At 34.9% G+C, this 57,671-nt stretch carries 51 protein-coding genes (1 of these 51 only partly in view); 28 read left to right on the forward strand and 23 right to left on the reverse strand.

Annotated elements, in window-relative coordinates; all coding sequences use genetic code 11:
• The first annotated feature begins 86 nt into the window (after positions 1-86).
• The 3 genes from ABJF08_RS01750 (at position 87) to ABJF08_RS01760 (ending at position 4,720) form a co-directional block, all read left to right on the forward strand.
• Positions 87-1,934 carry a SulP family inorganic anion transporter gene (locus tag ABJF08_RS01750; protein WP_348114323.1) on the forward strand — a complete coding sequence of 616 codons (1,848 nt, stop codon included), beginning with the start codon at positions 87-89 and terminating at the stop codon, positions 1,932-1,934.
• A 219-nt stretch (positions 1,935-2,153) separates the two neighbouring features.
• On the forward strand, positions 2,154-3,149 hold the full coding sequence (locus ABJF08_RS01755; RefSeq protein WP_348114324.1) for an NAD(P)H-dependent glycerol-3-phosphate dehydrogenase: 996 nt from the start codon (positions 2,154-2,156) through the stop codon (positions 3,147-3,149).
• Between the two features lie 14 nt (positions 3,150-3,163).
• Positions 3,164-4,720, forward strand: coding sequence for an aldehyde dehydrogenase family protein (locus tag ABJF08_RS01760; RefSeq protein WP_348114325.1), 1,557 nt, complete (start codon positions 3,164-3,166; stop codon positions 4,718-4,720).
• Between the two features lie 384 nt (positions 4,721-5,104).
• Here ABJF08_RS01760 and folK read toward each other — a convergent pair whose 3' ends face one another.
• Positions 5,105-6,235, reverse strand: a complete 1,131-nt coding sequence (gene folK / locus ABJF08_RS01765; protein ID WP_348114573.1) for a 2-amino-4-hydroxy-6-hydroxymethyldihydropteridine diphosphokinase — start codon at positions 6,233-6,235, stop codon at positions 5,105-5,107.
• A gap of 64 nt (positions 6,236-6,299) precedes the next feature.
• Here folK and ABJF08_RS01770 point away from each other — a divergent pair, with 64 nt between their 5' ends.
• Entirely contained in the window at positions 6,300-6,998 is a 699-nt protein-coding gene (locus tag ABJF08_RS01770; protein ID WP_348114326.1) for a queuosine precursor transporter, read from the forward strand.
• Between the two features lie 9 nt (positions 6,999-7,007).
• Positions 7,008-9,743 carry an AsmA-like C-terminal region-containing protein gene (locus tag ABJF08_RS01775; RefSeq protein ID WP_348114327.1) on the forward strand — a complete coding sequence of 912 codons (2,736 nt, stop codon included), beginning with the start codon at positions 7,008-7,010 and terminating at the stop codon, positions 9,741-9,743.
• Between the two features lie 656 nt (positions 9,744-10,399).
• Here ABJF08_RS01775 and ABJF08_RS01780 read toward each other — a convergent pair.
• The 6 genes from ABJF08_RS01780 to ABJF08_RS01805 form a co-directional block, all read right to left on the reverse strand.
• Entirely contained in the window at positions 10,400-11,203 is an 804-nt protein-coding gene (locus ABJF08_RS01780; protein ID WP_348114328.1) for a TIGR03915 family putative DNA repair protein, read from the reverse strand.
• The gene (locus tag ABJF08_RS01785; protein WP_348114329.1) at positions 11,200-12,462 is read right to left on the reverse strand and encodes a putative DNA modification/repair radical SAM protein; all 1,263 of its coding nucleotides are present in this window, start codon (positions 12,460-12,462) and stop codon (positions 11,200-11,202) included. The genes ABJF08_RS01780 and ABJF08_RS01785 overlap by 4 nt, the downstream gene beginning before the upstream one ends.
• Positions 12,463-12,585: 123 nt before the next feature.
• On the reverse strand, positions 12,586-15,723 hold the full coding sequence (gene dnaE, locus ABJF08_RS01790; RefSeq protein ID WP_348114330.1) for a DNA polymerase III subunit alpha: 3,138 nt from the start codon (positions 15,721-15,723) through the stop codon (positions 12,586-12,588).
• Between the two features lie 12 nt (positions 15,724-15,735).
• Entirely contained in the window at positions 15,736-16,953 is a 1,218-nt protein-coding gene (gene dinB, locus ABJF08_RS01795) for a DNA polymerase IV (RefSeq protein ID WP_104513998.1), read from the reverse strand.
• Positions 16,954-17,095: 142 nt separating this feature from the next.
• The gene (locus tag ABJF08_RS01800) at positions 17,096-17,380 is read right to left on the reverse strand and encodes a hypothetical protein (RefSeq protein ID WP_348114331.1); all 285 of its coding nucleotides are present in this window, start codon (positions 17,378-17,380) and stop codon (positions 17,096-17,098) included.
• 13 nt (positions 17,381-17,393) lie between these two features.
• Positions 17,394-18,221 (reverse strand): SOS response-associated peptidase, encoded by an 828-nt coding sequence (locus ABJF08_RS01805; RefSeq protein ID WP_348114332.1) that lies wholly within the window; start codon positions 18,219-18,221, stop codon positions 17,394-17,396.
• Between the two features lie 131 nt (positions 18,222-18,352).
• On the opposite strand from ABJF08_RS01805, the gene ABJF08_RS01810 reads away from it, so the two are divergent.
• Both ABJF08_RS01810 and ABJF08_RS01815 read left to right on the forward strand, forming a co-directional pair.
• The gene (locus ABJF08_RS01810; RefSeq protein ID WP_348114333.1) at positions 18,353-19,123 is read left to right on the forward strand and encodes a S24 family peptidase; all 771 of its coding nucleotides are present in this window, start codon (positions 18,353-18,355) and stop codon (positions 19,121-19,123) included.
• Between the two features lie 58 nt (positions 19,124-19,181).
• Positions 19,182-19,844, forward strand: a complete 663-nt coding sequence (locus ABJF08_RS01815; RefSeq protein WP_348114334.1) for a DUF2461 domain-containing protein — start codon at positions 19,182-19,184, stop codon at positions 19,842-19,844.
• A gap of 4 nt (positions 19,845-19,848) precedes the next feature.
• Here the strand turns inward: ABJF08_RS01815 and ABJF08_RS01820 are convergent, their stop codons facing one another.
• From ABJF08_RS01820 to ABJF08_RS01830, 3 genes are read right to left on the reverse strand one after another with little or no spacing between them, the layout of a single operon-like run.
• Positions 19,849-20,496, reverse strand: a complete 648-nt coding sequence (locus tag ABJF08_RS01820) for a hypothetical protein (RefSeq protein ID WP_348114335.1) — start codon at positions 20,494-20,496, stop codon at positions 19,849-19,851.
• Between the two features lie 3 nt (positions 20,497-20,499).
• Positions 20,500-21,477, reverse strand: a complete 978-nt coding sequence (locus tag ABJF08_RS01825; RefSeq protein ID WP_348114336.1) for a carboxypeptidase-like regulatory domain-containing protein — start codon at positions 21,475-21,477, stop codon at positions 20,500-20,502.
• Complete coding sequence (locus tag ABJF08_RS01830) at positions 21,455-22,720, reverse strand: glycosyltransferase N-terminal domain-containing protein (protein ID WP_348114337.1); 1,266 nt, start codon at positions 22,718-22,720, stop codon at positions 21,455-21,457. The genes ABJF08_RS01825 and ABJF08_RS01830 overlap by 23 nt, the downstream gene beginning before the upstream one ends.
• 242 nt (positions 22,721-22,962) lie before the next feature.
• On the opposite strand from ABJF08_RS01830, the gene ABJF08_RS01835 reads away from it, so the two are divergent.
• Both ABJF08_RS01835 and ABJF08_RS01840 read left to right on the forward strand, forming a co-directional pair.
• Complete coding sequence (locus ABJF08_RS01835) at positions 22,963-24,096, forward strand: DegT/DnrJ/EryC1/StrS family aminotransferase (protein ID WP_348114338.1); 1,134 nt, start codon at positions 22,963-22,965, stop codon at positions 24,094-24,096.
• 269 nt (positions 24,097-24,365) lie between these two features.
• Positions 24,366-25,199: a M23 family metallopeptidase gene (locus ABJF08_RS01840; protein WP_348114339.1), complete on the forward strand. Its 834-nt coding sequence runs from the start codon at positions 24,366-24,368 to the stop codon at positions 25,197-25,199.
• 4 nt (positions 25,200-25,203) lie between these two features.
• Here the strand turns inward: ABJF08_RS01840 and ABJF08_RS01845 are convergent, their stop codons facing one another.
• The 4 genes from ABJF08_RS01845 to ABJF08_RS01860 all read right to left on the reverse strand — a co-directional run bounded on the left by ABJF08_RS01845 (position 25,204) and on the right by ABJF08_RS01860 (position 28,540).
• Positions 25,204-26,544, reverse strand: a complete 1,341-nt coding sequence (locus ABJF08_RS01845; protein WP_348114340.1) for an AarF/ABC1/UbiB kinase family protein — start codon at positions 26,542-26,544, stop codon at positions 25,204-25,206.
• A 93-nt stretch (positions 26,545-26,637) separates the two neighbouring features.
• Entirely contained in the window at positions 26,638-27,321 is a 684-nt protein-coding gene (locus ABJF08_RS01850) for a TetR family transcriptional regulator C-terminal domain-containing protein (RefSeq protein ID WP_348114341.1), read from the reverse strand.
• Between the two features lie 172 nt (positions 27,322-27,493).
• Positions 27,494-28,054, reverse strand: a complete 561-nt coding sequence (locus ABJF08_RS01855; protein WP_348114342.1) for a hypothetical protein — start codon at positions 28,052-28,054, stop codon at positions 27,494-27,496.
• Between the two features lie 129 nt (positions 28,055-28,183).
• Positions 28,184-28,540: a nicotinic acid mononucleotide adenyltransferase gene (locus ABJF08_RS01860; protein ID WP_348114343.1), complete on the reverse strand. Its 357-nt coding sequence runs from the start codon at positions 28,538-28,540 to the stop codon at positions 28,184-28,186.
• A 234-nt stretch (positions 28,541-28,774) separates the two neighbouring features.
• Here ABJF08_RS01860 and aspS point away from each other — a divergent pair, with 234 nt between their 5' ends.
• Both aspS and ABJF08_RS01870 read left to right on the forward strand, forming a co-directional pair.
• A complete protein-coding gene (gene aspS, locus ABJF08_RS01865) occupies positions 28,775-30,523 on the forward strand; it encodes an aspartate--tRNA ligase (RefSeq protein WP_348114344.1) in 1,749 nt (582 codons plus the stop codon).
• Between the two features lie 59 nt (positions 30,524-30,582).
• The gene (locus tag ABJF08_RS01870) at positions 30,583-30,846 is read left to right on the forward strand and encodes a hypothetical protein (protein ID WP_104513982.1); all 264 of its coding nucleotides are present in this window, start codon (positions 30,583-30,585) and stop codon (positions 30,844-30,846) included.
• Here ABJF08_RS01870 and ABJF08_RS01875 read toward each other — a convergent pair.
• The gene (locus ABJF08_RS01875) at positions 30,843-31,562 is read right to left on the reverse strand and encodes a hypothetical protein (RefSeq protein ID WP_348114345.1); all 720 of its coding nucleotides are present in this window, start codon (positions 31,560-31,562) and stop codon (positions 30,843-30,845) included. The two genes, ABJF08_RS01870 and ABJF08_RS01875, sit on opposite strands and share 4 nt — an antisense overlap.
• A gap of 112 nt (positions 31,563-31,674) precedes the next feature.
• Between ABJF08_RS01875 and hemH the strand changes: the two genes are divergently transcribed.
• The gene (gene hemH, locus ABJF08_RS01880; protein ID WP_348114346.1) at positions 31,675-32,706 is read left to right on the forward strand and encodes a ferrochelatase; all 1,032 of its coding nucleotides are present in this window, start codon (positions 31,675-31,677) and stop codon (positions 32,704-32,706) included.
• Between the two features lie 73 nt (positions 32,707-32,779).
• Here the strand turns inward: hemH and ABJF08_RS01885 are convergent, their stop codons facing one another.
• Positions 32,780-33,763, reverse strand: coding sequence for an AraC family transcriptional regulator (locus tag ABJF08_RS01885; RefSeq protein ID WP_348114347.1), 984 nt, complete (start codon positions 33,761-33,763; stop codon positions 32,780-32,782).
• A 101-nt stretch (positions 33,764-33,864) separates the two neighbouring features.
• Here ABJF08_RS01885 and ABJF08_RS01890 point away from each other — a divergent pair, with 101 nt between their 5' ends.
• The 6 genes from ABJF08_RS01890 to ABJF08_RS01915 all read left to right on the forward strand — a co-directional run bounded on the left by ABJF08_RS01890 (position 33,865) and on the right by ABJF08_RS01915 (position 41,683).
• Positions 33,865-36,291 (forward strand): TonB-dependent receptor, encoded by a 2,427-nt coding sequence (locus ABJF08_RS01890; RefSeq protein WP_348114348.1) that lies wholly within the window; start codon positions 33,865-33,867, stop codon positions 36,289-36,291.
• A gap of 11 nt (positions 36,292-36,302) precedes the next feature.
• The gene (locus ABJF08_RS01895) at positions 36,303-37,643 is read left to right on the forward strand and encodes a hypothetical protein (protein WP_348114349.1); all 1,341 of its coding nucleotides are present in this window, start codon (positions 36,303-36,305) and stop codon (positions 37,641-37,643) included.
• A gap of 106 nt (positions 37,644-37,749) precedes the next feature.
• Entirely contained in the window at positions 37,750-39,111 is a 1,362-nt protein-coding gene (locus ABJF08_RS01900) for an MATE family efflux transporter (protein ID WP_348114350.1), read from the forward strand.
• 101 nt (positions 39,112-39,212) lie between these two features.
• Positions 39,213-40,529 (forward strand): hypothetical protein, encoded by a 1,317-nt coding sequence (locus tag ABJF08_RS01905; RefSeq protein WP_348114351.1) that lies wholly within the window; start codon positions 39,213-39,215, stop codon positions 40,527-40,529.
• A 113-nt stretch (positions 40,530-40,642) separates the two neighbouring features.
• Entirely contained in the window at positions 40,643-41,119 is a 477-nt protein-coding gene (locus ABJF08_RS01910) for an acyl-CoA thioesterase (protein WP_348114352.1), read from the forward strand.
• A gap of 129 nt (positions 41,120-41,248) precedes the next feature.
• Complete coding sequence (locus ABJF08_RS01915) at positions 41,249-41,683, forward strand: hypothetical protein (RefSeq protein WP_348114353.1); 435 nt, start codon at positions 41,249-41,251, stop codon at positions 41,681-41,683.
• Here the strand turns inward: ABJF08_RS01915 and ABJF08_RS01920 are convergent, their stop codons facing one another.
• The gene (locus ABJF08_RS01920; RefSeq protein WP_348114354.1) at positions 41,684-42,571 is read right to left on the reverse strand and encodes a DMT family transporter; all 888 of its coding nucleotides are present in this window, start codon (positions 42,569-42,571) and stop codon (positions 41,684-41,686) included.
• The gene (locus tag ABJF08_RS01925; protein ID WP_348114355.1) at positions 42,572-42,925 is read right to left on the reverse strand and encodes an ArsC/Spx/MgsR family protein; all 354 of its coding nucleotides are present in this window, start codon (positions 42,923-42,925) and stop codon (positions 42,572-42,574) included.
• Between the two features lie 160 nt (positions 42,926-43,085).
• Here ABJF08_RS01925 and ABJF08_RS01930 point away from each other — a divergent pair, with 160 nt between their 5' ends.
• The 8 genes from ABJF08_RS01930 to ABJF08_RS01965 all read left to right on the forward strand — a co-directional run bounded on the left by ABJF08_RS01930 (position 43,086) and on the right by ABJF08_RS01965 (position 49,371).
• Positions 43,086-43,511, forward strand: a complete 426-nt coding sequence (locus ABJF08_RS01930; RefSeq protein ID WP_348114356.1) for a DinB family protein — start codon at positions 43,086-43,088, stop codon at positions 43,509-43,511.
• A gap of 67 nt (positions 43,512-43,578) precedes the next feature.
• Positions 43,579-44,724 (forward strand): PLP-dependent aspartate aminotransferase family protein, encoded by a 1,146-nt coding sequence (locus ABJF08_RS01935; RefSeq protein ID WP_348114357.1) that lies wholly within the window; start codon positions 43,579-43,581, stop codon positions 44,722-44,724.
• 188 nt (positions 44,725-44,912) lie between these two features.
• A complete protein-coding gene (locus ABJF08_RS01940; RefSeq protein ID WP_348114358.1) occupies positions 44,913-45,350 on the forward strand; it encodes a RimK/LysX family protein in 438 nt (145 codons plus the stop codon).
• Positions 45,340-46,218: a 30S ribosomal protein S6--L-glutamate ligase gene (gene rimK, locus ABJF08_RS01945; RefSeq protein WP_348114359.1), complete on the forward strand. Its 879-nt coding sequence runs from the start codon at positions 45,340-45,342 to the stop codon at positions 46,216-46,218. The genes ABJF08_RS01940 and rimK overlap by 11 nt, the downstream gene beginning before the upstream one ends.
• Complete coding sequence (locus ABJF08_RS01950; protein WP_348114360.1) at positions 46,211-47,170, forward strand: succinylglutamate desuccinylase/aspartoacylase family protein; 960 nt, start codon at positions 46,211-46,213, stop codon at positions 47,168-47,170. The genes rimK and ABJF08_RS01950 overlap by 8 nt, the downstream gene beginning before the upstream one ends.
• Positions 47,160-47,744 (forward strand): 5-formyltetrahydrofolate cyclo-ligase, encoded by a 585-nt coding sequence (locus tag ABJF08_RS01955; protein WP_348114361.1) that lies wholly within the window; start codon positions 47,160-47,162, stop codon positions 47,742-47,744. Before ABJF08_RS01950 ends, ABJF08_RS01955 begins: the two co-directional genes overlap by 11 nt.
• A gap of 118 nt (positions 47,745-47,862) precedes the next feature.
• The gene (locus ABJF08_RS01960) at positions 47,863-48,963 is read left to right on the forward strand and encodes a HAMP domain-containing sensor histidine kinase (RefSeq protein WP_348114362.1); all 1,101 of its coding nucleotides are present in this window, start codon (positions 47,863-47,865) and stop codon (positions 48,961-48,963) included.
• Positions 48,964-48,975: 12 nt separating this feature from the next.
• Complete coding sequence (locus ABJF08_RS01965) at positions 48,976-49,371, forward strand: response regulator (RefSeq protein ID WP_348114363.1); 396 nt, start codon at positions 48,976-48,978, stop codon at positions 49,369-49,371.
• Here the strand turns inward: ABJF08_RS01965 and ABJF08_RS01970 are convergent, their stop codons facing one another.
• The 5 genes from ABJF08_RS01970 to ABJF08_RS01990 all read right to left on the reverse strand — a co-directional run bounded on the left by ABJF08_RS01970 (position 49,372) and on the right by ABJF08_RS01990 (position 55,484).
• Positions 49,372-50,004 carry a lipoprotein signal peptidase gene (locus ABJF08_RS01970; protein WP_348114364.1) on the reverse strand — a complete coding sequence of 211 codons (633 nt, stop codon included), beginning with the start codon at positions 50,002-50,004 and terminating at the stop codon, positions 49,372-49,374. It abuts the gene before it with no gap.
• 27 nt (positions 50,005-50,031) lie between these two features.
• Entirely contained in the window at positions 50,032-50,709 is a 678-nt protein-coding gene (locus ABJF08_RS01975) for a hypothetical protein (protein ID WP_348114365.1), read from the reverse strand.
• Between the two features lie 47 nt (positions 50,710-50,756).
• Positions 50,757-51,143: a TraR/DksA C4-type zinc finger protein gene (locus tag ABJF08_RS01980; RefSeq protein ID WP_348114366.1), complete on the reverse strand. Its 387-nt coding sequence runs from the start codon at positions 51,141-51,143 to the stop codon at positions 50,757-50,759.
• Between the two features lie 3 nt (positions 51,144-51,146).
• Positions 51,147-54,554, reverse strand: coding sequence for an isoleucine--tRNA ligase (ileS, locus tag ABJF08_RS01985; protein WP_348114367.1), 3,408 nt, complete (start codon positions 54,552-54,554; stop codon positions 51,147-51,149).
• A 135-nt stretch (positions 54,555-54,689) separates the two neighbouring features.
• Positions 54,690-55,484, reverse strand: a complete 795-nt coding sequence (locus tag ABJF08_RS01990) for a DUF2797 domain-containing protein (RefSeq protein WP_348114368.1) — start codon at positions 55,482-55,484, stop codon at positions 54,690-54,692.
• Between the two features lie 67 nt (positions 55,485-55,551).
• Here ABJF08_RS01990 and ABJF08_RS01995 point away from each other — a divergent pair, with 67 nt between their 5' ends.
• Together ABJF08_RS01995 and ABJF08_RS02000 are read left to right on the forward strand one after the other, a co-directional pair.
• The gene (locus ABJF08_RS01995) at positions 55,552-57,081 is read left to right on the forward strand and encodes a GH3 auxin-responsive promoter family protein (protein ID WP_348114369.1); all 1,530 of its coding nucleotides are present in this window, start codon (positions 55,552-55,554) and stop codon (positions 57,079-57,081) included.
• Between the two features lie 86 nt (positions 57,082-57,167).
• Positions 57,168-57,671, forward strand: partial view of a PfkB family carbohydrate kinase gene (locus ABJF08_RS02000; protein ID WP_104513962.1) — the 5' portion only. It continues 417 nt past the right edge of the window; 504 of the gene's 921 nt are visible here — the first part of the coding sequence; it begins with the start codon at positions 57,168-57,170; its stop codon lies off the right edge, out of view.

A 57,671-nucleotide genomic window follows, 5' to 3' on the forward strand; every position in this document is an offset into this window, starting at 1 on the left:
CACCTTTTCCTATCTTACATTTATTGCAGTAACTTTAATCTATTGCTTGTAGCAATTTGATATGTATATTTTAATAAAGTAGAGATATGTTTAAACATCTTAAAGGAGATTTATTTGGTGGTTTAACCGCAGGAGTAGTAGCACTACCACTAGCACTTGCATTTGGTGTTCAGTCTGGGATGGGAGCGATCGCTGGGCTATACGGTGCTATTTTCATTGGTTTTTTTGCGTCACTATTCGGTGGTACGAGTACACAAATTTCTGGTCCTACTGCACCTATGACTGCTGTAAGTATGGTAGTTATTGCAGGTATAGTACAGGTTTATGAAGGTAATCTTGCAAATGCGTTGCCCGCTATTCTAGCCGTATTTATCATGGCCGGTATCATGCAAGTCTCTTTAGGGATTTTAAAACTAGGTAAATACATCAAGTATATACCTTATCCAGTTGTTTCTGGATTCATGACAGGAATAGGTGTAATTATTCTTATCACACAAATTTTACCAGCTATAGGTTATTATCCTGCCGAAGATGATCAGTTTATAGAAAAGTACAACCCAATCGCAAGAGAAGTAGTATTACAAAATATAATTAAAGATCAAGTAGACGGTAAACTACTGGTAATAGAAAACCTAGAAGACACAGTTGAGAAAGCAAAAGAAATCACGCCAGATCAAATTCTAGCAGAATCTAAAATACAGGCCAAAAAAGATAGTAGTGGAGTTTTAGGAACATTGAAAACATTACCTACTGCCATTAAAAATATCAACTGGTTAGAATTAGGACTTACCTTAATTACCATATTTATAATCTTTGGCTTTAAACGTATAACAACTACTATACCTTCTACTCTTGTTGCATTACTAGGTGTTTCTGTAGCAGTGTATTTTATAGGTTTAGATGTTCGTACAATAGGAGAAATCCCTACAGATTTACCTATGCCTAATTTTGCCATAGTAACAGAATTTAATCTAGGTGCTGTCGCGCCTTATATTTTCACAGCGCTCACACTAGCTTTTCTAGGCGCTATAGATTCCTTACTTACTAGCGTTGTGGCAGATAATATGACCAAAACCAGACACAATCCTAATAAAGAACTTATAGGTCAGGGAATAGGTAATAGCATTGCAGCATTCTTTGGTGGTATTCCTGGCGCAGGAGCAACCATTCGTACCGTTGTGAATATAAATTCTGGTGGTAAAACAAGACTATCAGGTATGATAGCTGCAGTGATGTTGCTTATTATAGTAGTTGCTTTAGGTGGTTTTGCCGAAAATATTCCTAGCGCAGTACTTGCAGGAATATTAATAACCGTAGGTATAGATGTAATGGATTATAAGGGTCTTAAAGTATTAAAGTCTATTCCTAAAAGTGATATAGTCGTCATGTTTGTTGTTTTGATTCTCACTGTTTTTTGGGATTTAGTTTATGCAGTAGGAATAGGATTAGTTATCGCTAGTTTAATATTTATGAAAAAGATGGGTGATTCTAATAATCATAAATCCGGTATTAGAAAACTGTCCGATATAAAGAACCTAGATCATGCAGACTATTCTCGCATACCAGTTAGATTAAGAGAAGAGATTTTCATTAAAGAATTATTTGGCCCTATGTTTTTTGGGTACACTAGCGACTTCCAGTCTATGTCTAGAGATGTCCCAGAATATGCTACTCATGCTATTATACGTATGAAAAAAGTACCCTTCATAGATCAGTCAGGACTTTTTGCTTTTGAAGATGTATTGCAAAATCTTATTAAAAAAGGAATCCAACCCTTGTTAGTCTCAGTACAAGAGCAGCCTTTATATAGATTAGAAACTATAGATATAATTCCTGATTTAATAGGTAAGGAACATGTTTTTGAAGATTATGAGGCCTGTCTTAAATGGATAGTTGAGCATGTAGAAGACACGGTGCCGTCTATAGAAAAGTAGATAGAAATTGTTCTCGCTTTCGCGAAAGCGGAAACATCATAAATATTAATTATAAATAATAAGATTAAAGAAATCAAAAGTCACTGTGCAAGTCTTTATTTAATAGAAAGCACAAAGCCTTAGAGTTTAATAAATTCTTTGTTATCGCACTGTTTGCATGTGATATTGATAATTTTATTGCTTTAAAAAAATGGTATCTTTGATCTCCAAATAAATTATATGGATAAGACCAAAAAAATTGCTGTAATAGGTGGTGGTAGCTGGGCGACAGCCATAGTAAAAATGCTTTGCGAAAACCTGGATACCGTCTACTGGTACATGCGTAGCGATTATGCTATTGAGCACATAAAACGCAATGATCACAACCCTAATTATTTAAGCTCTGTAGAGTTTAAGGTAGATCAATTGCATCTTTCTAGCGATATTAATGAAATCATAAGCCTAGCAGACCTTTGCATCTTTGCAGTGCCTAGTGCCTTTGTATATAAAGAATTAGAAAATCTAACGGTGTCTCTTAAAGATAAAATCATCTTTAGTGCCATTAAAGGAATTGTTCCAGAAACCGGACTTATAGTAGGAGAGCATTTTCATGAGCATTATGATATAGAATTTGAGAACATAGGTGTTCTTACAGGTCCATGTCATGCAGAAGAGGTTGCTCTAGAAAGACTTTCTTATTTAACTATCGCTTGTGCAGACGAAGCAAAGGCTAAATTTCTAGCAGAGCGACTAGAAAGCGACTACATTAATTGTAAAATTAGTGACGATATAATAGGTACAGAATATGCAGCAATGCTTAAAAATATCTATGCTATCGCAGCAGGAATCGCCCACGGATTAGGCTACGGAGATAATTTCCAAAGTGTATTGATGAGTAATGCCATACGTGAGATGAAACGTTTTATCAAGAAAGTACATAAGATGAAACGGAATATCAACGATAGTGCTTACCTAGGTGATTTACTTGTGACTGGTTATTCTGGTTTCTCGCGCAATCGCTTATTCGGTAATATGCTAGGTAAAGGATATACCGTTAGAAGTGCACAAATGGAAATGAGCATGGTGGCCGAAGGTTATTATGCTACTAAAAGTGCCTTTAAAATTAATGAAGAAAAAGGGGCTAAAACTCCTATACTAGATGCCGTTTACAGCATCTTATACGATAATAAAAACCCTAAAAAGGTATTTAAAAAACTGGCTGAGAAGCTGGACTAAACCAAAACTATACAATGTCAACACTTGCAAAAGATTTTGGGATGGATGTCGCTCTAGAGCAATTGGGTCTCAAAGAAACAAATCACGGTACGTCTACTGGTAACCAGCACTTCGGTAATGGAGCTACTATCACTTCTTCATCTCCTGTAGATGGTGCGGTAATAGGTAAAGTAACTACTACAACTCAAGAAGATTATGAGAAAGTAGTGGTTAGCGCCCAAGCCGCTTTTAAAGACTGGAGAATGAAGCCGGCACCATTACGTGGTGAGATCGTACGTCAGTTCGGTGAAGAATTAAGAAGATTAAAAGAACCTCTAGGAAAACTTGTTTCTTATGAAATGGGTAAATCTTATCAAGAAGGTCTTGGAGAAGTACAAGAAATGATCGATATCTGTGATTTTGCAGTAGGTCTTTCTCGTCAGTTACACGGTTTAACGATGCATTCTGAGCGTCCAGGACATAGGATGTACGAGCAGTACCATCCACTAGGGATAGTAGGTATTATAAGTGCATTTAACTTTCCAGTGGCAGTTTGGGCATGGAATACAGCTCTTGCATGGATAAGTGGAGATGTTTGTATCTGGAAACCAAGTGAAAAAACACCTCTTTGTGGTGTTGCCTGTCAGAATATTATCGCGACAGTTCTTAAAAATAACAACCTACCAGAAGGAATTTCTTGTCTTGTAAACGGAGATTACAAAGTAGGAGAAATGATGACTACAGATAAGCGTGTACCACTTATAAGCGCAACAGGTTCTACTCGCATGGGTAGAATAGTAGCTAGTAAAGTAGGAGAACGTCTAGGTAAATCTTTATTAGAATTAGGAGGTAACAATGCAATAATAGTTACTCCAGATGCAGATGTTAAGATGACTGTTATAGGGGCTGTTTTTGGTGCTGTAGGTACTGCAGGACAGCGTTGTACTTCTACACGTCGTTTGATCATACATGAATCTATGTATGATAAAGTAAAAGACGCAGTAGTTGCTGCTTATGGACAGCTTAAAATAGGTAACCCACTAGATGAGAATAATCACGTAGGTCCTATTATTGATAAAGATGCAGTTGCTGGTTATAACAACGCTCTAGAGCAAGTTGTAAAACAAGGTGGTAAAATACTAGTAGAAGGTGGCGTACTTTCTGGTGCTGGGTATGAAAGCGGTTGTTATGTAAAACCTGCTATTGCAGAGGCTACTAACGATATGCAAATCGTACAACACGAGACATTTGCTCCAGTGTTATACTTATTGAAATATTCTGGTGATGTAGAAAACGCACTGGATTTACAAAATGGTGTTGCACAAGGATTATCAAGTGCGATCATGACCAACGACTTAAGAGAAGCAGAGCGTTTCTTATCTCAAGCAGGTTCTGATTGTGGTATAGCAAACGTAAACATAGGTACTAGTGGTGCAGAGATAGGTGGAGCCTTCGGTGGAGAAAAAGATACCGGTGGTGGACGCGAGTCAGGATCTGACGCATGGAAAGTCTACATGAGAAGACAAACCAACACAATTAACTATACGACGGAATTACCTCTTGCTCAAGGGATTAAATTTGATCTGGATTAAGTAGCAAGGAGATGGATTAGTAATTGTCTTTCCAGGAAAATTGGCGGGATAATAATTAATTTAAAGAGAAAGGTTATTCCAAATTAATCAGGAATCTCTTAATATTATCGCAATCTATAAATTTTGAAAGCATCATGCTTTTGTAAAAACCACCTTAGAAATAAGGCGGTTTTTTTGTGCGTCAAACTAAGTTTTTACTTAGGGTAAAGTAAATTCTATCCTTTGGAAAAATAGAATAACAACATAGATTTTAAGTAAATTGAGAAAACTTTAAAGCGATTCCGCATCTGCAGTGTAATGACGATTAAAAAATGATTTTTATTCTACAGCGGAATGACTAGCTAGAAAGTAAATGTCTTTAAAGAAATAATCATTTAGTAAACGCTAACTCTCCAAAATCAACTCCAGCACCTTTAAATAATCCTCCTGATTATTTACAAAATCCAGGTCGCTTACATCGATCACTTTTACTTTTAACTCTTGTTGCGATCTTATAAAATCGGCATAGCCTTGCTGTATTTGAGAGAGGTAGCTGGCTTCTATATTCTTCTCATAGTCACGACCTCGTTTTTTAATATTCTCTAGCAATCTATCTTCTGTCTGATAGAGGTAGATGTATAAATCTGGTTTAACCAGTTCTTTATACATCATATTAAAAAGGCGTTTGTATAATGAGTATTCTTCTTTTTCTAGTGTTATTTTGCTGAAAATAAGTGATTTAATCACATAATAATCAGCGACTGTAAATTCTTTGAAAAGATCTTGTTGCGCAACATCGTCGCTTAATTGCTGGTACCTATCGGCTAGAAAAGACATTTCTAGAGGGAAAGAATAACGCTCCTTATCTTCATAGAAAAGAGGTAAAAAAGGATTGTCTGCAAAACGTTCTAGAACTTGTTTTGCATTAAAATCTTCCGATATTTTATGCGTGAGACTTGTTTTTCCACTACCTATATTTCCCTCGATGGCTATAAAGTTAAGGTCTTGGATAGGATACCGCTTTCGCGAAAGCGGAATTTCAACCACCACCTTATTTTTTAATTGCTCTAGACCATTAGAAATTTCTTTCATTGTTTTGCCCAAGACAGGATGCTCAGTTTTTGCAGCAATATCTACTAGTGGTTGCATTACAAAATTGCGATCCTGCATTTTACAATGCGGTATCTGTAGATGTGGAGTGTCAATAACCTGATCGTCATAAAGTGCTATATCTAGATCAATTACTCGATCTTCATAAACATCTCCAGTGCGAGGTACACGGCCCATGTCACGCTCTATTTGTTGTAAAATTTCTATGGTCTGTATGGCCGTTTTATTACTGTGGACCAGTATACAAGTATTTAAAAAATCACCACCAGAAAATCCAGCTGCAGGCACTTCATACACGCTAGCAACTTTAATGATAAGGCCTAATTGCATTTCTATACGGCGTACAGCGTCTATCAGGTGATGTGCTCTGTCGCCTAGATTACTGCCTAATGCAATGAATATCTTATGGTTATGATTTGTTGAGATACCGTTAAATTTTGCAGCAAATTAAGGAATAATAGCACACTGTTGAAGTACTTTTACCATAATTATGAAGACACTTACTGATAAAAAACTACGACTCGCTCATCGCATTTATTTAGTGCTAGGTGCATTATTTATTTGCTCGCTAGTAGTTTCTAATCTTATTTTTCAAAAATTCTTCCATTGGAATCCCTTGGGGCTCTATAATTTTGAAATTTCAGTAGGATTACTGCCTTATCCTATAACATTTCTGGTAACTGATTTAGTTAGTGAGATTTATGGACGTCGTAAAGCAAATGATCTAGTTCTAGCAGGTATATTTGCATCGGTATTTAGTTTAGGAATAGTTGCTGTTGCAGACGTTGCACCAGCTATAGAAGGTAGCCCTATACAAGACGCTGTTTTTAATAAAGTATTTGGTGCCACAACTATTGCTGTAATGGCGAGTATGACCGCTTATTTATTTGCTCAATTTGTAGATATACAGATTTATCATTTTTGGAAAAAACTTACTGGTGGTAAGATGCTCTGGTTGCGTAATAACTTCAGTACCATATTTTCACAGTTTGTTGACACTTTAAGCGTGTTATTATTGTTATGTTATTACGAGGTGTTGTTATGGGAACAATTCTGGCCATTATTAACGGCTGGTTTCCTGTTTAAAATGCTGGTTGCATTAATAGATACACCATTGTTGTATGGTGGAGTTTATATTTTCCGACGTTTATTTAAACTGGAAATAGGAGAAGAAATTAAAATTGATTAAAAAGAAATCATGAAGAAGTTATTTAAAATATTAGGAGTTACGTTGCTAGCAGTTATCGTTTTGATCATTGCAGCGCCATTTTTCTTTAAGGATCAAATAGCCCAAATTATTAAAGATAAACTCAATGCATCTATGGATGCTCAAATTGATTTTGCTGAGGTAGATTTGAGCCTTTTCAGTGCTTTTCCAGACGCACGATTAAACATAGAAGGAGTTTCTATTATCAATAAAGCACCATTTGCTGGAGATACCTTGTTCTATGGTAGAGAGGTGAAACTAGACTTGCCTGTGGGTGATTTATTTAATGACGCTAGCGAGCCTATACATGTTAATGAATTGATAGTTAATGGTGCAGTGAGTCGTCTTACGGTAGATGAAGAAGGTAATTCCAGTTGGGATATTGCAAAGGAAGACACAGCTGCAGTCACTACGGAATCTGAAACAACAGAAGAAGGTACTGGATTCTCTTTTGACCTGAAACATTACGAGCTTACAGATACAGAGCTTACCTATGAAGATAAGAGCACGCAAATGAAGTTTGCAATGTCTCAAATGAATCATTCTGGTAATGGAGATTTTTCTTTGGGACAGAGTACATTAGACACCTATACAGAAGCGCTGGTTTTCTATACCATGGATGGTATTGATTATTTATCGGGACAGCAAGTAAAACTCGATGCGGAGATTCTTATGGATCTAGAAAACCAAAAGTATACGTTCCAAGAAAATAAAGCTTTTATCAACGATCTAGAATTAAAACTAGATGGTTTTGTAGAGCTGGAAGAAGCTTACACTATGGTGGATTTAAGTTTTGACACGCCATCTTCTGACTTTAAAAACTTCTTTGCAGTAATTCCTGAAACATATCGTAAAAATCTAGATGGGATAACCACTACTGGAGATTTTACAGTAAACGGTATTATAAAAGGTGAGGTGGATGATGCTCGTATTCCTAAAATGGATATTAAGATCAGTTCTAATAATGCTTCTTTTAAATATCCAGATTTACCTAAAACGGTAACTAATATAAATATAGATGCACAGCTTAAAAATGATACTGGTAATGTAGATGACACTTATTTTAATGTAGCGCAAACTTCATTTAATATAGGTAGTGATAGAATAAGTGGTAGCGCGATGATCAAAAATCTAACGACTAATATGGACGTAGATGTTAATGCAAAAGGAAATCTAGATTTTCAAAATCTTGCACAAGCATTTCCTCTTCCAGACGGTATGAAACTAGATGGTAAACTAGCGCTGGATATGGCAGCAAAGTTTGACATGGAAAGTATAGAGAAAGAGCGTTATGAACGTATTAATACAAAGGGTACAGCTGGTCTAACAGAATTTAAATATGAAGGTGACGCTATGACTAAGCCTCTTATTATTAATAAGGCAAATATAGATATGACTACTTCTAGAATTAAATTAGAAGACTTTGACGCGCAAACTGGTAATACAGATTTAAAAGCTAGTGGTACAATTAATAATCTAGTAGGGTTTTTGTTGCAGGATCAAGACCTTAAAGGAACATTTAATGTACGATCTAACACACTTGATGCGTCAGACTTCATGACTGCTACAGAAGTAACGCCGGCACAAAAAGCAACGGATCAAACTCAAACTTCTACATCGTCCACTACCACAGAGGCTATAGAAATTCCAGCTTTTCTAGATGCAAATTTAGATTTCCAAGCTAATCGTGTTTTGTACGATGGATTAGAATTGAAAAATGTAAGCGGTATAGCATTGGTGCGTGACGAGACTCTGACTCTTAACGATGTAAAGACCGATATTTTTGATGGTAATATAGATGTAAATGGTTCTGTAAGTACAAAGGGAGATACACCTGTGTTTAATATGGCGCTAGATATGAAAGATCTAGATATTGCAAAATCTTTCGAGGGCTTTGATATGTTTAAGTCTTTTGTGCCTATTCTAAAATCATTACAAGGTAAAATCAATACGGATATAACACTATCTGGATCGTTAGATAATGAGTTGTCACCTATTTTAAGCACACTTGCTGGAGATGCATTTGCACAATTATTAACAAAGGATATCAACGCAGCTAATAATCCTTTGTTGGGTAAGCTAGACGATAAAATAAGTTTTATTGATTTAGATAAATTTGATATATCTGATATTACTACAAAATTAAATTTTAAAGATGGTGCTGTACAAGTATCTCCATTTGACTTTAATATTAAAGGTATTAACGCAACTGCCAGTGGTAAACACAGTCTTACTAATGAGATGGATTACACACTAGCGCTAGATGTACCGGCAAAGTATTTAGGTAAAGAAGGAGCAAGTCTACTTTCTAAATTACAAGCTGAAGATGTAGAAAAGATAAATGTGCCTATTCCGGTTAAATTTTCTGGATCATTTTTAAGTCCTAAAATAGATTTGAATTTAGACCTTGCAGTTAAAAACTTAACTAATCAGATTATAGAAATTCAAAAGGCAAAACTAAAAGATAAAGGAGAAGATGCGGTAAATAATGCTGTGAACGATATTATAAGTGGTAACAATCCTTTAACCGGTATTAAAGATTTAATAAATGGTAACGATACTAAGGCTACCGATTCTACTAAGGTAACTACTCCTAAAGATTCTACAGGAACAACTAAACCTGTTTCTACAAGTACTGAAGACAAAGTAAAAGAGGCCGCTGGTGGTTTAATTAAGAACTTGTTCGGTAAAAAGAAAACAGAAACAGACACTACTAAGACGAAGTAGGTTCTGTCCAAATACCTAGATTCCCCAAGAGTAGAATTAATTCTATCCTTGGGGAAATAAGATTTAGGTACTCTTTGTTTCAAGATACCTTGATAAATTGTAAATCAACTCTTGTTTACTTTGTTTATTACGTAATTTAAAATAGTAGTTAAGGTTAGTAATATTAGAAAAGCTATTGAAGATTTGTAATATAAATGCATTATGAAAATCCCATAATAATATTCTATTAATAGGGTTAATGCTATCCAGTTAATAAATAATGTCAAACTAATGGAATAAAAAAGGGTTTTTGATAGTTTTGATTTCAGTAAAATGATTATGAATAAAATCAATGGAATATTCAGTATTAATAAGATTACTGTTTCTAAATAACCTACAGTAAACAACTCTTTAAAATAATAAAACTCAAATAAGAACGAGCCACCTCCTGCGGAGAATTCATTGTATACTATCGTTATGAAATAATAAGTGATTATAGTTAAACACAATAATGATTTTGTTAAGATGTTTTTCTTTAATGGACTCATGAAAAGTTTCTAGTTCTCTAATTTAACTCTAAATAAAATGATATTCAATTTATGAGTAATTAGGATATGTCTATGATTCCCCAAGAGTAGAATTAATTCTATCCTTGGGGAATCTTCTTTTTAATATAATTATACTTTCTCACTTAAATACTTCCAGTATCTTTTTGGTACGTGCTGCAGATGTAGTTTTAAGTTTTTTCTAGACTCTATATTAGTACTTTTAAAATATTGATTCCAGAGATCTTTGTAGTTGTTCTCGCTTTCGCGAAAGCTACCTTTTACAGTCATCTCATCATCTTTTCCAGAGACCGTCGTGTTTAAAATACCACGTTGCCCTCGCGCTTTATTAAAATCAATTTGCACTTCTTGAACGGTTTTAAGATCATAACTAATGCCGTAATTACGTTTTAGGTCATATATGATCCATTTCTGGTCGGCATAGCGATTTTTAAAATGCTTCATTATAAGGGGTAAAACATTAAAATCTGGTTCTATATTAGCGTAATAAGTTTCTTCATCGATAAGGTGAAAACGTACAAAAGCCTCCATACGGTGCTTTTCACGACCTACCATTTTTGCAGCCTGTGATAGTTTAAGAACAGTCGTGTTTGCATAATCACCACTAGGCGCTTTTTGATCGATAAAAGTCATTTTTAAGTACTCATAAATAGTATTTTCTATACCTATAATTTCGCTTAAAAAAGCACAGTACACTTGATGAGAATCACGAGTATTACATAAAGATTTAAAACGATTCCATACACGTTGTGCTTTATCAGGATCTGTAATTACCAGCTCTGTTCCTTCAAAAAGGTCGTTCTGTGTTCGAGAATCTAGAGCTATAATAGGCAGTTTTATCTTACGATCATAAATCGTAAAAATAGCAGTCATTAAACCATTTAAACTACCATCATATAATAACGTCGTGGTCATGAGAATAAGTTTAATTGGTTGCTGAAATTCTTATGGTATTTACTGCTAGAATCTAGCATGATTAAATTCTTAATTTTTGCACTAGTTAGATCTCTAGATTCAAACTCACGAGAGTCGCAGGTCATAAAATACTTAGATCTATTCATAGAGATACCTATTGCTTTTAAATGTTCCCAGTTTAATTTCCTGAAACGTCTCGCACTTAAAATCTTACCTACAGATCGCATTCCTATACCTGGTACACGCGCCAGCATTCTTTTATCTGCCTTATTAATATCTACAGGAAACTGATCTAGATTGCGCAATGCCCACGATAATTTAGGGTCTATATCCATATCTAGATTTTGATGCGTGTCGTTTAAAATTTCTTTTACATTAAAACCATAAAAGCGCAGTAACCAGTCCGTTTGATAAAGTCTGTTCTCTCGCATCATAGGGACTTCGGTACCTATGGCAGGTAGTCTAGAATCATTTGCCACAGGTATATAACCAGAGTAATAGACACGTTTCATCTGGAATTTATCATAGAAAAAATTTGCACTGTACATGATATCGCGATCACTCTCTCCGGTAGCACCTACTATCATTTGGGTGCTTTGGCCGGCAGGCGCATAAATAGGTGTACTTTTAATAAGTTTCTTTTCAGACTTATAGATTTGAATAGAATTTTGAACCGCCTTCATCGGTTTGATAAAATCCTTATGATCTTTATCTGGTGCGAGAAGTTTTAGTCCAGCCTTAGTTGGGATCTCAATGTTTACAGATAATCTGTCTGCATACAATCCTGCTTCTTGCATTAACTCATCACTTGCGCCAGGAATAGATTTTAAATGTATGTAGCCATTAAAATTTTCTTCTTCTCTTAGTTTCTTAGCTACACGTATGAGTCTTTCCATAGTGGCATCTGGACTTTTAAAAATACCAGAACTCAAGAACAATCCTTCTATATAGTTACGGCGGTAAAAATTAATGGTCAGATCAACAACTTCTTGTACCGTAAAAGCAGCACGTTTTATATCATTAGACTTTCTAGTCACACAATAAGCGCAATCAAAAATGCACACATTAGTCAGTAAAATTTTAAGTAACGATACACAGCGGCCATCTTCTGTATAAGTATGACATATTCCCATACCACTAGAATCACCTAATCCTTTATTCTTATTTTGTCGTTTACTACCACTACTGCTACAACTTACGTCATATTTTGCAGCGTCGGCCAGTATTTCTAGTTTCTCTTTTATTCTCTCGTAGTTCATATTAATTGTCCACGCAGGTGGATGTTTTTTTTGTTATTCCGCACTTGATGCGGAATCTGCTTATACCTTTCTCGATCTTATTTTAACACCATCTTCGACAAGCTCAGATTGACATCTTGTTTGTTATCCAGATTTTCTCGATTTCCTCGACCCACTAGGTTGATGAATTTCAATTTTCTCGTGCGGCAATTCTTGTTTGCGATAACCATTGCTATTTCCCATTCTTCGGTCACGTAGACTAGATTGTTTATCTAGACGTTGTATGGTCTGTGGGTTTTCTTCTGCATATCGTGGGTCTTGAATGTAGTCTGCTTTTTGCATATCATGCACCTCGATAGAATAGAAATCAAATTCTTCTACGACCTTACCATATATTTTATAAATACCGCTTCCGCGAAAGGTGATTTTTGCAGCCACTGGCGGAAACATAACGGTATCAAAAAATCTACCGTTACAGTCTAAAAATGTACCAAACTGCATGCGTTTGCCCTTTGCTGTATGAGTCGTTTTAATGTTAACTACATAACCATAAATGAGTATCATTTTATTATGATGGGTTTTCATGTCTTCTAAACCATAATTATTTGTAGGTTCTTCTACCAATAATTCAAAATGAGAACACAAGGGAAAACCTAATAATTCAATCTGTTCATAAGCTAGTTCTAATCTAGTGGTGTGTAATTGCGGTATAGTAGCTGCTCTATGTTCAGGAACAAATAATTTATTCTGAATATATTTTTGAGGTGATTTATCTAGTTTATAATGTGCCTGCCATAACAACTCATAACGATCCATACCGGTAAATCTAAAAGCATCGATGCGTATTAAAATAGATAGCTGATCTATACTTATGAGAACACGATTTATAAAATCTTCTAGAGAAATAAATAAGCCATCTAGATGACGCGCCTCTATAAGACGTATCATCGTTTTCCTTTCTAGTTCTTTAAGATAACTGTAGCCTAGATAGATACTTTTACCTTTAATAATATTTGCTATGTTACTATGGTTAACACATGGTGGTTCTATAACCGCACCGCACATTCTAGCTTCATGTACATACAGTTCTGGACTGTAAAAGCCACCACCATTATTTAATGTTGCTACCATGTATTCTAGCGGGAAATAGCGTTTTAAATAAAGGCTTTGATAACTTTCTACAGCGTAGGATGCAGAGTGACCTTTCGCGAAAGCGTATCCAGCAAAACTCTTAATTTGATTCCATATCTCTTTAGTCTGTACAGGATCATGCCCTAGATCCAGACAGTTTTTAAAATACTTATTTTCTACCTTTTGAAACTCTTCTCGCGATCTGTATTTACCGCTCATCCCACGACGCAGTACATCAGCTTCGGCAAGATCTAGTTTTGCGTAATAATGCGCGACTTTAATCACATCTTCTTGATATACCATTATCCCATAAGTCTCAGGCATGATTCCCTGCATGATAGGGTGCGCTTCTTTACGTTTTTCTGGATACCTCGTGCGTAAAATAAACTCGCGCATCATACCACTTTGAGCAACACCAGGTCGTATCACAGAGCTAGCTGCAACTAGTCCTATATAATCATTAGTTGCTAGTTTGCTCAATAGCATTCTCATAGCTGGGGACTCTATATAAAAACAGCCTATACATTTTGCCTGCGAGATCATGTTGTTGATCTCAGGATCTTTCATGAATTTTTTTACGTCAGTATGTACGTTTGCAATTTGCGCATCTGGCTGATTGTACTTTATGATCTCTATCGCATCACGTATTTTACCTAGACCACGTTGCGCGAGGATGTCAAATTTGTGTATTCCAGCATCCTCTGCAATGTGCATGTCAAATTGTACCGTGCGATAACCCTTAGGCGGTAAGCTGGTCGCACTGTAATAATGAACAGGCTTTTCAGTAATGAGAATACCACCGGCATGTATGCTGGTATAGTTAGGCATGCCTTTTATTAAATGACTGTATTTAAGAACCAGCTCATGCATTTGATCCAGGCGCTCTGGTTTAAAATTACCTGTAGTAAGCATATCAATATCTGCCCGCGGTAGACCAAAAACCTTACCTAGTTCTCTAATAACCGCACGGTATTGAAAGGTGTTGTATGTCGCTAGTAAAGAGACATTTTTAAACTCGTTAAAAATAAATCTGGTTATATCTTCTCGATCATCCCAAGAAAAATCAATATCAAAATCTGGCGGACTCGTTCTATAATCATTGATAAAACGTTCAAAATACAGGTCTAATTCTATAGGATCTACCTCGGTTATTTGCAATAAATAAGCTAGAATACTATTGGCACCACTTCCACGTCCTACATAGAAATAACCTTTAGTGCGTGCATACTCACAAATGCGCCAGTTGATTAAGAAATAAGCGACAAAGCCTTTCTTTTTTACGATTCCTATTTCCTTTTCTATGCGTTCAATTACATCGCGTTTATCTTCTTTATCACCATACCTGTTTTCAATTCCGTTATAGGCCAGTTGTTTTAATTTTTTATAGTCGGCTTGTTTGCTAGTAGAATATATATGCTGATTTGCATTGAGTTGGGCATTTTCAAAATCAAAGCTAATACGACATTGATCTAATAACAGTGTCGTATTTTCAATAATAAATGGATATTCTTCAAATGTCTTTTTAATCTCCTGCACAGGTATTATCTGATTTTCAAAATCTCCTTGTTGCGATGCTGGTAGCTGACTTAATAATATATTTAAATCTATACAACGCAGTAATCTATGTGCGTTAAAATCTCTTTTGTTTCTAAAACTAACCGTTTGCATTACGACCAGTTTATCCTTCATTTTTACATATTTGGTAAATGGCAGTTTGCGTAATGCGGCGATGGAGATTCCTATGTATTCGCTTTCGCGAAAGCGAGATCCATTCATTTCTACCACCTTGTTAAAAGGGTAAATAATAAAAGCATTATTAAATGCTGGTGCCTGTTCAGGAAAAGGTTTTTTATTTTCTAGATGGTGAGATAGGAATTCATTTAATTCTTGAAACCCTTCATTATTTCGGGCTATACCTACGTATAACTGTTGGTGATCGTTTCTAAAATCTATTCCTACTACTCCTTCTAGTTTATGTTTTGCACATAACCTTATGAAATTAAGGCAAGCACTGGTGTTATTAATATCGGTAAGCACGATTTTTTTCACGCCATTTTCTAAGGCAAGTTCAATGAGGTCTTCTTCATTAAATGTGCCGTACCGTAGAGAATAATATGTGTGATTGTTTAGGTACAAATGATGTTTTTTCAATTATAATTAATACTACTGTTTGCGATGGGCAAGAACAACTGGCGGTAACCCATTAAATGGATTCAACATTCTGCCTATAGTTTTTGCTTCCATACCGGCGGCTCTCATAACTGTTCTATCTCCATATTTTTCTCTTATTTTATCTAGAGCGGTATATAGATTTATTGCTGTTTCATTATCATCAAAAAGGTTGATCTGATAATGTCCGTTTACAATGTGTGAAAACCTAATTCCTATTAAACGTATTAAGAGTCTACGGTTATAGAGCTTTTCAAAGAGTTCTAAAATGTGTGGTATGAGTATATGGTCTGCACTGCAATAAGGAATGCGCATTTGTTTTGTATAAGTGTTAAAGTCAGAATATTTGATTTTTACATTAATACAACCAGTTAATTTATCACCACGTCTAAGTTGAAAAGCGAGGTTTTCTGTCATGGCAATGAGTATAGAATTAAGTTTTTTTACATCTATGGTGTCTCTATCAAATGTGCGCTCTGTACTTATAGATTTACGCTCGTTAAAAGCAACAACAGGTCGGTTATCTAGACCTTGAGCACGACGCCATATCATGCTGCCGTTTTTACCCAGTACATTAGTTAACATCTCTTCAGGCATTTCTTGAATAGTGTGTATGCGTTTTACACCTAGATGTCTCAATGTTTGATAAGTTTTATCACCTACTTGTGGTATCTTCTTTACAGATAGTGGTGCCATGAAGCCCTTTTCTTCTCCATGATTAATCATTAATTGATTATTAGGTTTAGCCTCGCCAGTTGCTATTTTAGAAACCACTTTATTAGTAGATAGGCCAAAGGAGATAGGTAATCCAGTTTCTTTAATTACCTTCTTACGTAACTCTGTAGCTAGTTTATAACATCCATAAAAACGATCCATTCCAGAGAGATCTGCATAGAACTCGTCGATGCTCGATTTTTCAAATAATGGAGTTTCTTGTTTGATAATTTCTGTCACTTCATCAGAGTGTTTTGAGTAAGTGCCTGCATTACCTCTTATAACTACTGCTTCAGGACATAGTTGTCTAGCAAGTTTCATAGACATACCACTATGCACACCATAACCTCTAGTTTCATAACTGCATGCGGCTACCACACCACGATCACTCGTGCCACCTACTAATAATGGTCGGTTTTCTAATCGCGAATCCATTTTCCTTTCTACCGAAACGTAAAAAGTATCCAGATCTAAATGCATGATTTGTTTATCGCTCATAAGGTGTTATCCCTTTGTGTTTAGGAATGGGTTTTTATAACGTTGCTTAATTTTTTTTTAAAACAAGGGGTCAAAAAACCTCACAAGATTTTTCTTGTGAGGTGTATGTTAATCAGTTTATTATTTATGCGTTACTACTTAATTAATCTGCCATATTTTTAATAACAAGATCATTTACGGTAGGTTCCATAAAATTCACAAAAGTCTCTTTTTCAATTTCGTTTTTAAATTGAATACCATTTTGTTGCAGTACTTCATGTAATGTATGATATACCTTATGGATAAGATCTTCGGTTTCAGCAACTTTATCAGACCAAGTTTTTACTTGGTGTACGACTTTCATAGTAGCTTTTTTCCCAGCTTTTCTAGTAAGAACTAGTTGCTCCACTCTTTGGGCTAACTCTGTTTTAATAAGTTCAATATTCATGTCGGTAATCATTTTAAAATAAAACAAATTGGTCTCCTTCTACTAGACGTTCTTCTCTTATAACATAATCATCTTCTTCGGCATATTTAAGACGTTCATATAAACAGCGATCGTAATCTTTGAAAAGTTTATCTCCTGTAGGTTTCAATAATTCAAGTCCATTTGCATCAGGACTTTTTATTTTTGAAGATATAGGGTAAGCATTGAACCCTTTAGAATCAAAAGGCTCCATCATTCTAGAAAGCTCTGCAACCGGCATATCAGGATTAAGCCATTTCTCTTCATCTTCTCTACTTAATATAACTGGTGCTCTATGGTGTTCTATTCTTTGTGTAATTCTATTTGCAGCACTTGTTAATATGGCTACTGTATGGTGCAATTCTCCTGTTAATGGATGTTGCCATGTATCATATATACCTGCTAGAGCAAATGGTCCTCTATCGCGATTAGGGTAAACTAGATAAGGTTTATTAAGTTTCTCCTGTTTAGGTCCTTCTATAAAAGCATCTACTAGAACTAGACAGCGTTGTGATTTTACAGCATGTTTAAACATAGGTTTATTAAAAATACCCATCGCTCCTTTATACTGAGGATTATTCTCTGGATTCAAATCGCCTTCACTACGCGCATTAATCATATACGTCTGTTTGTGTGCCCATTTAGGAGTATATCCTAAGGTAAACATCTGTATGTGGTTGGGTTGCTCGCTTGTGATTACAGGTATTTTATTACCTGCGCTTATGTTCACATTTTCATTAAGTACAGCACCTTCTATAAAAGCGGCATTAAAACGCTTTTCTAAATCTGCTGCTGGTGTAATTATCGTTGCTCTTCCACACATAATTGTAGTATTTTGGAAATATTCCTAGAATAATTCCTATTAACGATTCAAATATATGGAATAATTCCAATATTATGGAATAATTCCACTGTTAAAATTGGAAATATTCCTAAATACCCTATATTTGTTCTATGGCACAAGAGATTTCAACAGAAGCAAAAAGGTTCAAACAAGTTCGTGAAGACCTAGGAAAGACACAAAGTGAGTTTGCAGACTTGCTAGATGCAGGTAGTACAACTGCAGATATTGAACGTGGTAAAAAGAAAATCACAGGTAAGATAGTGACAGAGCTTTTACGACAGTTTAATGTAAATCCTTTGTGGTTATACGGTAACAGTTATAATAAGTATCTAGAAACTAGTACGAGTACAGCGCCCAAAATTATTACTATGGACATTAACGATCGTGAAAACATGATCATGGTACCTATAAAAGCAAGTGCTGGATATGCAAGTAATGTACAAGATACAGACTGGTATAACGATTTGCCGGCCTTTAATATACCCTTGCCACAGTATAGAGAAGGAAGTTATCGTGCCTTTCAGGTAAAAGGCGATAGTATGTTGCCGGTATTACAACCTACAGAATGGGTAATGGGTAAAGCGGTAGAAAGTGTGCGCACTGCAAACGATAATCGCATTCATGTAATTATTACTGCAGATAGTGTTCTTGTGAAGAAACTGCGCAAATCAGAATCTCCAGAAGCGGTAAATTTAATTTCTTTAAATAGAGAATACCCAGTTATCGAGCAACCAGTAGTGGAGATTAAAGAGCTTTGGGAAGTAAATTCTAAACTCAGCTTTGACCTCGATGTTCACGAAGGAGAGGAGGCTATGATTTCCTTAAAACAAGGTCTCGATAGTTTACGTGAAGAAATACAGAGTATTAAAAAAGGGAAGTAGTAGGTTGTTTGTTCCGCTTTCGCGAAAGCGGAAGTTCTAATTATTTAAGTGACATGATATGGGTTTTGAGCATCTTTATGACTTTCTAGAACGATTGCAAGTCAATAATAATAAAGAGTGGATGGAAGTGAACCGCAAAGAATACCAAGCGGTGCGTTTATGGTTTATAAACTGGCTTACAGAAATGCAAGAGCGTCTGGTAGAAATCGATCCAGATTATACAGATACTGATGTGAAAAGATCTATCAACAGGATCAATAATAATTTAATGTTTCAACCTAATAAGCCTATTTACAAAGATCATTTTGGAGCAGGATTGGACCTTTCTTATCATGAAAAACAAAACGATTTTTATCTACAAGTAGGCGTAGAGCAATCTTTTATAGCAGGTGGTTTTTATAAACCAGAAGCCAAAGTGCTTAAATCTATCAGAGAAGCAATAGATTATAATGGAGATGAATTGATAGCAATTATCGAAAAGCCTTCTTTTAAAAAGATTTACGGTGGTTTATATGACGATGGCAATTCTTTAAAAACAGCACCAAAGGGTTTTCCTAAAGATCATGAATACATTGATTTACTTCGCAAAAAGACCTTTGCTGTAGAATATCCATTAACAAGAGAACAAATTCTATCTCCGGATTTTAATGATCTCTATATCAAATTATATAAAGAGATGAAACCCTTTAGGACTTATTTGAGTGAAGCGGTAACGGTATGATAAGCTATTCCAATAGTCCATAAAGTAATGTTTTTCTTTTCCAACGATTATTAGTTTTTTCTAAAATAATAGCTGATTGAGAACTACCTTTTTGTAACCTCATATACGCAAGATTCTTTTCTTTATTAAAAATAGGGATTGTGAATTTTAAAAAACTGTAGTTACCGGTTTTTTGATTTATACTATCTGCTGACTGTAAGATGTTTTCATAAGAAAAGTTATTTCTAGACATTCCCTTAATATCAAAAATTTTGAAACCATAAGCTGATAGCTCGTTGAGATCAATGGTTGAGACGCTTTTTCTTTGTTTTTGAATGAAAACCGTATCAGATTCTAATAAGCTATTTGATATTAATTCAAGTTCATTTAAGTCTGTGTTTTCTGGAGAGTAAGCAGTGCGGTAACTAAAGTCAGATCCTGTAATGATCTTTATCATATCATGATCCATAGACAAAGGAGGTAACATATATCCTCTACCAAAATTTGAAATTAACTCACTTTTTGAATGAAGTATTTGAATATCTACTGTATCAGAAAACACCTCGTTTAAAAATTCTAATTTAAACTCATTAGTGATTACAGTTGCTGTTGAATCAGATTCTTTGCAACCTATAAGAATTGATAATAGAAATAAAAAGATAATATTTTTCATCCTTTACTTATCCCTATAAAACACCTTAAACTCTGCGCCCATTCCGTAATCGTCATTTCCAGAACGTACTAATTTACTGTTTGGGTTGTAAGTAAGGTCAAATAATTGCCAGGTTTTATCATTGAAAAAGATGCGTCGTACCCATGTGTTTTTACCTTCTATTTCTTTAGTAAAAGGCAAAAGCGGTCGGTAAGTAGTAGAAATTTTTTCAAAACCACCTCTTGTTTTAATTTCTCTGTACTTTTTTGCTTTGATTAATTTACCATCAGGTTTTGTGTAACCTAATACTTGTATAGATGCAAAAATCCCATTATTAGGAATGTTTATTTTAAGTTCTGTGATGTCCAGTTCGTAAGTCTCCTCAGTCGTTTGATCAATTATGAAAGTTTTTGAAGGGTATAAAGATTTTCTCGATGGACTGCCATCTTCTTGCACATCATAAAAGCTAACTCTAAACATGGTAGAAAATTTACGGAGTTTCCCTTTCTTACTACGCTGACTTTCTTCTAGAACAACAGGCAATTTAAGTTGCGTGATTTGAGTAGGTTCGCCGTCATATCTGTCAAATTTCACTGCAATTTCACTTTCTACGGTAGGTAACCAGCAGTCAAAATAATTATCATGTCCTATTTCCTTTTTCTTGCGGTCTTTATGTTTACCAGTAAGTGCGGCGCTTATAATTACGGTTTCTAGCTCGTCTGCTTCTAGGGTTAAAAAAACTTCAGATTTTAAATTGGCAACAGCTATACCTAAGTCTGCATAACCGATGCTGGAAAAGAATAAAGAATCTACATCTTTATATAGCTCTTTTGTAAACCTAAAGCTACCTTCATCGTCGGCAAATGTTCCTTTACCATTACCAAAACTGATGGTAGCAAAAGCAATCGACTCTTGAGTAGATCCATCTTTTATAACGATGTCCTGACTTTGTACTAGGTTTAAGTTGAATAGTACGAGACTAATCCAGAATAAGTTTTTCATTGATATTTTTTAAATAAGCGACTATTTCGCGAGTTGCGCCAGTGTTGCTATTGATCCAGTGTCCACAAATCATTCCAGTTTTATCTCTAAAATGATCGTCTTCAAATAATTTGTTTGCGATAGATTCAAAATCTGTAGCAGTAGCAACAGAAAATAAACCGCCCAAGTCTTCTAGCTTACCTGCTTCAGGAAATTTTTCATAATTCTTACCTATGATTACCGGCACGCCATAAGTTGCCGCTTCTAGAATATTGTGCAATCCTTTAGTTCCCATCGCTCCACCTACATAAGCAACATCTGCATAGCTATATGCTTTAGTCAGTAATCCTATGGTGTCTATGATTAGGGTAGACGGTTTTTTCAAATCATGAATAACACAACCTTGTAGACTGCTCCATTTCATTGGATAATAATTCAGTGTTTTTTCTAATTGATTAATATGAGAAAGTCCTACTTCATGAGGTGCGATAATTACTTTATACGCTCCAGTCTTTTCATTTTCATTGAGCCAGTTTTTTATGATCTCTATATCTTCTGGCCAGGAACTACCTATAACTATACATTTTTTATCTCCTACAAATTCTTGTAATTCCTTTACGGTACTGTCACGTTCTATTAATTGGCTCGCACGGTCAAATCTGGTATCACCACTTACACTTGCATTAGTAAAACCTAGCTTTTCTAGATTTTTAAGAGAAGAATTGTTCTGTAAAAAGAAATAATCAAAACTCTCTAGAGATCTAGTCATCCATTTTCCATACCAGCTATTAAATGACATTTTATCTCTAAAAACGCCACTCACTAATATAGTCGTACAGTCTATTTTTTTAAGCGCATTTAAATAATTAGGCCAGAATTCATACTTAACCATAATCGCAACCGTAGGATTTACCGTTGCCATAAATTTATTCACATTACTTACCGCATCTATAGGCAGGTAACAAACTACATCTGCTAGGTGTGTGTTCTTTTTATTCTCATAGCCACTAGGTGAGAAAAAAGTAAGAACCACTTGATATTTATCTCGATTAATATGCTCTAGTACTGGAACTACTTGTTCAAATTCCCCTAAACTCGCCACATGCACCCATATTTTAGGTAGAGAAGATTTTACTTTTTGGTCTAGAATGTCCCATGTTCTCGCACGTCCTTTGGCACCTAATTGGAGTTTTTTATTAAAGGTACCGGCTAGTGGTAGGCACGCTTTCGCGAAAGCGGAAAAAATATCATACAACGTCTTCAAAAATCAGTCTTTTTTCAAATGTAGCACAATAGCAGTTACTAGTTAAATTTACTTGGCTAAAACCTGTTTATATATGATAAAGTAGTGCGATTTAATGGAGCTGAAACCAGTAGTAATATGTTACTTCATTTATAAAAGAGCTAGTTGAGAAGTGTGAAATTAGGTTTAGGCATTCCTCTCATTATTGCTTATTTTTACATGGACTAGCGTGGTTAAACGTGCTGGCTTAATAAAATTTGCAAATGCGTAAAATACAGATGGTTGACCTTCAAGGTCAGTACGAAGGAATAAAAGATAGAGTGAATAATGGGTTAAAAGAAGTCATCGAGTCGGCGGCTTTTATCAATGGTCCAGAAGTTCATGCTTTTCAAAAAGAGCTAGAAGACTATCTAGATGTAAAACATGTAATACCATGTGCAAACGGTACTGATGCTTTACAAATCGCTATGATGGGACTAGGTTTAAAGCCTGGTGACGAAGTCATTACTGCCGATTTTACATTTGCAGCTACCGTAGAAGTAATCGCTCTTTTAAATCTAACACCGGTTCTAGTAGACGTAAACCCTTATAACTTTAATATCGATACAGACGCGATAAGAAAAGCTATAACTCCTAAAACTAAAGCAATTGTACCTGTTCACTTATTCGGCCAGACGGCAAATATGGACGAGATCATGGCCATTGCCAAAGAGCACAATCTTTTTGTAATAGAAGATAATGCGCAAGGAATAGGTTCTAACTACATGCACGCAGACGGTTCTAAGTCCAAGACAGGAACCATAGGTAATGTAGGTACAACATCATTTTTTCCATCTAAAAATTTAGGTGCTTATGGAGATGGTGGTGCTATTTTTACCAATGATGATGAGCTTGCTCATATCATAAGAGGTGTTGTAAATCACGGTATGTACGAGCGTTATCACCACGACGTAGTAGGTGTTAACTCTAGACTAGACGCGATGCAAGCGGTAGTGTTAAGAGCAAAACTACCTAAACTGAACGATTACAATAATGCCCGTAGAGATGCGGCTAGAAAATATACAGCAGCATTTGCTGGAGAAGAAAAAATAATAACACCTATAGTTTGTGATAACTGTGACTGCCACGTTTTCCATCAGTACACACTAGTTATTAAAGATGCAGATCGCGATGGACTCGTAAAACATTTACAAGCTAATAACATACCTTGTGGAGTTTATTATCCGATTCCTTTACATAAACAAAAGGCTTATCTAGACGATAGATATAAAGAAGAAAACTTTACGGTAACGAATCAGTTAGTAAAGGAATGTATCTCTTTACCTATGCACACAGAACTGGATGACGAGCAAATTAAATTTATTACAGATCATGTAAAGGAGTTTATTAATCGATAGATTGATATTTAAATAATCAATAAGAGAACCTCTATGAAAACAAATATGTATTTAGTTTTTATAGGGGTTTTTCGATTTCTCGCTTTCGCGAAAGCGGAATCTGAACCATCTTACGGTTTATGATTCCATTATAGAGATAGACTTACATAAATCGATAGGGCTTAATAGGCAATGTCTGAAGTTGATTATGTTTAAGATTTTCTATATTTCTCAAAATTAAACAAGTGTTTTCTATATTTGTAAGAGATTATTTACTTTAATTCTTATATATGAAAAATGTAATAATAATTTCTCTTTGCTTATTTTTTAATATTTCATTTGGTCAAAATGATAATTGGCAAACTAATTATGAGCAACGTTGGGAACATTATGATGGAGGTACTAAATTATTTGTGAGCAATAATAACTTTTTACCTATTACTTATAAGATAGGCTATAAACCGGTTAATCTAGTTCAGGATGTAGAAAATGGTAGCTATATAGTTATACCAGGTAGAACAAAAGATTTTTTATTATTAGATTTCAAAAAAATAGATCCTAAAAAGAAATGGAAGTTCAATAAAGGAAGTACGTTAGTTTATTTAGGTGATTTAACAGATACGGAATATGATGAAGATTATGTTTATGAGTTACCGTTTGAAAAAGGAACGTCATTTAAAGTAGGCCAAGGATACAATGGAGATATATCACATCAAGACAAATATGCTATAGATTTTGATATGCCTATTAATACCAAAGTTTTTGCTTGCAGAGAAGGTTTAGTTGTAGAGGTAGTTAAGAAAAACAGTAAACATTGTGCAGATTTTAAATGTGCGGATTTTAATAATTATATTAAAGTTCTACATTCCGATGGAACTATTATGCAATATCTTCATTTTAGAAAGAATGGGGTCCGTGTAAAAGTAGGTCAGAAAGTAGTAAAAGGTCAACATATAGGTTTTAGTGGTAACGTCGGTTGGAGCACTGGACCGCACTTGCATATTGATCTCTATCTTACAGATAAGGACAATAATTATAAAACATTAAAAACTAAATTTAAAATTGATCAAAATACCATTACCGAGGAGTTAAAGAAAAATGTTACTTACACTAAGGGTTATTAAATCCCTACAAAGCACTATGATTCTTAAAACCTTTTTCTTCTAAATATTTTACATAGTCATGGGTGTTAACAGTGGCTTTTAAATCATGTAATAGGTTATAAAGACCAAAGAACGTACGGTTGATGTATAAGAAGTGCTTGCTACCACGGTTACCGTTCATCTTACGCAATTCTTTATCATTACTGTATTTCTCACTTAAAGAAGTAATCTCGTCCCAAAAAGAACTGTCGGCAAAATCAAATGTCTTTTCTTGGAATGGTTTTGTAAATAGACTCAACATCTCGTGAAATAAAGCGCTGAAATAAGTGATTTCTTTCTCGCTATCATCTTTGCGTAATATTTCTAGTTCAAATAATTTTTCTCTAAAAATTTCTGGATTATTAATACTCGCAGGTACAGCCAGTTCGAAGTAAGGCTGGTAGAATTCGTCCACGATTTCTTTAATACAACCGAAGTCGATGGCTATTAGCTCTTCATCTTTAGAAATTAAGAAATTACCAGGATGTGGGTCTGCATGTACGGCTTTTAGACCGTGCATTTGGAACATATAAAAGTCCCAAAGTGATTGTCCTAGTTTATTACCGGTTTCTTGAGAGAAATCTGTTTTTGCAAACTCGCTCAAATGCTGTCCTGTCATCCAGTCCATCGTGATAATGCGTTTACTAGATAATTCTGGATAATAGTTAGGAAATTTAAGATTAGGTATGTGAGAACAAGCCTCTGTAATTTCTATACTTTGCTTAACCTCGAGTGTGTAATCTGTTTCTTCAGTTAATTTATCTTCTACCTCTGCAAAGTATCTTTTTGAGTCATCACCTTTTAAATTAAACATTTTAATCGCAATAGGCTTTACCATCGCAAGGTCACTACCTATCGACTCTGCCACACCAGGGTATTGAATTTTTACCGCTAGTTCCTTACCGTCTTTAGTCGCTTTGTGCACCTGACCTATACTTGCTGCGTTCACAGAATCTTTTGAAAATGTATCATAAATCTCTTCTGGAAAAGCACCTTGATATTTTTTAAACGTTTTTCTAACTAATGGAGCCGAAAGTGGTGGCACGCTGAATTGTGCTAGACTAAACTTTTCTACATAAGCGCCAGGCAATAGACTTTTATCCATAGATAGCATTTGCGCTACCTTTAGTGCACTACCTTTTAAACTCTTTAAACCATCATAAATATCTGTCGCATTATCCTCGTCAAGAGAAGAGCGATCCATAGAGGGATTTACTGCTTTTTTTGAATAATACTTGATGTAATTAGCACCGATTTTTGCACCAGTCTTTACTAGCTCTGTAGTACGGCCTATTTTACTGGTAGGTATTTTGTCTAGTGTTTTCATAGGGTAATATTAATTCCGCTTTCGCGAAAGCGGAACACGCAATAAAATGGTTACAATCAAATAATTCTAAAAAGTAGGTCAGTCTCTATGCTATTAAGACATGCGCTCTTTCCAAAGGAATTTACCAAAGTCAAGAACAGCGTCTAGTGGGGTATTATCAAAAACGTCAAAAATGGTGTTTACAGACTTCTCTATAGCCATATCAGTTTTTTCAAAACCAGCACTGTCGTCATCCATCCAGAATTTAAGTAAGAACAACATCTGTATCCAGGCACCTTCACTATATATAGTTTCAGATCGTTCTAGTAAAATGTTAGTTTTATCTTCATTGCGTTGCATGATTAAGTCCTTAGAAAAGTTTTTTACGTGCTTACGCAGGTCTTTTAACTGTTCCATCTTACTCATCATGTGTGGGTTTTCCTTAAGAGTATACAGCACATAACTTCTATTAAGAGTCAGGATTTCAAAAAAAGTATAGAAAAAAGTAAGCATCTTTTCTCTATTTGAGAAATGTGCATAATCTTCATTTTTATGAGAGACATCTATAGTCATGGTGAAGAAGGTATTCCAGATATCTTTGCGCAAACTATCTAAACTACCGAAGTGATTATAAAAATCTTGCTCGGCCATGTTGTTATCCTTAGCAAATTTATAAACCGATTTAGGAGTTTTTTCATGTTCTAGAACATAGTCCATATATGCGGTAAGGATATCGTGCTTAGTGATTTCCTTCTTCTTTGCGGTCTTTTTTGCAGGTGCTTTTTTAGTAGTTGCCATAATCTCAATGATTTGATGTAAAGATACAATCTGTTTAACTTATCATGCATAATGTTTAAACAAAAGTATGTTAAGATTTAGTCGTATGTTTTGTGTAAAACTTATACTTTAAAGATAAAAAAAATCCCTTTCTAAAATTTTAGAAAGGGATTAATAATTTCATTAGGCTGAGTTACTTGTTATAGCGATTGTAAAACAATAAAACACCTATTCTAAGGTCTAAACCTATGGTCAGAGAATTCTTTAATTTATCATTAAACTGATAACCTATTCCACCAGCTAATTCAAAGGTCATAATATTTGCAATTGCTCTTTTCATGCCTAATTTAGGAATAATAGCAAATGATTGTTCTATTTGCACATCACGTTCATCAGTACCTACTGTTAACCAGTCAGGTACTCGCATAAATTCTAGACCTATATAATTACCAGAATTTAAATTGATACTTTTCCCTTTTTCTTTTCTAGAAAGTCGATTATAAAAATATCTAGGTTCTAAACTCAATGTATTAGTGAAAATAAACTCAGTATCACCATTACGAGTATTTTTATAAATACCACCTTCTTGACCAAACTCTGCGTTGAGCATAAATTTATCTGACAAAGGAACTTCAACGGCAAGCCAACCTCCGATTGCACCTATTTTGAAAGAAACAGCCGTTTCAAAATTGCTGTTTTGAGAGTAGGAAATTATAGCAAAAAGCAAGGTAAAGGTTAGAATAGTGTGTTTCATGTTGGTTGATTTGGTTTTTGATAACCATCAAACACTATACCTTTTCAATAGAAAATAATCGAGGGGCATAAAAAAATCCCTTTCTAAAATTTTAGAAAGGGATTTTTAAGATTATAAAATAATCTTGAACTATGGTTTGTTAGTAGCAACAGGCTCTTTACTTACCCATGTGTTTACTGAAACGATAGCGTTTTCATTATAATCTACTTCAGTAAGCTGGTCACCTTTCCAGAAAAACCATTTACCTGCTTTTCTATCGTTTTTATATTCTGCCTTAGCAGTTTTTTGACCATCAGCATTATAACTAATCCACTCACCGTGTCTTTTATTATTTAAAAATGTTCCTGTCTGAGCAACGGTTCCGTTTTCATGAAAATATGTTGCTTTAATTATACCGTCTTCTATCTTTTCAAAAGTAGGTTTTACTTCTTGTGCCATAGCAACCGCACCTAACATCATTACCGCAAAAATCATTAATTTCTTCATCGTTCTTTCTTTTTGATACGTCCAAAGTTAACATTAAAAACATATTAAAACAACATTTAAGTAACATTAAGTTTACATTAGCCTTTCAATTAACTGTAAAACAGTTGTTTGATGTGATTAAAAAATGACATTTAGCGATATTAATCTTCTACTTTTAATCAAATCTTTACCTTATGGTTATGTATTTATGTGTGAAATCGGTTTATTTTTGCATGCTTATTAGAAGTTTTAAATATGTATAGATCACACGATTGTGGTAGCCTGCGTGCTAGCGATATAAATAAAGAAGTAACACTGGCCGGTTGGGTTCAAAAAAGCCGTGACAAAGGTTTTATGGTTTGGGTAGATTTGAGAGATCGTTATGGTATTACTCAACTTATCTTTGATGAGGAGCGTACAGAAAAGGCTCTTATTGAAAAAGCTCAAAAATTAGGTCGCGAGTTTGTAATCCAAGTGAAAGGAACCGTAATTGAGCGTGAGTCTAAAAACAAAAATATACCTACAGGAGAAATTGAGATTCTAGTAAAGGAACTAGAAATTTTAAGTGCTTCTAAGACGCCTCCTTTTACCATAGAAGATAAAACTGATGGTGGAGAAGAGTTGCGTATGAAATACCGTTACTTAGATATACGTCGTAATCCAGTACGTGAGAATTTGATTTTTAGATCAAAAGTTGCGATGGAAGTGCGTAATTTTTTAGCAAACAAAGAATTTATCGAGGTAGAAACGCCTGTACTTATTAAGTCTACGCCAGAAGGTGCGCGTGACTTTGTAGTGCCATCGCGCATGAATGAAGGTCAGTTTTATGCATTGCCGCAATCACCACAAACTTTTAAGCAGTTGCTTATGGTAGGTGGAATGGATAAATATTTCCAGATTGTAAAATGTTTCCGTGATGAGGACTTGCGTGCAGACCGACAGCCAGAGTTTACACAAATAGACTGCGAGATGTCATTTGTAGAGCAAGAAGATGTTTTAAATATCTTTGAAGAGATGACACGTCACTTATTAAAGAAAGTGAAAAACGTAGACGTTGCTGAGTTTCCTAGGATGACCTATAACGAGGCGATGGAGAAATATGGTAACGATAAACCAGACATTCGTTTTGGGATGGAGTTTGCTGATTTGAACGCTTTCGCGAAAGCGGGAGAATTCAAAATTTTTAACGAGGCAGAGCTAGTAGTAGGAATAGCAGTACCAGGAGGCGAGAGCATGACACGTAAAGAAATCGATAAGTTAATCGATTGGGTACGACGTCCTCAAGTAGGTGCTACTGGAATGGTGTATGCAAAATGTAACCTAGATGGCACTTTTAAATCTAGTGTAGATAAATTTTACTCTCAAGAAGATCTTGCGAACTGGGCAAAAGCAACTGGTGCGCAGCCAGGTGATTTAATTTGTGTGATGTCAGGTCCTGCAAATAAAACTCGTGCACAATTAAGTGCTTTGAGAATGGAAATGGCAGAGCGTCTAGGATTGCGTGATCCAAATAATTTTGCTCCTCTATGGGTAGTAGATTTTCCACTTCTTGAATGGGATGAAGATACAGAGCGTTACCACGCAATGCACCACCCATTTACTTCTCCTAAACCAGAAGATATTGAGAAACTAAAAACAGATCCAGGTAATGTGCGTGCAAACGCTTATGACCTTGTTATGAATGGAAATGAAATAGGTGGTGGATCTGTAAGGATATTTGATAAAGAATTACAAGCTCTTATGTTCGATCATTTAGGATTTACTCCAGAAGAAGCTCGTGCACAATTCGGTTTCTTAATGGATGCTTTTGAATATGGAGCGCCGCCACATGCAGGACTTGCTTTTGGTTTTGATAGATTAGTTTCTATTTTAGGTGGTCAGGAAACGATACGTGACTTTATCGCATTCCCTAAAAATAACAGTGGTCGCGATGTGATGATAGATGCACCAAGTGCCATCGATAACGAACAACTGACAGAATTGAATCTGAAGGTAACGGTTTAACTTTGAGTATAAATAGAATGTCAGTCTGAGCCTGTCGAAGACGATGTTATATATAAAATATGAATTTTTTAAAATTTCTTGGAATCCTACTTTTATGTGCTTTACTAGCCATAGGAGTAGGGTTTTATTTTTTAGACCATGATCAAGTAGCTCTCGGGCATAAAGTGATAGGTCTATCTACCTTATTTATATTCTTTATAGTCATGCCATTATTTATATGGACGCGTTATAAAAATAAAGATTTGAGTAAATTCAACTTTAATCAGGATAAGAACGATGAAGATGAAGATTGGGATATAGAAGATAAAAGTAGATTGAATTAAGGCATTATAATAGGTCCTAGAAAACGCAACCATAAAATAAAACCGATAGAGCTACCTGCTATACCTGATGTTATAAAGGTAAACCGATATTCAATAGGTATTTCATTGAAAGTTGTATAAGTCAAAATTAGAATACCTAACGTGCCAAAAATAGTAGCAGGTAATAATAGTGGTAATTTTAAATAATAAGCAATTACGACTTCATCGGAATGTAAAGGGATTTGTCCAGTTAATAGATGTGTTATTACTAAAGATAAAAGAATAAAAACCTCTCTAGACCAAAAATACGCTAGATAGATTGCGATCCAGTTTTTAAAATTAAGTTTATCACTTTTATTAAAATTAAGTAATAGAAAACCTATGGTTCCAAATAACATGGTTTGTAAAGGTCCTGCTAGCGTAGAATACAATCCATGCCTTTGAGCTTTCTTTCTGTAGAATTCTAAGGTTTGTATATCTTCTTCATAAACTTGACCATCACTATCGCTATGTTGTGAGTACCATTTATCCATTTCTGGTTGTTGTTTCCATTCTCCATAATTCACATAACCGTAATGTAAGGTAGGATTTTTGAAATATCGTTGAGCAACAAGATAATGTCCAGCTTCATGAGATACAGTGCCTAGTGGTGTGAAAAGTACAAATGCCAGTAAAAAATAGATGCTACTTTTCCAGTTAAAATTTATAGTAATATAATTTTGTATTTTGAAAGACATGCAGTGAATTTAACAATTATAAAGAACATCAATCTTGGTATCAAATCTTTTAAATAAGATTCTAGTAATTAATTAACCATATTGCCGACTTTTGTGTCAGTATAAGATAACTATGAAAAAAGGCGTATTAATGGTGAATCTGGGATCTCCAGATAGTCCAACACCCAAAGATGTAAAGAAATATCTAGATGAGTTTTTAATGGATGAGCGAGTAATAGACTTGCCTTACATTTTAAGAGCTATTCTTGTTAAGGGAATTATTTTAAATACCAGGCCTAAAAAAAGTGCCGAAGCCTATGGTAAAATATGGTGGGAAGAGGGAAGTCCATTAATAGTTCTTTCAGAGAGATTACAGGACAAGATAGATTCCTTTACTAGTGTACCTATTGCTCTAGCTATGCGTTATGGAGCTATGACCATAGAAGACGGTCTTAAGGAATTAAATGATCAAGGTGTTGACGAGGTTTTATTACTTCCATTATATCCTCAATTTGCTATGGCAACGACAGAGACTATTCAGGTTCTTGCCGAAGAGTTGCGTCAGGAGAAGTTTCCACACATGTCATTTACTCAAATGCCTCCTTTTTATAACCACCCTGATTATATACGAGTGCTTTCAGAGTCTATTAAAGAGTCGTTAGAAGGTAAAGATTATGAGCATTTATTATTCTCATATCACGGAGTACCAAAAAGACATATTAGAAAAAGTGATATCACAAAGTCACATTGTAGAATGGATGGTAAATGTTGTTCTACACCATCACCTGCTCATGAATTTTGTTATAGCCATCAATGTAAAGAAGTAACTAGATTAGTAGGAGAATACTTAGGTATGGAAGATGGGACATTTTCTACTAGCTTTCAATCACGTCTAGGTTTTGACCCATGGTTAACACCATATACAGACCGTACCATTGAAAAAATGGGATTAGGTGGGACTAAAAAAATGGCTATTGCTACACCAGCATTTGTTAGTGACTGTTTAGAAACGCTAGAAGAAATAGCGATGGAAGGAGAAGAAATCTTTCATGAAGTAGGTGGTAAAGAATTTCACGTTGTGCCATGTCTTAATGATAGAGATGACTGGGTTAAGGTTTTATCTCGCTGGATAGATGAATGGGCTATGAGTGAAGTCACTGCTTAATTATGTCTGTCAGTAAATAAAATTATAAAAAGGCTTTTCATTTATTTGAAAAGTCTTTTTTTTGTACATAATATTATTCTTTCAAGAGCTGGCTAGGTAAATAGCCTAACTTCTTTTTAAACGCAACAGTAAAGTGCTGTGGGTTTTTGTAACCTACCTCATAAGATGCCTGAGATATGGTATGCCCTTCTTCTGAAATTAACTCTATTGCTTTTTCAATTCTTACAGCGGTTATGTATTTAAAAACAGGCATTCCATAAAGTTCTTTAAAAAGAGTTTTGAATTTTGAAGTATTGAAACCTACTAGAAGGGATAGCTTTTCTATATTAAGTTCTTCATTTAAATGTGCCTTAATATAATTTTCAATCATAATTAAAGATTCACTATCTTCTTTTTTTAATCTAGTAGAATGAGGTTGATTAGTGTTTAAAGCTATGATAATCAGTTCTGTTAACTTAGATTCTAAATAAGTTTTTTTGATAAGACCATCATAAGAACAGTTTAAAAATTCATTTACTATGTTGCGTAATTGTGGATTTAAGAGCAATCCATGCTCAAAGAAGGAGTATATCTTGTTCTCCTTTTTAGCGTCTAGAAAACTTGGGGTGTTTTTTATAAAGCATAATCCCATTTTTTGTTCCAAATAGGACTCAGTAAAGTAAATATTTAAAATCTGTTTTTTCTGATCGTGGTAAGTGAATAAATGATTAGAAGCTGGTATGTGAAAGAGATTATATTTGTTTTTCTTTAATTTAAAAGAGTCTTCTTGTTTATCGTCTGTCATAGAAATAGAAAAATCTCCTTCAATAACAAATTGTAATAAAAATACAGAGTCATTTTGAACTACTTGTAAGGTATGGTCTAAAGATTTTGAGGTTTTATAGTCCTGGAATAGAACAAAAGCATTGTTGACATGGATTTCTTTTACACTACCGATAACTCCTTTTTTGAAGTCTGAATATTCATTCTCAGACAAATTTGTAGTTTCAAAATCGTTTTTAAATGACTTTACTAGCTCGTCTCCATCATATTCAGAGCTTTTAAATCTAATTTCCATTTATTCCCTTTACGTTATAATAATTCCTTTTTACGTTATTAAGAACTATTCTAAACAGTATACTTTTGCAAATATAAATTATTTTTATTAAGTCTAAATAAATGAGGTTACTTTTGTTTTTAGTGTTCTCTTTTTCTTCGATTCACTTGTATTCACAAGAGTCTGGTTATTCTGTTTCAGGTGCTGTTGTAGATGAATTTGAGCAACCATTATTTGGTGCTGTTGTTACTATTCTTAATAGTAATCATGTAACTACAACAAATCAAGATGGTAGATATGTCCTTAAAAATCTAACTAAAAGTGATCATTTAATAAGAGTTTCTTACATGGGTTATCAACCTGTTACTAAAGAAATAAATTTAAATCATAGGTTAGATGGTGAAAATATTCGTTTTGATTTTTCTCTTACCGAGCAGATTGAAGGTCTTCAAGAGGTTAATTTGATAGGGAAATCTCACAAACGAAAAGTCGAAGAAAAAGGGTTTGCAGTTAACTTAATAGAAACTAAGGAAGCTAGTTTAAGAAATGTTCAAACCAATGAGTTATTAAATACCGCAGTAGGTGTTAAAATACGTCAGAATGGAGGCTTAGGGTCTGAGGTGAATTATAGTTTAAATGGATTATCTGGTAGTTCTATTAGAATTTTTATAGATGGTATTCCTATCTCAACTTATGGCTCTTCATTTAGCCTAAATAGTATACCTACCTCAATGATTAAAAATATAGAAGTTTATAAAGGGGTTGTTCCAGGTTATTTATCTGACGATGCCTTAGGAGGGGCGATTAATATAGTATTGAATAAAACGGCAATAAATAATATAAATGCGTCCATTTCTTATGGATCGTTTAATACCACACAAGCTAGTGTTAATGGTGTTTATCGTTTTAAAAATTCAGGTTTTACCGTAAAAGCATCTGCTTTCCATAATTACTCTGATAATGATTATAAAGTTTCTGGTAGAAGTGTGTTAGTAGCAGGTATAGGTGGTGAGCAGACACCTATAACTGCAAGAAGATTTAATGATGCTTACCGCTCTACAGGTGGTATGTTTCAGGTGGGTTATACAGATGTGAAATGGGCCGATCAATTTTTAATAGGTTTTACAGCCTCAGATGACTATAAGGAGGTTCAGCATGGAGCTTTTATGACTATTACACCTTATAAAGATAGATTTCTTGAATCTGATGCATTACTAGCAAACTTTATTTACCAAAAGAAGGATGTAATAATTAAAGGTTTAGATGTAAATGTAAATGCTTTATATGGAAAAAGAAATAGAGCAGTTAATGATACAGTAGCTTGGGCATATAGTTGGAATGGAGATAGAGCTATAGATTTCAGAGGTGATGAATATCAATATACATGGGGATCTCAACAAGAGGGTGGTCCCACATTAGCTAAGATTAACAGAAAAGTAGCTTCAATAAGAACTGGTCTTGCTTACAGTTTGAGCAATCATCATAAAGTACTGTTGAATCATGTTTATAGCGGTGTCGATAGGGAAGATAGTGATGCTTTGAGATCTGTTCTAGAAAACACATTTCAAGGGACAAGAGATTTACATAAAAATATATTTTCCCTTACCTACGAGTTATCAGTTTTAGAAGAGCGATTAAAAACTAGTGTGTTTGGGAAACATTATCAACAGAAAACGACTAGCACAGATCCTGCGATAGAACAGGATGCTAACGGGAATGATATTATAGTGGATGAAGTGGTGAGCAGTACTAATAAGTTTGAAGGATATGGGTTTGCAGCTTCTTATGCGATAACGCCGGATGTAACGCTATTAACATCTGCCGAAAAAGCTATTCGATTACCTAATGAAACAGAAGTGTTCGGTAATGATGGTGACAACGTAGTTGCAAATTCTACTATTAAACCTGAAGTCAGCGATAATTATAATTTAGGATTTAGATTTGGTAGGTTTAGAATTAAGGAGCATGAATTCACTATTTCTACTAATTTATTTACTAGAAATATTAAGGACAGGATAGGTTTACCGATTGAAACTTCATTAAATGTGGATAATGAATTAATCGTTTATGTGAATCAAGGAAATGCCAAATCTAAAGGAATTGATGCTCAAATAAATTACTCTTATAAAAACAATTTAGGTTTTAATTTTAATATTTCTCGTTTTGATTTAACAACAGAAACAGCTACTGGAACTGAGTTTGATATCCCTAACACTCCTTTTCTTACCATGAATAGTGGGCTTAGATATTCGTTTAAAAACTTAATTCAAAAAAAATCGCGATTAAATTTATTCTACACTTTATACTTTACTGACGACTTTTCATATTTAACATCTCAAGGGTCGAATACAGTGGGAGATGACTTTTTTAAAGTTCCTGAACAATTTGTTCAAGATCTAGGTCTTAGTTATGTTTTTCCAAATAATAATCTAGTGATGAGTTTTGATGTTAAAAACATTTTTGATAAACCTGTTTATGACAATCTATCCGTACAAAAACCTGGAAGAGCTTTTTACTTAAAACTTAATTATTCAATCAATAACCTTTAATCAATTATAAAATGAATTCTACTTTTTCAAAATTTAAATATTTAATTGCAATAGCATTAATTATAAGCTCTTTAAACTCATGTTCTAGTGACGATGATAATGAAGGTTCTCTAGAATCAGGTCCTAATACTGATTCTAGATGGATAACTGTAGCTGGTGCGAGAATGGGAGAAAATCCTGGAGATGGTAATGGTGGTACATTAATTTACTCAGTTAGTAAAGAAGAGGCTATAAACCCTGATGTTTCTATTGCACCTTTTGAAAATGGATTTATCGCTCCGTCTAACAGAACAGCTAGATTACAGTCTTCTGAAGACGGTAGTACTATTTTCAACATTAGCTATGCTGGTGATACAGGAGGGAATTATAGTAAATATACTGTAGGAGGAGGTCAGAATTTTACACCAACTGGCTCTGAAATAAGTATAGCACCATATGTGGGGACAGCACCTAGATGGGTGAAATTATTTGATGGAGATCAAACAGGTGCTGCGGTTTATGTATCTAACGAAAATGAATTTGATGTAAATGGAGATTATACTAGGACTGATGCTACTATAGGTGTGGTAACTTTGGACTTGCAAAATTCATTAATCAATAATTTTCAAGAACATAGTGTTGCTTTAAGTGCACAAGAAGAAGCAGCTGGTTATTATATATCTAGAATTGATATGCCTGTATTAAATGATGCTGGAGATAAATTATATATAGGCGCGCGTTTAAGTAAATTAAATCCTGCAACTGCCGAAAGTGATAGCGGTTACGCTGTTTTAGGCTCTAAAACTATAGTGCTAGATTACCCTTCATTATTAAATCCATCAGTTATAAGCTCAACTATAGGTCATGGTAATACTAATGGATATCGTAGTATAAATGCATTCTTGTATAATGGAAGCGTTTATCAAGCTAACCAAAGTGATCCAGAGGGCTCTCATATTTTAAAGATAGATTCAAATAATCAATATGATAATTCATATGATTTTAATCTAGACGATGCTCTAGGAATAAATGACGCATACATTCTAGCATGGAGACCTGCTGGAAATGGGAAAGCTGTAATAGCATACCGCCATTCTGGATCTCTAGAAGGTGCTGCAGGTGCTCAAGGTTTCTTTGCACTCGCAGATTTAAACGCAAGAACTGCACAAAAAATTGATGCTATTCCTTATCATGAAGATTTTTATTTATTCCAGTATCAAGGATTTGTAGTGGATGGTACAGATGTATATGTAACTCAGGCTCCTGTTGGTCAGAATGGAAATATTTATGTTATAGACACAGAATCAGGTGCCGTTACTAAAGGAGCTGAACTAGTAAATGTTGAAGGAAGCCATTTTATAGGTACCTTTTAATTTATAAATATTTAGTTTTTACTTACAAAAAGGCTTTTCATTAATTTGAGAAGCCTTTTTGCAGTTAAATAGGTAAAACAGTTATACTAGAGTACTTTTACATCTTATGTCTATAAAATCAGGTAGTAAATCTCAACTTTTAGGAACAGAAACTATAACCAGTCTATTAATTAAGCAGGCAGTTCCTGCGTCAATAGGTATTTTAGTAATGTCTCTTAATATACTGGTGGACAGCATATTTGTCGGTAATTGGATAAATTCTGATGCTCTCGCAGCAATAGGAGTTGTATTACCTATCTCGTTTTTTGTAGCAGCATTAGGAATGGCTATAGGTATAGGTGGATCTAGTATCATATCTAGAGCTCTCGGTGCAGACCGTATGGATAAAGCACGACGCACCTTTGGAAATATGTTATCCCTTACTGTGGTTATTACTTTATTAATGACAGTTTTTGGATTACTATTTGTAGATTCTTTAGTGCCAGCATTCGGTGGTAGAGGTGCTCTTTTTGAACCTGCTAAAGTTTATTACCAAATTGTTTTTTATGGAATACCTATTCTTGCATTGTGCATGATGGGTAATAATGTGATACGTGCAGAAGGTGCTCCTAAGCACGCTATGATCGCGATGCTTATTCCATCTATAGGTAACTTAATACTAGATTATATTTTTATTAATAGGTTAAACATGGGAATGGCTGGTGCTGCATGGGCCACTACTGTTAGTTATTTTTTATGTTTTGCATATGTATTACAGTTTTTCATATCGGGAAAAAGTGAATTGATTTGTACACTTAAAGACTTATTACCAGACTGGTTAATTCTTAAAGAAGTGGGTAGTTTAGGTTTTGTAACACTTGCTAGGCAAGCTACTTCAAGTTTTATCTTCCTAATTATGAATAATATTCTGTTCGAACTAAGTGGTGCAGATGGTGTCGCGGTATTCCGTATTATAGGTAGTATGATGGTATTTGCCTTATTTCCAGTTATGGGTGTTACACAAGGGTTTCTACCTATAGCAGGATATAACTATGGAGCAAAATTATGGGATAGAGTGCGTGAGGTTACTTATACCTCTATTAAAATATCTTGTGGGTTAGGTGTTCTAATATTTTTAGGGCTTTTCTTTTTAACCTATCAAATTGCCGATGTTTTTACAGATAACCCTAAAGTGATAGAGCAAGCATCATTTGCTATGAGACTGGTATTTCTATCAGTTCCTATTATCTCCATTCAGTTAATAGGTTCAGCTTATTATCAAGCCATAGGTAAAGCAATTCCTGCTTTACTATTGACACTTTTGAGAATGGCTATTATTCTTATTCCATTGCTATTAATTCTACCTAATTTATATGGTGAATTTGGTGTGTGGATTAGTTTTCCCATTGCAGATTTTCTCTCTACTATAATCACTGCGTGGTATTTATGGCTTGCAATGAAAAGGTTGAAAAGCACTCAAGAAGAGTAAAATAGGTTGTTAATCGGTTATTTTATACCGTTAAATAATATTTTTGTAAAATCAAATGTTATTCCATTTATTCTTCGCTTTTTTGCAGCAAAATTTAACAAATGCTCAAGTTAATACTTTGCTTTTTAATGATTTCTACAATAGGCTTTGCTCAAGTAGGATTAAATACAGATTTACCACAAGCTTCTTTAGATGTTGCCTCTACTAATCAAGGTATATTGATTCCTAGAGTAGAATTAGTAGACACTGCAGATATTGTTACCGTAGTAAACCCAGATGGAACTTCTTTAGTAAAATCAACTATGGTCTACAACACTATTACTAGAAATGATGTGGTTCCTGCTTTTTATTATTGGAATGGCGTTGATAAATGGCTTAGAATATTAGTAGCAGATGATAATGAAGATATATGGAAAGCAAATCCTACTAATAACCGTATAGAGATCGATAAATTAAGTGATGGAGTTACTGATCGTCCTAATAATAATGTTTATATCACAGATGAAAGTCAATTAATTATTGATCAAGTAACGACCAATAATGATAACGGTGGGTCTCGTAAAATACAAGTGTATAATGGAGATATAGCAAACTACTCTAATATACCTAATGGAGCGGCTTTCGGCTTCCTAGGACATAAATCACGTGGAGATATTGCGACACCATTAAGTGTACAGCCTGACGATCATGTAACGGCTTATTATTCTTTGCCTTACAATGGAACTGACTATGTTCTTTCTTCTTTCTTAATGCAAGGAGTAGATCCATCCTGGGATGGAACAAGTACTGTTATACCAGGAGATTTTAGATTCAACACAACTTCTCCAGGTATTTTAGGTGAAAAAATGAGAATTACCTATGACGGTAAGGTAGGTATAAATACTACCGCACCTATCGAGGCTCTAGAAATACATGGTAATAATGGAAATGGATGGGATGGTGATGTAGATGTGTATAGCCACGGCAGCAATATTACCTCTTTTCATATAAGAAGTTCTACTGGTACAAGAACAACCCCTAGAAGCATCGGTTTAAAAACAAATGCCAATATCTTTAATATGGAAGCTCAAGGATATGACGGTACTAATTATATTACAGCAAGTGCGATAAAATTAGGAGTTACATCAACAGCTAACACTGGTGTAGATGATATGCCTGGCAGAATAGTTTTTGCCACCACTACCGACGGTACTAGAACATTGAGTGATAGAATGATTATAGATGATAATGGGAATGTGGGAATAGGAACACTTACTGGACTTACAGAGAAGTTAGAAGTAAACGGTACTATTAAAGCTACTAACATTAATTTTACTGGTATCCCTGATTTTGCTAGTGATGCAGACGCTGCTGCAAATACATCTCTACAAGTAGGTGATATCTATAGGATAGGAAATGACCTTAAAATTAAATTATAAGAGTAAGAGACGGTTGTGGTTTCCGCTTTCGCGAAAGCGGAATAATTAAATTTTATTTAAACCCTTTCTTTACTATGCGCGCATATAATATCTTTACTTAAAAATAAGGTTTTATGTATACCAAAGAATTTGATGTAAGATGGAGCGATCTAGATGCTAATAGACACATGGCAAATAGTGCTTATCAGAATTTCATGAGTCATACACGTATGGCGTTTTTAATTGAGAACGACTTTGGTCATAGAGAAATGGCTCAATATGAAACTGGACCAGTTATTTTTAATGAAAATATATTTTATTTTAAAGAGATACATCAAGGTAAGCCTATTACAGTAAGTTGTGAGGTAACTGGTATGAGTGAAGACGGCAGTCTATTCAGCTTTGTACATAATTTTTACGATTATAAAGGTCGCAATGTAGCACGTGGTCTAATGACAGGTGCCTGGATGAATTTAAGGGAACGTAAAATCACTGCCTTGCACCCAGAATTACACGATAAAATTAAAAACTTTCCTAGATCAGCAGATTTTAAAATATTACAAAAATCAGATACGAGAGCTCATGGGCAGTTTGCTATAGATCTTAGTTAATTAATTGACTAAAGTTAATTTTTAATGCTAATAAGTGTATTTAAAGTGTTAAATATGTATTATATCTATTAATCAATTGAATAGATTTTCTTTTTTCCGTTAAAATTCGACTATTTTTATATTTATCCTATGATATCTATAAAAGATACTATTTTCTACAGTGAAGTTTTAAAGGAATTAAATTACCATTTTGGTGACTTCTATTTCTTTGAAGGCTTCGTTGTGTCAGAAATAAAAGAAGGTGTAGATTTCTCCTGGGATTATGCAAAAATTGTCATCGATGAGGTGTCACAATATTATAATACTAAGGGTAAAGAAACCGTATATCTATCTAACCGTATTAATAACTACAATGTTAAACCAGTAGATTGGCTCAAATATACAATGTACGCATTTAGATTAAAGGGGTATGGTATAGTCGTAAATTCAAGTGTAGGGCGCAAAAACGCGATATTTGAATCAATTTTTATACGCACACGTTTTAAAACCTTTGCCAGTACGTTAGAAGGTATACAGTGGGCTGCCGAAATTAATGAGATAGACGAGGTGAAGAAAAAGAAATAATTACTTTCTCTTTATTCCTGTTAAAAATACGCCTGTAAATATCAATAAGCCAGCAACGAGTTTTTGCCATGTAATCACATCTTTATCCAGTCCTACAGCTATAAGAGTCGCTAGTAAAGGTTGTAAATAAATAAACACAGCAACTACGCTGGGCTTTAATGTTCTTATAGCTATAATATTGAGCATATAGGTCCCAAACGTAGCAAAAATGACCACATAACCTATATTCAGTAAAGTTTCCGTGCTTGCGGTTGTGAATTCAAATTCTAATCCCTGAGAGATGCCGAAAGGTGTGATAATTAAAACACCAAAAAAATACAACCACTTCATAAGCGTGAAGACTTCATACTTTGCAGTTAACCTTTTGGCTATTAAAATATAGATGCCATAAGAAATGGCGTTTATCAGAACTAGTATATTGCCTAAAAATGGATCTTTTGCCTCTGCTCCTTCTCCTGTAGAAAGTAACGTTAAAAGCGCTGCGCCAGAAAAACCTATAAGAATACCTATTATACGTAGAGTATGCAGCCGTTCTTTTAAAAAAAGAGCGCTCAATACCAGCACAATTATAGGTGTACTCACCATTAAAACAGATGCGCTTATGGGAGACGTTAATGACAGACCCCACATAAAGGTGACCATATTAAAACCTACACCACAAAAAGCTGCTAGAGCAATAAGTGGTAATTCTTGATAAGGTATTTTTTCTTTGGACTTAGCAAATAGGGAAATACCCCAGAATATTACACAAGTAGCTACAACTCTATACCATGCAAGACCGAAAGGGCCTACATGCTCTGGAGTAACTTCCTTTGCAGCTGTAAAGTTATAAGCATAAAATAATGCTACTAAAAAGCCACAAATAATAGCAACCGTTCTTTTACTCATTTAAGATAGAGCCTCTTGCGCAGCAGCAACTACTTTCTTAGAATTTCCTATATAAGCTTGGTTATTATGTATAAGAATCGGTCTTTTTATGAACGTATAATGATCCAATAAAAGGTTTTTATAATCCTCTTCTGTTAGGTCTTTTTCATGAAGACCGCGACCTCTGTATAATTGCGCTCTTCTATTAAAAAGTGCCTCATAAGAGCCAGCTTGTTCTTTTAAAAATTCAACCTGATCTATAGTTACAGGCTCTTCTTTAGTGTTTTGTAAAGCGATGTCGTCAGTAAGTTCTAACTCACCCTTAATGCGTTGACAGGTATTACAGCTATCTAGATAAATGAATAGATTTTTCATATCGCAAAATTACGATAGCTTTTTTGATAAGGAATATCTTTAGCCTTAATATTAATTATTATGCTGGTTTCGCTTTCGCGAAAGCGGAATAAAATCAACCATAATTAAAATACAAAATCATATGAATCACTTATTTGAACATAATTTGACCACTAGGAATATGTTTATTAGCCTCTTAGACCAGCTTACCATAGATGAATTAAATCTGATTCCAGAAGGTTTTAGAAACAATATCATCTGGAATATTGTACACAGCATCACAGCGCAACAAGGTCTGGTTTATGGACTTTCAGGTTTAGAAAAATCTGTGTCTAAAGAACTGGCAGATAAATACGGTAACGGGACAACACCAGATGGTGAGGTGAGTAAGGAGCAGGTAGAAGAGTACAAGGTCATGCTAGTAGATCTTATTGAAAAAACTAAAAAAGACTATGAAAATGGTGTTTTTAAAGAGTTTAAGGAATACACCACCGGGACTGGTTATAAAATGCGCAATGTAGAAGAGGCGTTGAGCATGAATAATATTCATGAAGGTATACATCTAGGTTATGCTCTTGCTATTAGAAAAGCGATTAAGAGTAATTAAATAAATTTTAAAAGGTAAGCCGTTTTTAAAACTAGCTTTTACCTTTATACCATAGAAAAAAAAGGATATGAAATTTAATACCAAAACCATTCACGGCGGTCAGGAGAATATAGATCCAGCCTATAATTCTGTAATGCCACCTATTTATCAAACCACTACTTTTAAACAAAGTACGCCTCATGGACATAAAGGTTTTGAATACTCACGTAGTGGTAACCCTACTCGAGATGCTTTAGAAAAGTCTATGGCTAGTTTAGAGAATGGTGCTTATGGTATTGCTTTCGGTTCTGGTCTTGCTGCTATTGATGCGGTGCTTAAATTATTAAAATCTGGTGATGAGGTGATTTCTACCAGCGATTTATATGGTGGCTCTTATCGATTATTTACACAGATTTTTCAAGATTTCGGTATCAAATTTCATTTTGTGGGAATGGAGAACGCTGCCGACATTGAGAAGCATATCAATGAAAACACAAAACTTATTTGGGTAGAAACGCCTACTAACCCTATGATGAATATTATAGATATAGAAGCCGTTTCAAGAATATCTAAAAAAGATCAATTACTCCTAGCAGTAGATAACACATTTGCAACACCATATTTACAGCAGCCATTAGATTTAGGTGCAGATATTATTATGCATAGCGCTACTAAATATTTAGGTGGTCATAGCGATGTTGTTATGGGTTCTCTAGTTGTAAATGATGTAACGCTGGCTAAGAGATTGTACTTTATACAGAATGCAAGTGGCGCTGTCCCAGGACCACAAGATTGTTTTTTAGTATTGCGAGGTATAAAAACACTTCATGTACGTATGCAACGTCATTGTGAAAATGGTAAGGCTGTTGCGCAGGCTTTAAAATCAAATCCTAATGTAGATAAAGTTTACTGGCCAGGTTTTGAAAATCATCCCAATCATGAAATTGCTAAAAAGCAAATGAAAGATTACGGTGGCATGGTTTCCTTTAGTACAAAAGCTGGTACACTAGAAAGTGCAGTAAAAGTGGTGGAAAATTTTAAAGTGTTTACACTAGGAGAATCCTTAGGTGGTGTAGAGTCTCTAGCTGGGCATCCTGCGAGTATGACACATGCTAGTATACCTAAAGAAGATCGCGAGAAAACTGGTATCGTAGATTCATTGATCCGATTAAGTGTGGGAATAGAAGATATAGATGATTTATTAGAAGATCTTAATCAGGCACTGACTTCATAAAGAATATGTCCTGTGTTAATGGCCCTGTTCTTAGGTGTAATGTATTTGCTTTTTTAATAAATAAGGTTTGATGTTTTCTCGCTTTCGCGAAAGCAGAACACCTCTTAAAAGATGTCTCATAATTTATGATTTGCACGTATTAAATCGTTTAAGAATAATGCATCTTTGTTTTATAATTAAACGCAAAATTGACAACAAAAAAAATAATCATAGGTCGCACAGACCGTGCAGATTTCCCTAAATTACAGATAGAAGGGATTGATATCAAAATTGATACAGGTGCATATACCAGTAGTATTCACTGTAAGGATATAGAAGAAATAAATGGTGTTTTACATGCCACTCTTCTAGATGTGGAGCATGAACTATATCATGGTAAGCGATTAAGTTTTGAAGAATATAAAGTTACTAGTGTACGCAGTAGCAATGGTAGTGTCGATATGAGATATGAAGTTCAGGGAAATATCAGACTTTTTAAGAAACTCTATAAAATTTCTTTAACTTTAAGCAATCGTGAAGAAATGAGGTATCCAGTTTTAATAGGCCGTAAATTTCTTTCCCCTAGATTTATAGTAGATCCTGAGTTGCAGGATGTTTCATATTTACAATCACAACATGAAGATTAATATATTATCTCGTAGTACCAGTCTCTACAGTACCAAAAGACTGATAGAAGAAGCTAGAAAAGCTGGACATATCGCAAAAGCAATAAATGTACTCCATTGTGATATTAAACTAGAAAAACAAAAACCTACGGTATATTATTATGGGGAACGTCTCGTTACACCAGATGCTATCATACCTCGTGTAGGTGCTAGTATTACTTTTTATGGTACGGCTATCGTAAGGCAATTTGAGATGATGGGTTGTTTCACGACGGTAAGCTCCATGGCACTGGTAAGAAGTAGGGATAAATTACAAAGCCTGCAATTACTTTCTAGAAGTGGTGTGGATATGCCTAAGACGGTATTTACCAACTTTGGCGAGCATACTGATGATATTTGTAAACGTGTAGATGGACCACCGGTAGTTATAAAGGTTCTAGAAGGGACACAAGGTATAGGGGTGAATCTAGCAGAAACTATTGAAGCGGCAGATGCTATTATTGACGCCAATAATGAATTAAAAACTCGTGTAATTATTCAAGAGTTTATTAAAGAAGCTGGCGGAGCAGACTTGCGTGCTTTTGTAGTCGGTGATAAGGTAGTAGGAGCTATGAAGAGACAAGCACAAGAGGGCGAATTTAGATCTAACCTACATCGTGGTGGTACCGCAAAGAGCATTACGTTATCAAAACTAGAAGAAGAAACAGCTATAAATGCTGCAAAATCTCTAGGCCTAGGAGTTTGTGGTGTAGATTTATTACAAAGTAGTCGCGGACCTTTAGTGCTAGAGGTGAATAGTTCTCCTGGACTAGAAGGTATAGAAAAGGCTACCAATAAGAACATCGCAGGTGAAATTATTAAATATATAGAGAAAGGTGTAAATGCTTAAAGAAATTAAGATTTTTGATACGGTTATTGAGCCAGGTAAAAGTTACAAGCTCAATTTTAATATGGCAAAACTTTATACGTCTACTAGTATAGAGGTGCCTGTTATTATTAACCGTAGTAAAAAAGCTGGTCCTGTAGTGCTCATTACTGGTGGTATACATGGTGATGAGATCAACGGTATCGAGGTGGTGCGCCAGATGATTTCTAAGAAAATCAATAAGCCAGCAATAGGTACCATAATCGCGATACCAGTTTTAAATGTTTTTGGCTTTTTAAATAATCAAAGAGAATTTCCAGATGGTAGAGATTTAAATAGGGTTTTTCCAGGAGCTAAATCTGGTGCACTAGCTAGTAGGTTTGCTCATCAGATTACAAAAGGGATATTACCGCTCGTAGATTTAGTAATGGATTTTCACACTGGTGGAGCACAGCGTTTTAATGCGCCTCATTTGCGAGTGTCTCAGTTAGAGGTAGAATCTTGGGATCTAGCAAAGGTATTTAATGCGCCATTCTTGATGCATGCTAGCAATATTAAAAAGACGTTTAGAGCGACATGCTCTGGTCTAGATAAGAAATACTTGCTTTTTGAAGGAGGTATGTCTAGCCATAGTGATAAAAAAATAGTTTCTACAGCTGTAAATGGAGCAATTAGGGTTTTAGATTATTTAAAGATGTTAGACCCAAGTATTGAAGTTCCAGTGGTAGATAAAGAATCTGTTATTATTACTGACTCTAAATGGATAAGGGCAAAATATTCTGGTCTACTGCACCCCAAGGTAGAGTGTGGTAAAAAAGTAGAAAAGGATGAGTTTATTGCTGTTATCACAGATCCATATGGAGAATTAAGATACAAAGTAAAAGCGCCTCATGCTGGTTATGTAATTAATGTAAATTATAGTCCACTTGTATATCAAGGAGATGCAATTTTTCATATCTCTAAAGATGAAGAGTAAAAAAGAACTTAGAAAAAGGTACTCTCAACTAAGGCGAGCACTTAGTTCAGATCAGGTAGAAGAGTATAGTTTACAAATAGCAAATCAAGCACTAAAGCTTGATATCTGGCAATATTCTAATTATCATATTTTTCTTCCCATAGAACGTCATAAAGAGGTAAATACAGAATACTTGTTGCACATACTTCAAGGGAAAGATAAAAACATAGTGATTTCTAAATCAAATTTTGATGATTTCTCAATGTCCCATTACCTGTTAACAGACCAAACCAAGATTGTAAATAATGAATATGGAATTCCAGAACCAGATGAAAATGGAATACCTATTAATGAGCAGCAATTAGATGTTGTATTCATTCCATTATTAGCAGTAGACAAATTTGGTAATAGGGTAGGCTATGGAAAAGGGTTTTATGACAGGTTTTTAAGGAAATGTAAGACAAATGCTGTTAAAATAGGTCTATCTTTCTTTGAACCTTTGGATAACGAAATAGATGTAAATAGCAACGATATCAAGTTAGATTACGTTTTAACAGGTCAAAATGCATTTAAAATAGTTGAAAGTCATATTTGATTGATTAAAGTCAAATAAATTAAATACAAAATGTTAACATTTATTTATTATTTTCACAAATGTTACCATTTTAGTCTTTTACTAATTGGTGATTTTATGTTAACGTTCCCCTTAAACGATGAAAATCACTCCTGAAAAAAACTTGCAACAAAAATTGCAAGACAAAGATTACTTTTTAAAAGAAACAGCTCTTTTTACCGCCACAGGTTCTTATAGTGCAAACTTAGAAACCGGTTGTTGTTTTGTAGACGATATGGGTAGAAGTGTGTTGAGTTTACCGAGCGATTATAATGTGAATTTTCAAACTGCATTAAATTTGTTTGTCGATTTTAAATCAATATGGATACATTTTCAAAACTGTATAAAAGGATCTGAATTTGTGGAAGATCTGGAAATGATCGATCATAATGATCAGAAAATATGGATGCGCGCCACTGGTAAGCCTTTGTATGATGATGTTTCTGGTAGGGTAGTCGGTATAAGAGGTGTTTTTACTAGTATAGATCGATATATAAGACAAGGCAAGGAGCTTGCAGAAACAGCAAAAATAATAGAGATTCAAAATGAACGGCTAGTCCATTTTGCTCATATCGTATCTCATAATTTAAGAGTGCATTCTAGCAATCTTGAACTAACTTTAGAGACTTTTAACTCTCCACTGGTAGGTACGGATGAAAAAGTTTTTAAAAGCTATCTCTCAGATATATCTAATAACTTAAGTGAGACACTAGAGCATTTAAATGAAGTGGTAACTATTAATACTCATGAGAAGAGTAAGGAACCAGTGGATATAGAAAGTGTTTTTAAAAGTGTTTTAGAAGATCATAGGTCATTATTAGAAGAGATTGATGTATCTTTAAAATATGATTTTTCAAATCTTAGTCACGTTGATTATGTTCCGACATTTTTAAGCAGTATTTTTTCTAACTTATTATCTAACGCTATTAAGTATCGAGATAGTTCTAAGACATTGAAAATTAATGTAAAGACTAAAAATAAAAGGAATAATAAATTACTTATGTTTCAAGATAATGGTATCGGTATAGATCTAGATAGAAATGGAGCTAAGATTTTTAATATGTATAAAACGTTCCATGATAATGAAGATGCTCGTGGAATAGGCTTATTTTTAACAAAGAATCAAGTAGAATCGCTGGGTGGTAATATCTCAGTGGTAAGTGAAGTAGGGAAAGGCAGTTTGTTTACTGTAAAATTTTAAGATAAAATAGAATTGGTAAAGAAAGCTTGTATAATAGACGATGATAAACTGTATGTCAGTTTGATCAAAATGCTCATCAAAAAAAATGAACTCGCACAAGAGTTAGTTATTTTTGAGAACGGTAAACTGGCTCTTAAATTTTTTGAAGAACAGTTGGGTAAACAAAATCCAGAACTACCTGAAGTAGTTTTGCTAGATCTTAATATGCCTGTTATGGACGGTTGGGAGTTTCTAGATGAAATGGAAACTTATGCAGGTAAATTAAAAGAAGAAGGTTTAAAAATAAATGTAGTTAGTTCTACTATTAATCCTGTAGAAGTAGCTAAGGCAAATAGTCACGATATCGTGAATAGCTTCATTACAAAGCCTATCAACAAGCAGGCTATGATAGCAGCATTTTCTGTTTAATTAGGCTACATTTTTCTTATCGGTATCAGGAAATGCTTTTTTACTAAAAATCACTAGAAGAAGCACACCTACTGTAATGGCGCTATCAGCAACGTTGAATATAGCGTTGAAGAATTTAAAGTGCTCTCCTCCTACAAAAGGCATCCATTGTGGCCAGTCTCCTTCAAATAGCGGAAAGTATAACATATCTACTACGTGACCATATCCTAGACCTGCATAACCACCAGCTTCTGGAAATGCTGTAGCTATTGCGCCGTGATAACTACCAGAGAAGATAACACCGTAAAAAACAGAGTCTATAATATTACCAAATGCACCTGCAAAAATTAACGAAATACATAAGATTAATATCTTGTGTCCGTGCTTTTTAATACTGCTCACTAACCAGTAACCTATCCCAAAAACCGCAAAAATTCTAAAAATAACTAAGATTAACTTACCATAATCACCAGGTATCTCCATACCCCAAGCTGCACCTGCGTTTTCATAAAAAAGAAGTTTAAATTTACCCCAATCTACTATGGCCGGACTCGTACTATCCGTTAACGTGTAATTTAATTTTATATAAATTTTACTAGCTTGATCAATTATAATGATCAATAGTATAATGAGTATAGCTTTTGTTAATTTCATTTAATCTTTTTCAGAAGTGCTAAAATACTAATTAAAACTCTTGTTGAGTGTGCTTATATAACCAGATACGGTTTCTAGCTTAGCAAAATACTTGATTTGTACAGGTTTTTTAAATACATGTACCTTTCCCGATCGTGACGCACTGGTTACATCATAGTTTTTCAGGTTAGCATATATACTGGCATAAACAGATATAAATTGTAAGTCACCTTGTAGTTGATCTATTTTGCAACTGCCAGACAGTTGATTTATGTATACGCTATTATAGTTCCCACTTATTTTCAAGTCAGCACTTTGTGCGTTAATAACTAGTTTCTTATTCTTAGGTAGTACAATAGTTGCCTTATTGTCTATTACCTTGTGTGCGCTTAGTTTGTCTCCAGGAAATGAGAACGTAGGATGTATAGGATCTGTAATTATTAAGGAGTCATTTCTTATGATACTAGATAAAATCACCGCATTTTTATATTCGCCATTTTGAGATGTAATCAATTTCACATTTTTGGAATTATTAGTTTTAATCTCTAGCTCTACATATTCCTGTAGATCTATATCTATAGTACTAAAATCTGCAAGATTGTGACTGGTCTCATTTGTGGTAGGAGAGGTTGTTTGAGCATCCGTTTTCGCGAAAGCGAGAAAAACAACAAGAGTCATAAAACATGAAAACCTTTGTAAACTAGAACAAGTATAACTGTGATCCATATTTACAAAGGTTTAAATAAATGCTCGTAATGAGCTAAATAATGCAGTTATTGCATGTTTTTTGCCTCGATACTTAATGTAGCATGTGGTACCAATTCAAGACGCTTCTTGTTAATTAGTTTCCCAGTTACTCTACAAACACCATAAGATTTATTCTCGATGCGTATCAATCCGTTTTTAAGATCGCGTATAAATTTTTCTTGACGTATAGCTAGTTGAGAGCTGGTTTCTTTGCTCATTACAGCGCTACCTTCGTCAAATGCTTTAAACTGTGGCGCAGTGTCATCAGTTCCATTATTAGCATCATTCATATATGCACTCTTGATAAGTTCATACTGTTCTTGTGCTTCTTCAATTTTTGCGTTAAGCAAGTCTTTAAAGTAAGCTAGATCAGCATCGCTGTATCTTAATTTTTCATCTTCACTTGTTCCCATATCCTATAATTTTATAACCTGTATTGAGGTCACAATGTCGTCAAATTCAACAACCGTACCATTATCTACAGTTTGTATTAATGTTAAATCATCAGCAAGGGTTTCATCTTTAATATACTGTTCGTTAGATGCAACCGCTTCATCAATTTCACTATGTGATTGAATAGCTATTTTAATACGATCTGTTACCTCAAGACCAGAGTCTTTTCTTATATTTTGAATACGATTCACTAGTTCACGTGAAATCCCTTCCTTTTTAAGCTCGGGCGATATTGTTACATCAAGTGCAACGGTAATTCCAGATTGATTTGCTACTAGCCATCCTTCTATATCAGAAGATGTAATCTCTACATCTTCAAGGGTCAAGATAATTGCATTTCCATTTACTTCCACCTCTTTTTGACCAGTTTTTTCTAACAAAGCGATATCTTCTTGTTGAAAACTTTTGATTTTACCAGCTATTTGTCCCATCGCTTTACCAAAACGTGGTCCCAATGCCTTGAAATTAGGCTTAATTTCTTTAACCAATATTCCACTAGCGTCGTCTATTAATTCTATCTCTTTTACGTTTACTTCACTCTTTACAAGATCTGCAATTGCTTCTATTTGTGCTTTGTCTTTTGTGTCTAATACAGGTATCATAATACGCTGTAAAGGTTGACGTACTTTGATGCTTTCTTTTTTACGTAATGATAAAGTAAGACTAGATATCACTTGTGCTTTGTGCATTTTTTCTTCTAGAGCTGCATCTATTAGAGACTCATCTGCTTTAGGGAATAATGCAAGGTGCACACTTTCACTTGCGTCGCTTTCACAAACACTAGTTAAATCGCGGTATAATTGATCCATAAAGAATGGAGCAATAGGTGCGCCTAATTGTGCAACCGTTTTAAGACAAGTATAAAGCGTCTGGTAGGCGGCAATTTTATCTTGTTCATAAGTTCCTTTCCAGAAACGTCTTCTACATAAACGTACGTACCAGTTACTTAAGTTCTCCGTCACAAAAGTGGTGATGGCTCTAGCAGCCTTTGTAGGTTCATAATCTTCATAGAATGCTGTGGTATCTTTTATCAAAGTATTTAACTCAGATAAAACCCAACGGTCTATTTCTGGACGTTCTTCTAATGAGATGTTAGCTTCACTATAAGTAAATCCATCTACGTTAGCATACAGACTAAAGAAAGAGTACGTGTTATAAAGTGTGCCGAAAAACTTACGTTGCACTTCTGTGATACCGTCCAGGTCAAATTTAAGATTGTCCCATGGGTTTGCATTACTCACCATATACCAGCGAGTAGCATCTGCTCCATATTTACCTAGAGTTTCAAAAGGATCTGCTGCGTTACCTAGACGTTTAGACATTTTCTGTCCGTTTTTATCTAGTACGAGTCCGTTAGAAACTACATTTTTATAAGCTACATCATCGCTTATCATGGTAGCGATAGCGTGTAGTGTGTAGAACCATCCACGAGTTTGATCCACACCTTCGGCAATGAAGTCTGCTTTTCTCAGTTGGTTTTCTACTTGTTCTTTATTTTCAAAAGGATAGTGCCATTGAGAATAAGGCATAGATCCAGAGTCGAACCATACATCAATAAGGTCTGATTCACGTGTTAGTTTCTCTCCATTCTTACCTACTAGATAAATGTCATCTACTACGTTTTTATGAAGATCTACAAGATTGTAATTCTCTTCACTCATATCGCCAGTTTTAAAACCAGCAAAAGGATTAGAAGTCATGAATCCAGCTGCAACAGATTTCTCTATTTCTGCTGTAAGTTCTTCTATAGAACCTATGATCATTTCTTCAGTTCCAGTTTCATTTCTCCATATAGGCAATGGGATTCCCCAGAAACGAGAACGAGATAAATTCCAGTCGTTTGCATTTGCCAGCCAGTTACCAAATCTTCCTTCTCCAGTAGATCTAGGTTTCCAGTTGATAGATTTGTTCAGCTCGTGCATACGGTCTTTAAATTCCGTCACTTTTATGAACCAACTGTCTAATGGGTAGTACAATACAGGCTTATCAGTTCTCCAGCAATGTGGGTAACTGTGGACATATTTTTCTACTTTAAAAGCGCGGTTTTGCTCTTTTAAAGCAATCGCGATATCTACATCTACAGAGCGTTCTGGCGCTTCTCCATCTGCAAAATATTCGTTCTTCACATACTTACCACCTACCTCAGGTAATTCATCTCTAAATTTTCCTTGAAGCGTTACCAGCGGTACTGGATTCTGATTTTCATCTAGAACCAACATCGGTGGAATAGGCGGATTTGCTTGTTTAGAAACCAGCGCATCGTCTGCACCAAAGGTAGGTGCTGTGTGTACGATTCCTGTTCCATCTTCAGTAGTTACAAAGTCTCCTGCGATTACTCGATAAGCGTCTTGTGCGTTTTCATATGGTTGTGCATAAGGCAACAACTGCTCGTATCTTAAATTTACCAGATTAGTTCCTTTACAAGAACCTAATAACTGATAAGGGATTTTTTTATCTCCTAATTTGTATTCTAGTTTCGCTTTCGCGAAAGCGTCACCTTCTAAAAGCTCATACTTCTTACCAAATTGATAGCTCACTAATTTCTCAGCGAGAATCACCTGCATAGGTTCTCCAGTATATTGATTAAAAGTCTCAGCAAGAACATAATCGATTTTAGGACCAACGGTAAGCGCAGTATTAGATGGTAGCGTCCACGGCGTAGTCGTCCAAGCAAGGAAAAATACATTTCCATTGTTTTCAAATGGTAATTTTGAAGGGTCTTCTACTTTAAACTGTGCTGTAACTGTTGTGTCTGTAACATCTTGATACGTTCCAGGCTGGTTCAACTCGTGCGAACTTAATCCTGTTCCTGCAGCTGGAGAATAGGGTTGTATCGTGTATCCTTTATAAAGTAAATCTTTAGAATAGATTTCCTTTAATAACCACCATACAGACTCCATGTATTTAGATTTATAAGTAATATATGGATCTTCCATATCTACCCAATACCCCATGTCATCAGTAAGCTTGCTCCATATGTCGGTGTATTTTAATACCGCATCTTTACAGGCTTGATTATATTCTTCTACAGATATTTTAGTGCCTATGTCTTCTTTAGTAATACCTAGTGCTTTTTCAACACCTAATTCTACAGGTAGACCGTGAGTATCCCACCCAGCTTTACGATTAACTTGATAGCCTTGTTGGGTTTTAAAACGACAGAATAAATCTTTAATCGTTCTACCCATAACGTGGTGAATACCAGGTAAACCATTTGCAGATGGTGGTCCTTCAAAGAAAATAAAAGGTTCATTTCCTTCACGAGTCGTCATGGACTTGTTAAAAATGTCGTTTTCCTTCCAGAAGTTTTTGATGCGTTCATCTACTTCAGGTAGGTTCAATCCTTTGTATTCGTTGAATTTCTTACTCATTACACTGGTGTTTTAAAGCTGGCAAAAGTACGGAATTTTGCGCATTATTTTTTTGGCTTTTAGAAGCGAATTATCAGGCTTTTAAAAGCATGTTTATGTGTTGTTTTTAAAGGGAAACTAGATGCGTTGATTTATTTAATCTACCTTAATTTCTAGCACAAGTCCTTCATGACTTCTTAAGTTCATTACTTTACCATCTTCAAAGATTAAGTATTGTCCTTTGATGCCTTTCAGTTTTCCTGCGTACTCGGTAGTTTTTGCAAGATTGACACTAGTCACTTTTTCAGGGTATTGAAGTACAGGAAAATTGATTTCCCATTCTTTTTCATTATCGAGAATATATTCTTGGGCTTCTTGAGGTATGTATTGTAGTAAGCTTTCGCGAAAGCGTAACAAATCAACATCTTCTATACTGTTAGTAAGCATCTTGCGCCAGTTGGTTTTATCTGCTACGTGATCTTTAAGTGCGACTTCTGCAATACCAGCGAGGTAACGATTAGGTGTTTCAAGAATGGCAACAGCTTCATGTGCGCCTTGATCGATCCATCTGGTAGGTATTTGTGTTTTGCGAGTTACTCCTACTTTTATATTGCTGCTGTTTGCTAGGTAAACGATATGTGGTTTAAGTTGTACTTTTTTCTCGTATTCTAGATCTCTATCTTCTTCGTCTAGGTGAGCGCGACTTAATTCTGGACGCATGATCCAGTCGCCAGCTTGTGGTGATGCGGTAAAACAATCATAACAAAAACCCTGGCGCCATATCTTTTTATCAAGACTACAGTTAAGGCATTCATTACCTACATGCTTTAAAGAAATGTTTTTATCCAGCAGCTGATTCATGTGTACAAAGTTATCTGGGAAAACCAGATAGTATTGGACTGTTTCCTTCAGTTCGGTTTGCATTTTTCTTATAGTGCCGGTAAGGATCATTTTAGTAACTTTAAAAATTATCGAAGTATCTTTGAATCTGTAAAAATAAGATGATCTCTAATTAATAATGGCAAACGCACTAGTCAATTCTGTAGTATCGTGGTTTCTTAAGAAGCGCATTCATGATATGGAGCTTTTTATGAAGCATCCACAAGAATTGCAGGATAATATTTTGCAAGATCTTATTTATTATGCCCGACATACCGAGGTTGGGAAAAAATATGGTTTTGATACTATTAAATCTTATGCAGAGTTTGCAAACCGCGTACCAATGTCTGGGTATACAGAAATGCAGGATTCTATAGCTAGATCGTTAAAGGGAGAAGGTAATATTTTCTGGCCTAGTGATATTAAATGGTTTGCAAAAAGTAGTGGTACGACGAGTGCGCGTAGCAAATACATTCCTGTAAGCCAGCAATCGTTAGAAGACTGCCATTATGCAGCAACTAAGGATTTGTTGTGCATGTACCTGAATAATAATCCAGATTCTAAAATATTTAAAGGAAAAGGCTTGCGACTAGGTGGTAGCAATACACTAGATAAAAAGTCGGGAACTGTCGCTGGAGATTTGAGCAGTATTTTAATAGATAACATGCCTTTCTGGGCAGACTATAGTTCTACACCAGGTAATGATGTGGCTCTTATGGCAGACTGGGAAACTAAAATGCCTGCAATCGTACAAGAAACGATAAAAGAAGATGTGACCAGTCTTGCAGGAGTGCCTTCCTGGATGATGGTATTGCTTAATAATGTTCTCGAGACTACTGGAAAAAATAATATTCTAGAAGTATGGCCACAGATGGAGGTGTTCTTTCACGGTGGTGTGAGTTTTGATCCTTATGTAGAGCAGTTTAATAAATTATTACCAGCAGGACATATTAAGTATTACGAGACTTATAATGCGAGCGAAGGTTTCTTTGCGATCCAAGATACTAATGACAGCAAAGAGCTATTGCTTATGCTAGATTATGGAATCTTTTATGAGTTTATCTCCATGAAAACCTATGGTACGCCGCAAGAAAAGGTGATACCTATTAGCGAGGTAGAACTAGGTGAAAATTATGCTATTATCATCACGACTAATGCCGGTTTATGGCGTTATAAAATAGGTGATACGGTACGTTTTACTAGTAAAAGCCCTTATCGTATTAAAGTAAGTGGTCGTACTAAACACCATATTAATGTATTCGGTGAAGAGCTTATTATAGAAAATGCCGAAGAAGCACTCAAGAAAACCATTAAAGAAATTCCGTGTGCTATTAAAGATTATACCGTTGCGCCCATTTTTATGGAAGGTAAGGAAAAGGGAGCGCATGAATGGATGATAGAATTTGCAACGCAGCCGGATAATGTTTCCGCTTTCGCGAAAGCGTTAGACCACAATCTACAACGAGTAAATAGTGATTATGAGGCAAAACGTGCTAATGATATAACTTTAAAACAGTTGATCATACACAATGCAAAGCCAGATGTCTTTTATAAATGGTTAAAGAAAAAAGATAAATTAGGTGGGCAACATAAGATACCTAGATTAAGCAATTCTAGAGAATACATGGACCAGTTGCTCGAGATAGATAGAGGTTCTACGTCTTTATAATTAATCTTTAAAATAACTATACTTAAAATCTATAGCGAGCAAGTTATAACTCAAAACGAAACCGTATTTTTGCAAAAATTTTTTACATGAGCAAATTAGTTGTGGTAGGTACAGTAGCATTTGATGCAATTGAAACTCCGTTTGGTAAAACAGATAAGATTTTAGGTGGTGCAGCTACCTTTATAGGACTTAGTGCATCTCACTTTAATACAGAAGTAGGTCTAGTAAGTGTTGTAGGTGGTGATTTTCCTCAAGAATATTTAGACATGCTTACTAACCGCGGCATGAATGTCGAAGGTGTAGAGGTGGTGAAAGATGGGAAAACTTTTTTCTGGTCTGGTAAATACCACAATGATATGAATACTCGCGACACACTAGCAACAGAGCTTAACGTGTTAGCAGATTTTAATCCAGTTGTACCAGAATCTTTTAAAGATGCTGAGGTGGTGATGTTAGGAAACTTACATCCAGCTGTACAATTAGGTGTTATAGAACAAACTCCAGCAGCAAAATTAATCGTACTTGATACGATGAATTTCTGGATGGACAGTGCGCTAGATATGTTGCACGAGGTAATTGCTAAGGTAGAT

It is taken from the genome of Nonlabens sp. (assembly GCF_039941875.1).
In the GTDB taxonomy this organism is placed as follows: Bacteria; Bacteroidota; Bacteroidia; order Flavobacteriales; family Flavobacteriaceae; genus Nonlabens.

Bases quoted from the DNA above. Each gene is read 5' to 3' on its own strand.
- ABJF08_RS01885 (WP_348114347.1), bottom strand. From the start codon at position 33,763: ATGGAAATTAGATTTAAAAGCTCTGAATATGATGGAGACGAGCTAGTA.
- ABJF08_RS01775 (WP_348114327.1), top strand. From the start codon at position 7,008: ATGAAGAAGTTATTTAAAATATTAGGAGTTACGTTGCTAGCAGTTATC.
- ABJF08_RS01800 (WP_348114331.1), bottom strand. From the start codon at position 17,380: ATGAATATTGAACTTATTAAAACAGAGTTAGCCCAAAGAGTGGAGCAA.
- ABJF08_RS01820 (WP_348114335.1), bottom strand. From the start codon at position 20,496: ATGAAAAATATTATCTTTTTATTTCTATTATCAATTCTTATAGGTTGC.
- ABJF08_RS01750 (WP_348114323.1), top strand. From the start codon at position 87: ATGTTTAAACATCTTAAAGGAGATTTATTTGGTGGTTTAACCGCAGGA.
- ABJF08_RS01970 (WP_348114364.1), bottom strand. From the start codon at position 50,004: ATGAAATTAACAAAAGCTATACTCATTATACTATTGATCATTATAATT.
- ABJF08_RS01785 (WP_348114329.1), bottom strand. From the start codon at position 12,462: ATGAACTACGAGAGAATAAAAGAGAAACTAGAAATACTGGCCGACGCT.
- ABJF08_RS01905 (WP_348114351.1), top strand. From the start codon at position 39,213: ATGCTCAAGTTAATACTTTGCTTTTTAATGATTTCTACAATAGGCTTT.
- ABJF08_RS01770 (WP_348114326.1), top strand. From the start codon at position 6,300: ATGAAGACACTTACTGATAAAAAACTACGACTCGCTCATCGCATTTAT.
- ABJF08_RS01935 (WP_348114357.1), top strand. From the start codon at position 43,579: ATGAAATTTAATACCAAAACCATTCACGGCGGTCAGGAGAATATAGAT.
- ABJF08_RS01990 (WP_348114368.1), bottom strand. From the start codon at position 55,484: ATGATCCTTACCGGCACTATAAGAAAAATGCAAACCGAACTGAAGGAA.
- aspS (WP_348114344.1), top strand. From the start codon at position 28,775: ATGTATAGATCACACGATTGTGGTAGCCTGCGTGCTAGCGATATAAAT.
- ABJF08_RS01995 (WP_348114369.1), top strand. From the start codon at position 55,552: ATGGCAAACGCACTAGTCAATTCTGTAGTATCGTGGTTTCTTAAGAAG.
- ABJF08_RS01755 (WP_348114324.1), top strand. From the start codon at position 2,154: ATGGATAAGACCAAAAAAATTGCTGTAATAGGTGGTGGTAGCTGGGCG.
- ABJF08_RS01780 (WP_348114328.1), bottom strand. From the start codon at position 11,203: ATGACCACGACGTTATTATATGATGGTAGTTTAAATGGTTTAATGACT.
- ABJF08_RS01975 (WP_348114365.1), bottom strand. From the start codon at position 50,709: ATGGATCACAGTTATACTTGTTCTAGTTTACAAAGGTTTTCATGTTTT.
- dinB (WP_104513998.1), bottom strand. From the start codon at position 16,953: ATGAGCGATAAACAAATCATGCATTTAGATCTGGATACTTTTTACGTT.
- ABJF08_RS01810 (WP_348114333.1), top strand. From the start codon at position 18,353: ATGGCACAAGAGATTTCAACAGAAGCAAAAAGGTTCAAACAAGTTCGT.
- ABJF08_RS01920 (WP_348114354.1), bottom strand. From the start codon at position 42,571: ATGAGTAAAAGAACGGTTGCTATTATTTGTGGCTTTTTAGTAGCATTA.
- ABJF08_RS01815 (WP_348114334.1), top strand. From the start codon at position 19,182: ATGGGTTTTGAGCATCTTTATGACTTTCTAGAACGATTGCAAGTCAAT.
- ABJF08_RS01850 (WP_348114341.1), bottom strand. From the start codon at position 27,321: ATGGCAACTACTAAAAAAGCACCTGCAAAAAAGACCGCAAAGAAGAAG.
- ABJF08_RS01955 (WP_348114361.1), top strand. From the start codon at position 47,160: ATGAAGAGTAAAAAAGAACTTAGAAAAAGGTACTCTCAACTAAGGCGA.
- ABJF08_RS01875 (WP_348114345.1), bottom strand. From the start codon at position 31,562: ATGTCTTTCAAAATACAAAATTATATTACTATAAATTTTAACTGGAAA.
- ABJF08_RS01845 (WP_348114340.1), bottom strand. From the start codon at position 26,544: ATGAAAACACTAGACAAAATACCTACCAGTAAAATAGGCCGTACTACA.
- hemH (WP_348114346.1), top strand. From the start codon at position 31,675: ATGAAAAAAGGCGTATTAATGGTGAATCTGGGATCTCCAGATAGTCCA.
- ABJF08_RS01950 (WP_348114360.1), top strand. From the start codon at position 46,211: ATGCTTAAAGAAATTAAGATTTTTGATACGGTTATTGAGCCAGGTAAA.
- ABJF08_RS01760 (WP_348114325.1), top strand. From the start codon at position 3,164: ATGTCAACACTTGCAAAAGATTTTGGGATGGATGTCGCTCTAGAGCAA.
- ABJF08_RS01890 (WP_348114348.1), top strand. From the start codon at position 33,865: ATGAGGTTACTTTTGTTTTTAGTGTTCTCTTTTTCTTCGATTCACTTG.
- ABJF08_RS01855 (WP_348114342.1), bottom strand. From the start codon at position 28,054: ATGAAACACACTATTCTAACCTTTACCTTGCTTTTTGCTATAATTTCC.
- ABJF08_RS01960 (WP_348114362.1), top strand. From the start codon at position 47,863: ATGAAAATCACTCCTGAAAAAAACTTGCAACAAAAATTGCAAGACAAA.
- ileS (WP_348114367.1), bottom strand. From the start codon at position 54,554: ATGAGTAAGAAATTCAACGAATACAAAGGATTGAACCTACCTGAAGTA.
- ABJF08_RS01910 (WP_348114352.1), top strand. From the start codon at position 40,643: ATGTATACCAAAGAATTTGATGTAAGATGGAGCGATCTAGATGCTAAT.
- rimK (WP_348114359.1), top strand. From the start codon at position 45,340: ATGAAGATTAATATATTATCTCGTAGTACCAGTCTCTACAGTACCAAA.
- ABJF08_RS01840 (WP_348114339.1), top strand. From the start codon at position 24,366: ATGAAAAATGTAATAATAATTTCTCTTTGCTTATTTTTTAATATTTCA.
- ABJF08_RS01805 (WP_348114332.1), bottom strand. From the start codon at position 18,221: ATGTGTGGAAGAGCAACGATAATTACACCAGCAGCAGATTTAGAAAAG.
- ABJF08_RS01860 (WP_348114343.1), bottom strand. From the start codon at position 28,540: ATGAAGAAATTAATGATTTTTGCGGTAATGATGTTAGGTGCGGTTGCT.
- ABJF08_RS01835 (WP_348114338.1), top strand. From the start codon at position 22,963: ATGCGTAAAATACAGATGGTTGACCTTCAAGGTCAGTACGAAGGAATA.
- ABJF08_RS01895 (WP_348114349.1), top strand. From the start codon at position 36,303: ATGAATTCTACTTTTTCAAAATTTAAATATTTAATTGCAATAGCATTA.
- ABJF08_RS01925 (WP_348114355.1), bottom strand. From the start codon at position 42,925: ATGAAAAATCTATTCATTTATCTAGATAGCTGTAATACCTGTCAACGC.
- ABJF08_RS01900 (WP_348114350.1), top strand. From the start codon at position 37,750: ATGTCTATAAAATCAGGTAGTAAATCTCAACTTTTAGGAACAGAAACT.
- ABJF08_RS01870 (WP_104513982.1), top strand. From the start codon at position 30,583: ATGAATTTTTTAAAATTTCTTGGAATCCTACTTTTATGTGCTTTACTA.
- ABJF08_RS01915 (WP_348114353.1), top strand. From the start codon at position 41,249: ATGATATCTATAAAAGATACTATTTTCTACAGTGAAGTTTTAAAGGAA.
- ABJF08_RS01980 (WP_348114366.1), bottom strand. From the start codon at position 51,143: ATGGGAACAAGTGAAGATGAAAAATTAAGATACAGCGATGCTGATCTA.
- ABJF08_RS01825 (WP_348114336.1), bottom strand. From the start codon at position 21,477: ATGAAAAACTTATTCTGGATTAGTCTCGTACTATTCAACTTAAACCTA.
- ABJF08_RS01930 (WP_348114356.1), top strand. From the start codon at position 43,086: ATGTTTATTAGCCTCTTAGACCAGCTTACCATAGATGAATTAAATCTG.